The organism is Pyrococcus sp. ST04, from assembly GCF_000263735.1.
Lineage (GTDB): Archaea > Methanobacteriota_B > Thermococci > Thermococcales > Thermococcaceae > Pyrococcus.
Genome location: NC_017946.1, coordinates 1,473,239 through 1,528,462 on the forward strand (window position 1 = coordinate 1,473,239; position 55,224 = coordinate 1,528,462).

Genomic DNA, 55,224 nt, shown 5'->3' on the forward strand with positions numbered 1-55,224 from the left:
ATAATTGCAGAGCAAGGAGGAGATCCAGACATAAAGCCTGAAGATATTCAAATCGGGGATAAAACTTACACAATATATGCTCAAGCGAGCGGATATGTAACGGGTATAGATAATAAAGCAATGACTGCCATAGCAAGGGAAGCCGGTGCTCCAGAAGACAAGGGGGCAGGAATAATGCTTCATGTTAAAGTGGGAGAAAAGGTCAAAGAAGGAGATCCGCTCTTCACAATACATGCGGAGAGCGAGGGTAAGCTAGACAAGGCAATAGTGCTTGCAAGAAGGCTAGAACCCATAAAAATTGAAGGAATGGTGCTACAAGTGATCGGGAACCTTTAATGTTTTCCGTGCTTTTCGTACCATCCCCATTCTTTTTTAGGCCCAAATGCCCTAACCCCTTTGTGAACTAATGTAACTCTCAACTGCTTTGCCATCTCCGGCGTGATTTCTCCCTGCTTTTCCATCCAGTTTATTATTTCCAAAGCCTCTTCGTCTGTTTCACATCTCCTAAGGAAATCTATTATTGTTGGGTTATATCCGGAGAAGTCTATTTTTTCTTCTTCCTCTTCTTCTAACACCTGATATTCATCAAGCCGTATTCCCGTTATTTCTATTCCTTCTTCTCCTTCTAGCTCCTTAGCTAACGCTGGAAACTTCTCCCTAAATTCTTCTATATCATATTCTTGCCAAGGTAACTCATCGATTGGCTTTTTCTTTCTCTCTGGCATCTTATTACTATGGGAGATTTAAAACAGTTAAATATTTTTCTCTTGAGCTTTTGGGAAGAGAGAAAGATATTTAACTTAAATGTACAAAAATCTGGTAAGATACTCCAATTCACTACTGGGGGGATTAACGTGGAAGGTCGCTCAATAGTCTTCGCCTCCGGAAAGGGTGGTACAGGTAAAACCACCACTGTTGCTAATATTGGAGTTGCATTAGCTCAATTCGGAAAAGAAGTAATACTTATTGATGCCGATATAACAATGGCAAACCTCAGCCTCATTCTTGGAATGGAAGATATCCCCGTGACACTTCACGATGTTTTAGCCGGAGAAGCCGACCTAAAGGACGCAATATACGAGGGACCAGCTGGTGTAAAAGTGATTCCGGGTGGATTAAGTTTAGAGAAAGTCAAAAAGGCCAGACCCGAAAGACTTAGGGAACTTATAAGAGAAATTGGCCAGATGGGAGATTTCATTCTAATAGACGCACCGGCAGGTCTTGAGTTAACTTCTGTAACGGCATTACTTATTGGAAAAGAGCTTATTATAGTCACAAATCCAGAAATTGCCGCCATAACGGATTCCCTAAAAACTAAACTTGTTGCTGAGAAACTTGGTACATTGCCCCTTGGAGCAATTCTAAACAGAGTCACAAGTGAGAAAACTGAGCTCAGTAAAGAGGAGATAGAAGCTCTGCTTGAAGTTCCTGTCATGGGCATTGTTCCGGAAGATCCAGAGGTAAAGAGAGCTTCTGCTTATGGAGTGCCCCTCGTAATTAAAAACCCGACTAGTCCAGCCGCAATAGCATATAAACAAATAGCCGCAAAACTTGCCGGAATTAAATGGAAACCTCCTGAGCCAGAGAGCCCCGTGAAAAGAATATTTAGGGCATTATTTGGGGGGAGGAGAAGATGAACTCGCTTCTAGTTGTTCTATTAATTTCAGTGCTCTTCAATATAATAATGCTCATGCTGTACTTCTCTGCCAAGAGAAATCCCTATTATGTAGTTTATGACGAAGAGACAAAGACCCAATTAAAGAGACGTGTGCTTCATTTAAAGGAGGATCTAGAATCAGAACTTGAAGAATTTGATGTCACTGAATGGGAGAAACAACTTGAGAAATCGTTGGAAGAAGAAATTAAAGAGCTTCAGTAAGCAAGAGCCCCAACTGCTCTCTCCTTTATTTCCCCGATTCTTCTAATACTTTCTACAGCTCTCAAAATGTCTAAGGCTATTTCTTTAAGTTCATCTGGAATTATACCACTCCCTGACTCGGCATATGACAGTACTTCCTCAAGAGATGCCTCAATGAGCTTGCCTTTGAACATCAACACGCTGTCATCACTAATAACAACTACAGCATCTGGATACGCAAGTCTTATCTTCATTTTAGTCACCTCCATTAACTATATAAAAATAAGAGGAGATATTTAAAGATTTGGATGATTATTGTTTCTTTTGTCTTCTTTTCTTTTTAATTTCCCGTAAATAGGGATAGCGCATGATATTTCCACATTCCAGGCATGTAACGACAACGTGAGGCATTCTTTTTGTCCTTAACCTAACCCTAGCATTAACTCCAGGAACTAAAAAAGCATGGCACTTTTTGCAGTATCTCCTCTTCCATTTTCTCGGAATTTTAACTTTAGCCTTTTTCTGCACTTCAAGGGCTAGTTCGACATATCTCCTAGCTAATTCAGGAGAATATGGGAAAACTCTTTCAGCAAGTGTGAATAGTGTGTCTATTCTTTCTTTAGCAACCCTTCTCTTCTCCCTTTTCTCCCAATCTCTTCTAACCAATTCTAAATCCCACCTAAAAATCAAAAAGGATTAATTAAGGGAGATCAACCCTTTGCTACTCCGATAGGCCTCATTCTTGCAACTAATTTTGCAATTCCTGCCTCACTAACGACTTTAACAACATTGTCGACATTCTTGTAAGCTCCTGGAGCCTCCTCAGCAACTACTCTCATGCTGGCAGCCCTTACATAGATTCCTCTCTGCAATAACTCATTCCTTATCCTGTCCCCTCTGTACTGTCTCGTTGCGGCTTTTCTACTGAGAACTCTTCCAGCTCCGTGGCAGGTGCTTCCAAAGGTCTCTTTCATAGCACCCTCGGTTCCAGCTAAAACGTAGCTTGCTGTACCCATTGAACCCGGTATCAAGACGGGCTGGCCAACATCCCTATATATCCTTGGAATTGCCTCATGTCCTGGAGGAAATGCCCTAGTTGCACCCTTCCTGTGAACTATTACAGTGACCTTCTTCCCATCTACTTCATGCTCTTCGACTTTACCAATGTTGTGAGCAACATCGTAAACTATGTCCATTCCAAGGTCTCCCTCCGGATCTTGCCTGAATACCTCCTGGAAACTCTCCCTTACCCAGTGTGTTATCATCTGTCTATTTGCCCACGCAAAGTTTGCTGCGGCCTTCATTGCTGAGAAGTATCTCTGACCTTCTTCACTCTGGAATGGGACACTGACAAGTTCTCTGTCTGGCCAAGGAATCCTGTACTTCCTGATAGCTCTCTCCATGATTCTCAAGTAGTCACTTGCTACCTGGTGACCTAGACCTCTTGAACCAGTGTGAACCATTACAACAACTTGTCCCTCAAAAAGGCCATATGCCTTGGCAACTTCCTCGTCGTAAATCTTATCAACAACCTGAACTTCAAGGAAGTGGTTTCCAGAGCCCAGTGAACCTAGCTGGGGTGCTCCTCTCTGCTTGGCCCTCTGACTCACGGCATCTGGATCTGCACCTTCCATCCTTCCTCCTTCTTCTAACCTCTCCAAATCTCTCTCCCAACCATACCCATTGTCTACTGCCCACTTTGCCCCATCAACAAGAACATCGTCAATTTGCGTCCAGTGAAGCCTTATTCTACCCTGGCTACCAACGCCAGAGGGAACGTTTTTGAAGAGGGTATCGACAAGTTGCTTTATCTTTGGTCTGACCTCTTTCTCAGTTAGATTTGTTCTGATTAAACGCACACCACAGTTGATGTCGTAACCAATACCCCCTGGGCTTATGACTCCTTCTTTAACATCGAAGGCTGCAACACCACCAATTGGAAATCCATATCCTTGGTGACCATCTGGCATTACAATTGAATACTTGTATATCCCTGGCAACATTGCAACGTTGGCGGCCTGTTCAAGAGTTCTATCACTTCTCATTTTTTCTATCAAGACTTCATCAGCATAAACTCTCCCTGGAACTCGCATCCTTTTATCAAACTTTGGGATTTCCCATCTTATCCTGTCAATTCTTTTTAGTGGTACGGTCATTGCCCACTCACCGGAATAGAAGTCAGACTTTGATCTTTTAAATTAACCGATCAAAAAATACACAATATTGTGCAATATTTCCAAAACCAAAAAATAAAAACGAAGTTACTTTTTAAGTTGACAATAACAAATCAGTTAAAATCCTCAGAGACTAAATTCTGGTAATATATCTGTCAAATTCTCTCGCGAAAAGTTTATAAGCCGTAATTTCTTATAAATACCTGACTTTCTAATTTTAGAGTTTTCAATATGCCAGAATTTTTCTAAAAACTTGAGGAGGTGACGAAAAATGGTTAGGGTTGCTATTATAGGCCAGGGATACGTTGCAAGCATTTTTGCAGTAGGATTAGAAAGGATAAAGAGAGGAGACCTTGGATATTATGGGATACCACTTGCAAACGAACTTCCAATTAAAGTTGAGGACATTCAAATAGTGGGTTCATATGACGTTGACAAGACTAAGATTGGTCTCCCACTCTATGAGGTCGTCCAGAGGTACTGGAGAGGAGACGTCCCAGAGAGCCTTAAAGAGGTCTTTATAAGAAAAGGCATACACCTAAGGAGCTTAAGAAACTTACCAATAGAAGCAACAGGTCTCGAAGATGAAATGTCACTTAAGGAAGCAATTGATCACCTCGTCAACGAGTGGAAAGAACTTAAGGTTGATGTCATTCTCAATGTTCCCACAACGGAAGCTTTTGTTCCTTTTGGCAAATTAGAAGACCTTGAAAAGGCAATTAAAGAAGAACAAAAGGACAGGCTAACAGCGACCCAAGTTTACGCTTATGCAGCAGCCCAGTATGCCAAGGAAGTTGGGGGAGCGGCATTTGTGAATGCAATACCAACCCTAATAGCGAATGACCCTGCCTATGTAGAACTAGCAAAGGATAGTAACCTGGTCATATTCGGTGACGACGGGGCAACCGGAGCGACACCACTCACCGCAGATGTTTTGGCACATCTGGCCCAGAGAAACAGACACGTACTCGACATAGCCCAGTTCAACATCGGAGGAAACACTGACTTCCTTGCATTAACGGACAAAGAGAGGAACAAGAGCAAGGAGTACACCAAGTCAAGTGTTGTTGAGGACATCCTAGGATATGACGCCCCACACTTCATAAAGCCAACTGGATACCTTGAGCCTCTCGGAGATAAGAAGTTTATAGCAATGCATATAGAATACATAAGCTTCAATGGAGCCAGGGATGAACTAGTTATAACTGGAAGAATCAATGACAGCCCAGCACTAGCAGGACTCCTTGTAGACCTTGCAAGGTTAGGAAAAATGGCAGTCGACAGGAAGGCATATGGAACTGTTTACGAGGTCAATGCATTCTACATGAAGAACCCAGGACCAAAGGAGGCCAAGAACATACCAAGGATAATAGCCTATGAGAAGCTTAGGCAATGGGCAGGATTACCACCAAGGTACCTCTGAAACTCCTTCCCAAAAGGTAGCAATTTTTAAATCCTTTATTTTCTAATTTTAAACCATGCCCAAACATTTTAAAAAAGGCGTTAAGAGAGAGCACCATTTCCTCAAAGGACTTGAGAAACCGCTTGAAGAAATAGCAAAAATTCCTGGTGTTAAAAAGGTGATTCCTGGAAGGATATATTCCTCCGATTCTAGGGGATTTGATATAAAGGTCTCGAGAGAGACCTATTCTGGATTAAAAATCGTTGCAAAAAGCGATGGGAGCGTTCAGGATGTTTTCCTCGTTGTTGACAAAAAAGACAGGGAAAGAGTAAAATTAGAAATAGAAAGACTTGCAAAAAAGTGGAGGAAGACTTAAAAATCCATTACGGATTTTAAAATCCATGATAGTTTATTTCATCGGAACTGGGGGAAGCGAAGGGATCCCAGTTCACTTATGTAATTGCTCCACATGCAATGAAGCAAGAAAATTTGGATTTTCTCAAAGAAAACCTTCAACCCTAGCAGTAATTGGGGAAAATGGAGAAGTAATTTTGTTTGATGTCGGAACGGATATAAGAGAATTCTTAAACACTCCCTTGAACGCAATATTCCTTACCCATTGGCATCATGACCATATATACGGCTTGTACAAGCTCAGGTGGACTGCCATGGAAACTACGCTTTACGCTCCAGAAGGACATGCTGACGCCCTCATACTTAATGATCCAAAAAACCTGAAGCCAGTAATAATTAAAGCCGGAGAGAAAGTCAAAATTGGAAGAATAACCGTAACAGCGATAAAGCTTAACCATCAAATAGAAACATTAGGGTATTACACAGAGGAAGACGGAAAGGGAATTGCCCTTCTATATGATACAAAAGGACTTCCAGAAAAGACATGGGAATTCTTTGAGGATAAAACTCCCATTAGACTGGCAATAGTAGATTCCACGTATCCACCAGGCTTCGAAGATCCCTATCACAACAACGTTGATGAAGCGGCAAGGATAGGAATAAAACTAGCAGAAAGAACGATACTGAGTCATATTTCCCACAAAAATCTCCCATTCCTTCAGCTAGTGAGGTATGTCAGGGGAAGGTGGGGGGATAAAGTTCTTGTGGCCTATGATGGAATGGTCTTCTATGTGTAGCGAAAAGGAAATAAGGGTTTAAGGAAAAAATATATCGCCCGACGAGTACTAAGGGTTGCGATGACGTCGGGACCCCCAGGGGGCCGACACTACGAAAATGGCCCCCAAACTTTTTAACCCCGCCGGCGGTTCTTTTTTCATGCTTGAAAAAGCTATTAAGGAAGCAAAAGAGTTTGGAGAGAAAACTGGAATCATAAATGAGAGAATTCTCGTATTATTCTCTGGGGGAAAAGACTCAAGTTTAACACTCTACCTGCTGAAAAAGGCAGGATATGATGTTTCTGCCCTAACGTTCTTCCATAAATGGAGCTGGCCGGAAGTTGTTAGATGGGGAATGAAGTTTACAAAATCTCTTGGTGTTGAGCATTATCTAATCAATATAACAGATGCCCTTCTTCAAAAAGCTACCGGAAAAAAAGGTCCAATATGCATACACTGCAAAAAGATCATGTTGTGGAATGCAAAATGGTTTGCATTGAACAATGACTTTGGTTTAATAGCCAAAGGGGATAACGCAAATGATAAGATAATTGGAACTCTACTTGACCAATGCCCTGGGGACATAAGACTTTGTGAGATACCAAAAATTGGAATACCAATTTTTAGACCCCTTATTAGATACAAAGCAGTGGACATTGAAAGAATGGCGGATGAAGCCCATATCAAGCCCTATAGAATGTACGAACACGGTAGAAGAAGACAGTGGAGAGAGGGGTGTCCTCTTCAGTATATCGACGAGGAAGAGAAGATAACGAAAGAGCTTATGGATCTTGCGTTTAAGATTAACTACGAAGTCAGCAAGATTGCCAGAAGAGAAAGAATTAGGGTAAGTGTCAGAGTTCCAAGCTTTGAAATTATGTGCTGGAACTGCAATAGTAGGGTTCTTGAGGAAGTCAAAAGGATAATAGGGAAGTATCAGTAGGGGAACATTATAACAGCAGCGACGGCTGCAGCGGGTTTATCCTTCACGGTTATCTCAGCCGAAACAACCTTAAACTCCTTAAGCTTCCAGCCTCTCACTCTGAACCCTTCCTCAACCATTTTCTTTACCATCTCCTCGGCTTCTTCCTTGGTACAATAACCCGCATATTCATATATCAATCCTCCCTCATTACCCTCGCTTATTCCAACCCCAAGAGCAGCACTTATTGTTGATCCCGGTTCATCGCTTTCTATGTGAGCATATACAGTTGGGAGAAGCATCCCTATTGGAATGTTCTTTGGGAGTTCGTCAAGCCACTCTATATGGGCGGGAATCACACTACTCAATTTTACGAGGTTAACATTTCCAATCCCCATCTTAAGAAGTGCATTGTCAAAGGCATTGAGTTTTGTCCCGCCCTCCGCCGTTGCAGATAGCATTATAGCCTTTTTTGGAGTTGTCCAGCTCATTTCCTCACACCCCCTTAGAACTCTCGCCAAACGGGTAAGTTGCTGGTTATCTTTTAAATGTTTCGCAAATTTAAGCTGTCCTAATTAAAAACAGAACCTTTTTACTGGAGCTTCTCTAGACCATAGAGTTTTAAACATGCCCTATTTAATCCAAAGTGGGGATATTAATGCTAAACACGATAGTTTTGATAAGAACCGACAACTTTGAAAAAGCAATGACAGCCTTGGCAGATTTGGTGAGATATGGCGGGATGAAAATCAGAGGGAAACCAAGGATAATCCCTCCAGCACTGTCAGACTGGGCGTTCGAACAGATAGTTGGGGAAAAGCCTAGAAAGAAAGTTAAAGCCCATGTAGTTGCCCAAATAGATTTACCGGCCTCAAAGGCAATTGGCAGAATAAGAGAGATACATCCCCCTGCACACATTATTGTAATACCCGTTGGAACACACGTGCATAGAGAATTATTAAGGCTGTGGGGGACATTTAAGGAGCTTAAGGGGTTTCACCCACCTAAAGAAGTCAAAAGGCCAGAGAACATTGAAATTGAATTCGAGGAGAACAGTGATGAAGAGATTTAAAAAACAAAAAGGAGTCATCCTCCAAATATAAGCTCTCTAAGCTTCTTTGGAACTTCCTCAATTTTCACCCTTATCTGTTCTCTCGTATCTCTATCCCTTATCGTTACCATGCCATCCTCGGGAGTTTGATTATCAACTGTAACGCAATATGGCGTTCCTATTTCATCGTACCTCATGTACCTTTTTCCAATGCTGTCTTTCTCATCGTAAACAACTATAAACCCCTCTTTCTGGAGGGTTCTGTAGAGGTCATAAGCTATACTGGTCAAAGGCTCTTTTGCAACTAGAGGAAGAACCGCAACCTCTATTGGAGCCATGTCCTTCTTTATCTTTAGATAGATCCTCCCATCCTCGTCCACAGTGAGGGAATTTTCGAGAAGCAGATAGAAAGGTCTGTCTATTCCAAAACTCGGCTCCAGTACATGTGGAACTATCTTTTCACCCGTTACCTTTTCCTCAACTTCCTTAATAATGAAGTCATCTTTATCAAGCTCATAACCCTCGATAACTATTTTACCCTTCTCCTCAAGCTCCTTAACGATATTTCTAAGCTCTTCTTGGCTCATCGACCTCAATTTTTCATTTATCTTCTTTGCATCAGCTTTGAGCTTTGGACCAACCTTCTTCATGTTTAGAGAAACTTGAAGCTTTTTGATTATCTTGGGCTTATCATAGTGAATCATTACAGTCAAATCCGCCCCGCTCATTCTCATATGCCTGCTTAAGTCATAGTTGGTTCTATAGGCCAATCCCACACATTCTACCCATCCAAATCTCTCACTATAAACTTCGGCATCCCACGTATCAGCAGAGTAGTGTGCCCTTTCCTCAGGTAGCTGTTGCCTAAACCTTATTTTGTCCTCAGGAATGCCTATATCCAGGAGAATCCTTTTTATCATGACCATGTAATATGCAAAGAATGTATTCATAACATAGCCTTTCTTAACCGCCTCCTCCGCTGTAACCTCTATCATTCCAAGATCCTTGAGTTGGTTTTCTATTGGATATAGCCTTAACACCTCATCCTTCACTTCGTCGAAGTGAGGATGTTCAGTTTCTTCGGGGTTAAAGAATATTTCTACCTCTGCTTGCGTAAATTCCCTAAGCCTTATCATCCCCTGTCTTGGGGAGATCTCATTCCTATATGCCTTTCCTATCTGGAACACTCCAAAAGGAAGCTTATTCCTCGCAAAAGCGTTAAGTCTCTTGAAGTTCACAAATATACCCTGGGCAGTTTCTGGTCTTAAATAGGCCTTCTTATCCTTATAGGGGCCAATGTATGTTTCAAACATTAAATTGAAATACCATACATCGCTTAGCTCTCCTCCACATTCTGGGCATCTCAAGTTGTGCTCCCTTATTATTTTGGTCATTTCTTCCGCGCTCTTGCCCTCTACGTCAATTCCCAATGCTTCCTCAATTAAATGATCTGCCCTAAACCTAGCTCCACATTTTTTACATTCAACTAGAGGATCAACGAACTTCTCAACGTGGCCACTAGCTATAAAAACCTGTTCGGGAGTTATATCGGGGGTTTCTATCTCAAAGAATCCCTCTCTAATAAACGCTTCCCTAATTTTCTTTTCTATTTTCCTCTTAATAGTGGCCCCCAGTGGGCCGTAATCGTAAAACCCTCTTGCTCCTCCATAAATCTCAAAACTTCCCCATGCAAAGCCTCTCCTTCTCATCAAGTCTTGAAGATACTCATACTTATCGAACCTCTCACCCATAGCCAAACCCCTTACTGAAGAAGGCTAAGGTCTAAAAAGCTTTGTCTATATGTGTTGGCGATATGATAAAGTTGAAACTTCCACATTCCCACTTTGAAGACGTTGGAGATAAGATTAGATTAGTCTGGAGAAGGACTCTAATAGCTGACTATGAGAAAAAAGAAATAGAAAGAGCAATAAAAAGGAAATTCAGAGCTAACGTAGAAGTTAAAGCCGAAGAAGGTTATTTAGTACTCAACACTGACAATGAGGAAATAGAAAAGTTTGTAGCATTTTTCATTCAAAACTACCTGGGAAGTAGGCTGAAAAATAGGTATACAAGAAGGAGAATACTGTACATACATGAAGGTCTGGATATTCCACTTCTCGGATATAATGCTTTCGGCCTGATAGACAGAGGAACAAACCTAATTCAAGTTAGGGGATCAACAGGATGTAACTTGAGCTGTATCTTCTGCTCAGTTGACGAGGGGCCATACTCAAGGACTAGGAAGCTGGATTTTGTGGTTGACATAGACTACCTCATGAAATGGTTTGACTGGGTCGCACAGCAGAAGGGAAAAGGCCTTGAAGCGCATTTAGATGCCCAGGGAGAACCTCTAATATATCCTTTCATAGTTGAGCTAGTTCAAGCCCTAAGAGATCATCCAAATGTTTCCGTCATCTCAATGCAAAGTAATGGAGTACTCCTTGATGACAAGTTAATTGAGGAACTGGCCGAAGCTGGACTTGATAGGATCAACCTCTCTATTCACTCCTTAGATCCTGAGAAAGCGAAGATGCTTATGGGAATGAAGAACTATGATCTTAACCATGTCCTTGAGATGGCAGAAGCGTTGGTAAATGCAGGGATAGATGTTCTAATAGCTCCCGTCATTATATTTGGAATTAATGACAATGAAGCGGAAGCATTCATAGAGTTCGCAAGAAAAATAGGTGCAGGGAAGAGATGGCCAGCATTAGGGTTCCAAAATTACATACCCTATAAATTTGGAAGAAATCCAACAATAGCAAAACCAATACCTTTCAAAGAATTCTATGAATGGCTTAGAAGGCTAGAAGAAAAAACCGGCATGAAGCCTCTAGTTTTAAAGCCCCACCATTTTGGCATGCACCCAAGGCCCTTTATACCATTAGCATTTAAAAGAGGAGAAGTCGTTAAAGCGGAAGTCGTTCTCCCTGGAAGGATTGAGGGCGAAATGATTGCCAAGGCAAGAAATAGGCTCATTCAAGTTATAAATACAGATGCTAAGGTTGGTGACAAAATAAGAGTAAGGATAGTTAGAACTAGGCATGGGATTTACGTTGGAACGAAAGTTTAGAAAAGTTATTATAGAAAAATCATGAGCAGTCATAAAGGTGTTCATAAATGATGGGTCATGGAATCGGAACATTTCTGGCACTAGGTTTTGGAGCGTTGGTAGTGGCGTTCATAGTGTACCTTGTCATAGAAGCCGTTTTCCTATATTTAGGAGCAAAGCTTGCTGGTATAGAAAAGGCCACATTCGGAAGGTCATTTTTAGCTGCACTACTCCTCGTAATTCTAATGCCAATATTTGGGCTAATATTCGGCCTGATATTTTCCTTCATCCCAATAATAGGGCACCTAATTGCCCTTATCCTCTTATTCATCGTTGGTTTATGGATAGTAAAAACAGTCTTCGATACTGGATGGATCAAAGCATTTATAGCCCTCTTGCTAGCATTTGTGATAGCCATAATAGCGGGAATAATCTTAGGAGCACTACTGGGCTTTTCACTACTCGCGTTTCTCTGAAAATTTTTAAATTTCCCTCTCTTATATTTTAATGGCGGGCTTATGATGAACTTTCCCTACGGCCTGAGCCATATGGCGATGAGGAATACAGCCAGGGCTGATTTTGGTGAGCACAAATGGTCGTGGCAATAATCTCAGACATTCACTCAAACTATGAAGCCCTAAAGGCGGTATGGAGAGAAGTGAAGGATGCAGAATTTATTGTCTGCCTTGGTGACTTGGTAGGGTACGGAGCCAGCCCAAATGAAGTAGTTGAGTTTATGAGAGAGTATATTGAGAAGGGTAAGGTTCTATGTATTAGGGGAAACCACGATAATGCAATAGCATTTGGTGCAGACTGGCACTTTAATCCTTATGCGAGGCAGGCCGTCAGATGGCATCAGAAGGTAATGACACTAGAAAACCTTGAGTTTCTAAGATCACTTCCAGTACGGCTTTTCTTCAAATATGGAGAAAGAAGCTATCATATGGTTCACGGTTCTCCAAGGGCTCCCCTAGATGAATACCTGTTTCCGTGGCTCCCGGATTCTGAGTTTGCCGACTGCCTTAGGTATATAAGGGAGGACGACCTATTGGTTGGACACACCCATGTCCCAATGCTGAGGGATATAAGGGGAAGGAGAGTTATTAACCCTGGAGCAGTAGGCCAACCCAGGGATGGGGACTGGAGGGCAAGCTATGCACTCCTATATGAAGATGGTAAGGTAGAGTTCTTTAGAGTCGAATACGATGTCGAAACTGCAGCCAGCAAAATAATAGACGCTGGATTGCCAGCTTTCCTTGCAAAAAGATTATTCGAGGGGTATTAACTTTGACCTCTCCTTACTAACTTCAACGAGATACTTCTTACCCCTATATTTCAGTTTCAACTTTATTTTCCTAATTTTCCCTGGAAGTACTGGATTTTCAATTTTAATTGAATTGTCATCTATTTTAACTCCACAGAGCCCCCAGAATATTACCTGCCAGACTCCACCAGCAGTTGCAATGTGAAGGCCCTCTGATGTATTTTTATAGATATTTTCTAGATCAACATTTGCACATTTTAAAAGATACTGATACGCTATATCCTCTCTTCCTATCCATGAAGCTACTATAGCATAGGGAGGCATTGAAAGAGAGGAGGCGTGAGTCGTTCTCTTTATGTAATAATCAAAGTTTGATTCCATTTCCTCCCTTGTGAATTCATCTCTCAGAAGAAACATTGCAGCAATTACATCGGCTTGTTTTACTAGCTTTGTTTTTTGAAGATTCTCCCTTATTCTCAAAGGAAGCCTCCCTTCACCCACTTCAAATATATCCTCCAAAATGTAATCTTCTAGTTCAAAGTATCCATCAAATTCCTCATATACGTTTCCAACTTTCTTTGGGATTTTTATCCTCCTTGCAATTTCTTCCCATTGCCAGATTTCCTCATCAGAAACACCAAGTTCTCTGACCTTCTCCCTGAACTTTTCATCCCTACAGTACTTAACAGCCAACAATAAGTTACGGCGAGCCATTAGATTCGTAAAGAAATTGTTATTCACATGTTCATGATACTCATCTGCACCTATTACCCTATTTATTACATATGTATCCCCCTCTTTCTCTACTCTACTGGCCCAGAATCTGGCTGTTTCTACTATTATTTCAAGTCCATAGTTTTTCATAAAATCGTCATCTGATGTGAACTTATAATACAAGTCTACAGAATATGCTATGTCAGCAGTTATGTGATGCTCCTCTTCCCCAGTGTATATCCTAATTTTTCTCTCACCAATCATGTCAAGCGGAATCTCTCCAGGTGTTGCCTCTTTTCCATCATCCGCAGACTCCCAGGGGTATTGGGCTCCCTTAAAACCATTTTTCATCGCATTTAACCTAGCTTCGGGGAGAAGATTGTACCTATATAGAAGAGCTCTTTTTGCAATTTCAGGAAAAGTTGCGATGAAAAATGGCAAGACATATATTTCCGTATCCCAAAAAACGTGGCCCCTATATCCAAAACCGTGTAAACCTCTTGCCGGGATTGAAACCTTTGAAGAGTATGGAGCAACTTGAAGGAGATGGAATATATTAAAGTTTATTGCCAACTCAAGATCTTCATCACCCTCGATTTCAACCCTTGCGGTATCCCATAAGTTCTTCCAATATTTCCTATGACTATCCACTAACTTGTCAATACTTTCTCCTCTATATTTCTCCATTAACCTTTCAGCATTTCCATCTGAGACAATGATGTACTTTATAAATTCGTATTTGTAACCCTTCTCAACTCTAATCCTACTGATTTCACTTATGTTGTCCTTTCCACGAACTACTTCTCTTTCAACGTTGTCATAGGGGGAATAAAGACCCGTCCCAAACTCTAACCTATACTTGCCATCCAAAGTCTGAACCTCAGAATAAATTCCAAGATCGTTTTCCCATACTTTAATTGTTTGATAATGCTTCACCCGGATGTATTCTGTATAAGAGGGATTCGTTGTGTTAGTTTCTATAGGGTTCACTAGGATTATCTCCCCAGAAAACTTAGGAATAAATTCAAATTTTATTAAACCGAGATTCTTTTCCTTTCCATGAACTATCACGGTGCTCTTATATTCTAAAAGGTCATGTAGAACCATGTTTCTAAGTTCGGCATTAATTAGGTCTAATGTCCTCTTTACTTTGCAGTTTCTAGCCGAAGGATAAAAGGGTATCCCATCTAAGTGTATGTACAATCCAGAAACCCTTGGAGCATTTATTATTTCTCGATAGAAGTACGGTGTGTAATCATAGACTCCTGCAACAATTGTCCCAAACTCTGATTGCTCAAGTTCCAAATCTCCCTTAATGCTAAAATACCCATTAGATAATGTGAAGATTGTGGAATGTTCTTTCTCCTTTGGATTTTTTCCAATATATTCAACGGTGATCTCCATCCCCACCACCTCCAATAAGGGAGAGAAGAGTATCTACTGACAGCTCTCCAAAACTTGAAAATCTAAAATCCGCCTCCTCCAGAGATGATTCTCTCTCATACCCTAATGTTATCGCTCCAATAGCTTTTCCAGCCCTTATTCCAGAGGGAGCATCTTCAACAACAAAGAAATATTTAATTTCTGGAAAATTTAGTTTCAATTCTTCCTTAGCTAGTTTAAACACATCTTCTTTTGTTTCTGCTCTTCCACTAACATTTAGGTCAAATATTTCAAGAAGAGATTTATTATTAACCTTTATCTTCCGAGCAAGCTTTTCTGCATTTTTAGATGCTGAAGCAAGAGCATTCTTAATTCCTTTCTCTTTTGTTTCGAGTAGGAATTTAATTGCTTCCCAGTTTACCTCATATTCCCCCCTTTCGAACATTTCGTTAACAATTCTATTTTTTAATTCAGCGAACTCCAGTAGAAGCTTTAGCTTCTCTTCTTCAGTTTTGACGCCTAGTTTTTGATATATCCCAAGACGAGAAAGTATATTTGCAGCCCCCTCATATCTAGGTCTACCCGACACATACTTAACAAAAAAGTCATGGGTTAAAGTGGCCCCATACATTTCAGTGGCTATTTTCCATGCCTTCTCATGAGGCGTGAAAACTAAAACCCCATCAAAATCCCAAATAATTCCAATCATCCCTCAACCCTCTCTATTGTGACTTTCTGAGCCTCTATATCTTCAACCTCTGCATCGAAACCGCCAACACTAAATACCCCCTCTTCTGTCTCCAGAACGAAGTTACTTATGATCTCTGATTTGTTAATCCCTCTAACTCTGCCAAAAAGCTTGATTGGAGTTCCTTCCCTTACATCCCTACCTTCCACCGTTACATATGGTGAGTAGCCCATTCTGAGAAGAGACTCTAGTTCATCTAGTACGAGAGAAAACTCCAAGAAATCCTTGGGATAAACATCAGTTCCTGGTTTCCATCCTATAACCTCCTTTGCCTTTCTCCATAATACATTGTGGATGTTTAAAAGACGTAGGAGGAGATCCTTTTCATGAATTTCATACCCATAGATTTCCGTTGAAGATGGAGGTAATTTTGTTGGACTGAAGAATCTTCTTTTAGAGTAGATGGCCTTTGATAAGTCACCTATGACTAGAAGGAAATTCCCCAACTCTGACACCCTTATTCTGACATTGGTTGAATGCTTCTTGAAATCATCATGGAACGCCACTTTCTCAGGATAAACGAGAACATATACATTTACTCCCCTTCTAACGGCATTTAGAATGTAATCCTCAACTTTTTTGAAGATTTGATAAGGTACTTCAAGCCTTAGTTCAATTTCACTAGAATTTATGACTTCTATTATGCCCGCAATAATGCCCTCAAGACTTCTTATTATAGAAATGTATGGTTCTTCGTTAGAACTTACCGTTTTCAAGTACTCAAGCTCTTTAACTAGGGAACTCTTTAACGAGTCTAGTTTCATTTTTTGAACATCTATTATGGCTCCAATATCAACCGCAGTATATACTCTCGGTCTTCCCGCTGAAGCCTTAATGAATCCTTTCCTTATGAGACTCTGAATTATATTATACAGTTGAGGCTGATGAACATCTAAGGTATCGAGCAGATCTTTGACGGTTGCTCCTCCTTTGCTCCATATTGTGACATATACCTCGGCTTCTCTCTTTGTTAACCCAAGTTCTTGAAGGGATTCAATAATCGTCGGGACTATTGACAACTTCTCACCCCCACCTTCATAATTATCAAGTTCTTACTATATAAGCATTATTGTAATTATTACAGAAAAGTTTATATAAAATCATTGTAGTATAAAATTTGAAGACCCCCTAGGGGTGATTATTCATGAAGAGAATTTCCACAATCTTGTTAGTCTCCATATTAGTCCTTGCAATTGTTGGATTAGGATGTATAGGAGGGACAACACAAACTCCTCAAACTCCCCAGACAGTAACAGTAACCCAAACCCAAGTCCAGACAAAAACTGAGACAAAAATTCAAAGTCAAGTCTTTATAAGATTCGCTGGCTGGAGTGCCGGAGAGACTGAGATGAAGAACTATGAGAAGATAATCAAAGAGTTCGAGAGAAAGTACCCCAACATAAAGGTCAAGTATGAGGTTATACCACAAATGTTCCACGAGAATATTCTTGCATCTTTCGGTGCTGGAGTTGCACCAGATGTGTTTTATGTAGACAGTTCTTGGGCTCCAATTTTCATAGACAAAAATGCCCTATACCCAGTCTCTGAACTTGCAAGCAAAGAGTTCGTTGATATGTTCTATCCATTCCTGCTAAAGCCTTTCGAAAAAGATGGAAAACTCTATGGCTTGCCAAAAGATTGGAGTATGTTAGCCTTGTTCTATAACAAGAAGATATTTGAAAAAGCAGGACTAACTAGACCCCCACAAACCTGGGACGAGCTCCTAGAATACGCAAAGATAATCACCGAAAAGACAGGGATTCCAGGCTTAGCAATATATGTTGGAGGATTCAATAGGTACGTACCAGTTGCAGTAAGCAACGGGGCTCCAAGACCTTGGTTCGAAAAGCCAGAAGATGCCTCCTGGTTTGACAATCCTATCGTAAGGGAGACCCTGAAATGGTATATCGATCTGTACAGGGTAGGGTATGTTGAGCAGACTAAAAACGGTAAGAAACCATATGTTGTGCAACCAAGCGACGTAGGAGCTGGATGGTTAGGGGATGCATTTGGGCAGCAAAAGGTTGCTATGGTAATAAGTGGAAATTGGATGATACCCTTCCTTGCAGATCAGTTCCCCAACTTCAAATATGGAGAAGACTGGGACATAGCCCCAGTTCCAGCTGGAAAGAAAGGAAGAGTCACAATGGCCTATACAGTCATTTTGGGGATAAATTCAAAGTCAAAACATGTAAAAGAAGCTTGGGAGTTCGTTAAATTTGTTGTAGGTCCAGAGGGACAAAAAGAGTTGGTAGTTAAGGCTGGTCATACATTACCTAGCATAAAAGGCTTCGAAAACGATCCAAATCTATGGCCTCAGCATAAGAAAACTCTCTCCTTCATACCCCAGTACAAGGAACTCATAGTTTTCATCTGGGGGCCAAAGTCAGGGACGTTAGAGAGCAAATTCAGCGACGCAATGGCTTCAGCGATGAGGGGAGAAATAAGTGTTGACGAGGCTATAGAAATTATGAAGCAGGTCGTACAAGAAGAACTCGGAGGATGAGTGTAGTATGAGGCTTTTTTCTTTTCAATCTTTTTACGAAAAGGCTAGAAATAAAGAAATAGTAGCTGGCCTATCTCTAATATCTGTGGCTGTAATCCTGAATATCATATTTGGGTATTTTGCGATGATATTTGCATTCTATCTCAGCTTTTTTAAGTGGGATTATATAGGGGAAATGAAATTTGTAGGCCTTCAGAACTATAGAATTGTACTAAATGACATTTTTAGAGGACTTAAGGGAGCACCTTATCTTCTCGCACCATTTTATACAGGTCTTAAGAACATTCTTATATATACTGCAATAGTTGTGCCAATCCAGACATTCCTTGCAATAGTTCTAGCTGCATTTGCAAATCAAAAAATTAGAGGTCAACAGTTCTTTAAGGTCTCATACTTCTTACCCGCAACTACATCTTCCGTAATAGTTGCTCTCATCTTCATATGGTTATTCATGAAGAATGGATTCATAAACTACGTATTAACCCACACAATTCCAGGTTTTCAACCAATTGACTGGCTTAATGACAGAAACTATCTTCTTCTCGCTATAGCGATGGTAGCAATATGGGGAACAAGTGGCCATTTTATGGTGTCGTTCTTGGCGGCAATGCAAGCTATACCTAAGGACATCTACGAAGCAGCAATGCTAGATGGAGCTGGGCCAATAAGAAGGTTCTTCTACATAACTTTACCTATGCTAAAACCAATGATAACATATGTAGTTGTCATGGGAACGATAGGAGCACTTCAAATGTTTGATTTGGCATGGGTAATGGCCGGAGCTAATGGTGGACCAGGTGGAGCTGGATATACAGTTGCCCTTGACATATATAATGAGGCATTCACAAGGATAAGACCAGGAGTTGCGGCTGCAAAAAGTTGGGTTCTCTTTGCGATAATATTCACAACAACCTATATTTTCCAGAAGAAGTATGGGAGGCAAGAGAGATGACGAAATTTAAGAAAAAAATTTGGATAACAATCACATATATTGTCCTAATAACGTTCGCCCTGGTATATCTCATGCCCTTTTTAAGATCGATAGTGGCATCATTCATGACATGGGAGCAGGCATCAAAATATCCCCCAGAATGGATACCAAATCCCTTCACACTTGAGAATTATCGCAAATTGTTTAGGCTAGAACTTTTCCCAAGATGGATACTTAACACCTCCATATATGCTGGAATAATAGTTGCAGGAAACGTAATCTTCTCTACAATGGCTGGGTACGCATTTGCAAGGCTGAAATTCCCAGGGAGAGATGCAATATTTTCTGCCTTGCTCTCATTACTCATGATTCCAATGTTTGTAACCCTTGTTCCAAACTACATTATAATATACAAGTTGGGATTAATAGACAACATCTTTGGCCTTTCACTACTTGGACTTACAAATGTCTCGAGTATATTTCTGATGAGACAATACTTCCTATCACTCTCAAATGAAATATTCGAAGCAGCAAGACTTGACGGATGCGGGCCTATTAAGGCGTTCTTCTATATTGCATTGCCATTATCAAAACCCGCACTAGGGGCTATTGCAGTATACCAGTTCTTAGGTTCCTGGAACGCGTTTATAGGACCTCTAATCTTCCTCAGAAGTCCTGAGAACTTTACATTACCAGTAGGTCTAACGTTTGCATTCCACAGATCAATGTGGACTGAATATACTCCAATCATCGCAGGTTCTTTAGTAGCTTCAGCCCCCACTATAATCCTGTTTATTGTATTAAACAAGTATCTGATTCGTGGAATAGTAATAACGGGAGGGAAGGGATAATGGCGAGGGTATATTTGGAAGGTGTTACAAAAGTCTTTGGAAATGTTGTTGCTGTCGATAATCTAACCCTTGAAGTTAAGGATGGCGAATTTATGGTTCTGCTAGGACCCTCTGGATGCGGAAAATCAACAACATTAAGGCTAATCGCTGGATTAGAAAAACCCACAAAAGGTAATATTTGGATCGGAGATAGGATAGTTAACGAGATTGATCCAACAAAGAGAAACGTTGCCATGGTCTTTCAGAGTTATGCTCTATATCCTCACATGACAGTTTTTGGAAACATAGAATTTCCACTAAAAATGAGCGGGGTACCAAAGAATGAGAGAATTAAGAAAGTCAAAGAAATTGCAGAATTCCTAGGGATTTCTGAGTTACTCAATAGAAAGCCACATGAACTAAGTGGAGGTCAACAGCAAAGGGTTGCACTTGCGAGAGCATTAGTAAGAGAACCAGAAGTTTTTCTCTTAGATGAACCACTTAGCAATTTAGACGCAAAGATAAGAACTCAAATGAGGTTTGAACTTAAGAAATTACTTAGCTATGATCTTGGAGTAACTACAATCTACGTCACACATGATCAAATAGAAGCAATGACAATGGCAGATAGAATTGCGGTTATGAATAAGGGAAAACTCCAGCAAGTAGGAACTCCAGAGGAGATATTCTACAAGCCAAAGAACACTTTCGTGGCAACATTTGTAGGTAGCCCTCCGATGAATTTAATTCCTGGAAGAGTTGTTGAAACAGAAGAAGGTGTCAAGTTTATTGCCGAGCATTTCGAACTTCTCCTAGATAAAGATATTATTGGGAAAAAAGTCTTGGAAACGATAAAAGAAAAAGACGTGTTACTCGGATTTAGACCACAGCATGTGGAGGTGTCAATTTCTGAGAAACCAGGATTTATAAAAGGGGAAATTTTAGGGGTTGAAAAGTTGGGAGTTGAAAGTTTTGCCCATCTGAACTACGGAAACTCAGAAATTGTTATTAGATTACCAGAAAACCTAACTCCGAAGAAATACATATACTGGAGACCAGAACTTAAAAGGATATACATTTTTGACTCAAAAACTAAGGAAGTCCTATTCTTCTGATCTTTAGTTATATTTGAAGGTTAATACTTGGAAAATTTTATTACCAAAGAAGCTAATTATATAATGGGGGGTGGATATGAAGAAAGTGATATTTATGCTGATTATGTTAATAATTGGAGCCATGTTCCTGGGTAACATTATGAACATAGTGCCCAAAACACTCCAGAACATTAACACGCTAAAGACAAGTGAAATCATTAAAAAATCCTCTTCAAACATGTTGAACTTAACTGCCTCGGAAAAGTTAGCAAACATAAGTATAGAGAACAAGATCGGAGGAATTCCTCTACAAAAAGGTGTATACAACGTGAGTCAAATAAACGAGGAGCTTAGAGAGAAGTTACTCAATCCAAGTGAATGGTACGTGACAAATACAAGCTTAAGCTACGAGTATGCTGAGAAATTGTACAACGAAACACTTAAGATTGTAGAGAATTCAACAGAACAGTCAAAATCAATACTTCAAAAATTCCTTGGAATATTTGGCAAAAACAAAAACGAAACCTCAAAACTCAAAGGAATTATCGAAGAAATAATAGAAAAGGCCGAGAACCTGACAAAGAAGATTAGGAAATAAAGTTTGATGACCTAACCTTTAGCATTCCCTCTTCCCATAGGGCAAGAAGTATATTTACAATTCTCTCTCCAGCCCGTCCATCCCCAAAGGGATTCCTTGCCGAAGCCATCCTTCTATAAAAGTTTTCATCATTGAGTAGCTTTTCCACATACATTAGAGCTAGGTCTTTTTCCACGCCAACTAAAACATTGCCCCCAGCCTTTATCGTTTCTGGCCTTTCCGTGTTATATCTCAGAGTAAGACAGGGGACTCCCAGGATTATTGCTTCCTCCTGAATTCCACCAGAGTCAGTCATGATTATCTTAGCATTCTTTTCTAGCTTAAGGAAATCCAAATACCCTAAAGGCTTCGTTAAGATAATGTTTTCATTTGACTCAAGCCTTTTCCAAAGACCGAACTCTTTTAGTCTCTTCTCTGCCCTAGGATGAACCGGGTAAACGACCGGGAGAGGCAAAGATGTGAGGATATCAACTAGTCTCTCCAACCTATCCCTATTGTCCACATTTTCCTTTCTATGAGCGGTTACGAGGATATATTCCTTAGGTTCTAAGCCAAGCTTCGACAGAATTTTACTTTTCCTATCTGCTATCTCGGAGTTTTGAAGAACAGCATCAACTATAGTGTTACCAACTACATAAACGCCTTCCCTTATTCCTTCCTTCTCAAGGTTATTTTTAGCCTCCAATGTAGGAGCAAAGAGAACCTCACTTGCATGGTCGGCGAGTATCCTGTTTATTTCCTCTGGCATTGTTCTGTCAAAGCTTCTTAACCCAGCTTCTACGTGAGCTACCGGAATCAACAATTTAACACTTGCCAACGCACCTGCTAAAACGGTGTTTGTGTCCCCCTGAACTATGCTAACGTCAGGCTTCTCTTCCATGAGAACTTTTTCTATTTTAATCATGGCGAAGCCCGTCTGCTCTGCCTGAGTTCCAGAGCCAACTTCGAGGTGGTAATCTATTTCTGGCAACTCAAGCTCCTCTAAAAATACTTGGCTCATTTCATAATCATAGTGCTGGCCCGTGTGAATTATCAAGGGGTGTACATCTTTCTTCAAGAATGCTCTGATAACAGGGGATAATTTAATAATTTCAGGTCTTGTTCCAAATATTATGGCAGGCCTCAAACGTCCCCCCTCCCAACTCCTCTAAAGGTAAAGCCCTTTGGAGGTGTTTCTATTATCCCTCTCCCATCAACAAGAACTCTAGTTCTCATCTTACTACCTAAATAATCCCAATCAAGCCCCTTAAACTCTAGATGGTCAGTAGCTATAACTAAAGCATCTGCTCCAGTCACAGCTTCTTCTACTGAGGGGTGAGTTCCACCGACATAGGGATCGTACGTTCTTACCTCTCGTACAATATCTTTTATTATCTCAACAAACTTCAAGGCTGGGGAATTTCTTGTATCATCTGTGCCTCCTTTATACGATAATCCTAAGACAGCAACTACCGAATCTTCAATCTTAACTCCCGCTTCTTCAAGGGCTTCAAAAAGTAGTTCAGCTACAAATTTCGGCATGCCTTCATTTATTTTTCTAGCTCGTCTAATCAGCCCAAAATCCCTTTCAGCTGAAGATAGAAGCAGATATGGATCTTTAGGAAGGCAGTGTCCCCCAACACCAATACCAGGCAAGTGAATCCTAACCCTCGGGTGAGTGTTTGCTAGTTTTATAGCTTCGAACACGTTGACTCCATATTGCATTGCCAACAATGCAAACTCATTGGCAAGGGCTATATTAACATCCCTAAACGTATTCTCCATAAGTTTAACCATTTCAGCAGTCGTTGCATCAGTAATGAATATTTCTCCCCTGACAAAGGATCTGTAAAGGTTTTCAGCTAATTTCCCTGCTTTTTTGCTTACCCCACCTATTATTCTCGAGTTGTACACTAGCTCTTTGAATATTCTCCCTGGCATAACTCTTTCTGGAGCATGTGCAACATAGAAGTCTATTCCCTCTCTCATTCCAGTTAAATCCTCGAGAAGCTTTGCCATCCTAACAGTTGTTCCTGGGGGTACTGTACTTTCGATGATGACAAGAGCACCCCTATCAATTATCTCTGCAACAGTTCTAATGGCATTTTCAACGTAGCTTAAATCGGGCTTATTTCCGAGTAAGGGGGTTTGAACACAAATTATATAAGCATCAAGACCTCGCAACTCTTCTGGTCTAGTTGTAGCCTTAAGCCTTTCCTCCTTGATTACCTTTCTAAGTCTCTCATTAATTTCAGGTTCAATTATGTGGGAATTTCCAGAGTTGATGCTTTCTACAACATCCTTCCTTATATCAAGGCCAATAACATCGTGACCCGAGGAAGCAAACATTATAGCAGTTGGAAGACCAATATATCCAAGCCCTATTACTCCAATTCTCATTTTTCATCCCTAGCCCGATATCTCGGGAGTGAATTTTAAGGATTTCCTATAGTGTATAGAATGGCCAAAATACTAGCTAAATTTTCAAAATAAAAGGGAATTAGAAGTTAGAACAACTAATTCGGGTATAGTAATCCAAAATAACGCTTTCGAAAGCATGAGAAAGGATTGTAAATTCAAAAGGAAATCAAACTACTGAAAAACCCTTATAATGGCCACTTTCACGTATATAGAATAGGTGCAGGACATGAAAATCTGGATCGATATAATGAATTCACCTCATGCTCATTTCTTCAAGGGAGTAATAAGAGAGCTCGAAAAAAGAGGGTTTGAAGTTCTTGTAACGACGAGAGAGTTTGACGGCCTAACTGATATCTTAGATATGTTGGGCATAGAGTACATCGCCATAGGAAAGCATGGAGGCTCAACGCTAGAAGGGAAGTTACTTGCAAGCACCGAGAGAGTCTACAAGCTCTCAAAGCTGATAATTGAGGAAAAACCAGACATTGCAGTATATAAAAACAACCCAGAAGCGCCGAGAATAGCGTTTGGTCTTGGTATACCCTCAGTAGGTTTCGTAGATAATGAAACGGCAGTTCCCCAGAACAAATTGATGTTCCCCTTCACAACTAGACTGATATATCCAAAGCCAATAGATGCCTATGACCTCCTAAAATGTGGTGCGGATCCAAATTCCTTGAGAAGCATAGAAGGCATAGCAGAAATAGCGAATGTATATGGATTCGTTCCAAAAGAGGAAACATTGAAGGAGTTGGGTCTGAGGAAGTATTCATACATAGTTATGAGGCCAGAACCAATAAAGGCCAACTACTTTAATGGGGACAGAGATAGGAGTATTCTAGAAGATATAATTCCCCTTCTCCCAGACCTACCCATAATCCTCTTCCCGAGAACAGAAGAGCAAAAGAAAGCATTTGAAAGATTTGAAAACGTTATAATCCCAGAGAAAGTAGTTGACACACTAACATTACTCTTCTATGCAAAACTAATGATAGGTGCTGGAGGCACTATGAACAGAGAAGCCCTAGCCCTCGGAACTCCAGCAATCTCCACTTACCCAGGGAAACTGTTAGCCGTCACGAAATGGCTCATAGAACTTGGTGTGAAGTTTCACTCTACCAACCCAATAGAAGTCGCAACTAAAGCATGGGAGATAATAAGGAAGAACAGCATGTACAGAAAGCACATTAGGATGATTATGAGTTCAATGGAAAACCCAGTAGACATAATAGTTGAAGAAATAGAAAAACTAGCTTATTCCGGCGATCTTAGGAGTTATGAAAGCCTCTATAAGAGCGGCTATGAAGAGCAAAAATATGGACACAGCCAAAAGCTTTAACGCTTCCTTTAATCCCCTCTTAAATCTGTCCTGAATTTCCCCCTCTCCATGAACTATCTCTAGGAACCAAGAAACCCCTCCAACACCAGCTATTAGCAAAGCAGGAATCTCCACTATACCATGAGGAACCAAGGAAAGTATTATCGTGGAAAGGGATTTCCCAGTATGAGCAACATATGAGGCAACAACCCCAACAACATACCCATTGAATAACATTATAAGAAAAGGCACAACTCCAAATATCAATCCTCCAAAGGTCATTATCACGGCAACCCTCGTATTGTTAAGGAATATCATTAGGAACAGCCTAAATCCTTGAGGAAGCTCCCCACCCCCAAGGAGCTTTTTTATGAACTTAAAGAACTCCTGAGCTATTAGTGGATTTGATCTGGCGACTCCTGTTCCAAGTAGTACTCCCATAAAAAATGTTAGCAATAGTGCTAAGAATATCTTCACTTTTCTTCCCATTTGTAAGCCTCCAATGCCTTTCTTATTGCTATCTTAAAGTCCTCAATGTTTAAGTATGGCATTTCAATGTCATGCCTTACTGAAAAGAAAGATTCAACGACATTCTCAAGCTCGCTAAGATTTCTTCCTTCTAGGGAATTCTCAAGCTCTTGGACTATATCTTCGGGATATATGAAAAAATCGCCTGTTATTATAACTTTTTTAGCAATTCCCCCTTCTTCATCAATTTCAACCCTTATTAGCCCCTTTCTTGCCTTGTGCTCTCCAATTAGCTTCATGAAGCCCCCATATTGAATTATAACGAGTTTAGTTAAAAAGCATTTTGATAAGACTAACTTCTTCCTTCCTACCCTAAAGGATGAGAGTTTCTCTTGAGAAAAATATAGGAGCGTCCCAAATGATCACATGGATACAAATACTACAGTAAAGAACGAAAGGTTAAGGAACGACTTTTAAGTACATAAGAGGAGTAAAGAGTCGAGGGATACAAAATGGCAAAATACAAAGATTTAGAGATTAAGGTAGTAGGAAAAGCAATCTCTCCAACAAAGACACTTATTAAAGCGGGAGAATATGAGATAACAATGGATAAATTAGGAGGAGAGGCACCTTCACCAATAGAATACGTTCTAGCGGCCCTCGTAGGATGTATAAACATAGTGGGCCATATGGTTGCTAAGGATATGGGGTTTGAAATAAGAAACCTAGAAGTTGAAGTCGTTGGAATATTTAACCCCGCCAAGTTTATGGGTCAGAATGGAGACAGAGCTGGATTCAAATCTATAAAAGCTATAGTTAAAGTAGATGCCGATGTTGATGAAGAAACTCTGAAGAAGTGGCTAGAGAAAGTTGAAGAAAGATGTCCAGTCAGTGATAACTTAGTCAACCCAACGCCAACCGAAGTTATAGTCAAGAAAGCTTAGAGTTTTTATATCTCCTCTTCTTTTTACATATTTGGGGAGCAAATATGAGGTACCTCGAGCTTGCCCAGTTGTATCAGAAGCTAGAGAAAACAACTATGAAACTTATCAAAACCAGGCTAGTTGCAGATTTTCTCAAAAAAGTTCCCGATGACCATTTAGAGTTTATTCCCTACCTGATCCTTGGAGACGTGTTCCCAGAGTGGGACGAAAGAGAACTCGGAGTTGGAGAAAAGCTGTTAATTAAAGCCGTAGCAATGGCCACTGGAATAGACGCAAACGAAATAGAAAACTCCGTAAAAGATACTGGGGACTTAGGAGAAAGCATTGCCTTAGCTGTAAAGAAGAGAAAGCAAAAGAGCTTCTTCTCACAGCCATTAACAATCAAGAGAGTCTATCAAACATTAGTTAAGGTTGCAGAGACCACGGGGGAGGGGAGTCAAGAGAAAAAGATGAAATATCTAGCAAACCTGTTTATGGATGCTGAACCCATAGAGGCAAAATACATAGCAAGAACTGTTCTTGGAACAATGAGAACTGGAGTAGCAGAAGGATTGCTCAGAGATGCAATAGCTTTAGCATTTCACGTCAAAGTTGAACTCGTAGAGAGAGCATACATGCTGACAAGTGATTTCGGATTCGTGGCAAAAGTTGCAAAGTTGGAAGGAAACGAAGGGCTGGCTAAAGTTCAAGTTCAGATAGGGAAACCAATAAAACCTATGCTCGCACAGCAGGCTGCAAACATCAAGGAAGCTCTCCTTGAAATGGGAGGAGAAGCGGAGTTTGAAATAAAATATGACGGGGCAAGAGTTCAAGTTCACAAGGACGGAGACAAAATAATAGTTTACTCAAGAAGGCTAGAAAACGTAACTAGGGCGATTCCAGAAATAGTTGAAGCACTAAAGCAAAGTGTTAAGCCAAACAAGGCGATAGTTGAGGGAGAATTAGTAGCAATAGGAGAGGACGGAAGACCACTCCCGTTTCAATATGTACTAAGGAGGTTTAGAAGGAAACACAACATCCAAGAAATGATGAAGAAAATACCCCTGGAACTTAATCTATTTGATGTTCTCTATGTTGATGGAGAGAGTATGATCGACGTTAAATTCATAGACAGAAGGAAAAAGCTCGAGGAAATAATAGAACCAAATGGAAAAATAAAGGTTGCAGAGAACCTTATAACTAAGAAAGTGGAAGAAGCTGAAGCCTTCTACAAGAAGGCCCTAGAAATGGGCCATGAAGGATTGATGGCCAAAAGATTAGACGCAACATACGAACCAGGAAACAGAGGAAAGAAATGGCTTAAGATAAAGCCAACGATGGAGAATCTTGACCTCGTAATAATAGGGGCAGAATGGGGAGAAGGAAGAAGGGCACACCTCCTGGGGTCTTTCATTCTTGGTGCATATGACCCAGAGACCGGAGAGTTCCTTGAAGTTGGAAAGGTTGGAAGCGGGTTCACGGACGAAGACTTAGTAGAGTTCACCAAAATGCTGAAACCTCTCATAATTAAGGAAGAAGGAAAAAGAGTGTGGATCGAGCCAAAGATCGTCATAGAGGTAACTTATCAGGAAATCCAAAAGAGTCCGAAATACAAGAGCGGCTTCGCACTCAGATTCCCAAGGTACGTTGCATTAAGAGACGACAAAGGACCAGAAGATGCAGATACAATTGAAAGAATAGCCCAATTATACGAGCTTCAGGAAAGAATGAAAGGAAAAGTCTAAGGAAGAACTACAGTTCCGATACCATTCCCAACTATCGCCATACTAAGCCTATCTTTCACCAGCCCATTTACAAACCATACTTCCTCAACGTGTTTGACTAGTTCCATTGCCACTTCAAGTTTTTTCTTTATTCCTCCAGTTACATCCACACCAGCCGAACCTTCTACTGCCAACGTTCTAATATCATTCCCCTTAATCTCCCTAATTAGCTCTCCACCCGGAAATTTGTCGTAAATTCCATCGACATCCATCAGGAATATAACCTTCTCGGGTTTAAATTCTTTAGAGAGGTAAAGGATTATCTCGTCCCCCGATACTATCTCTATGCCTTTCTTTTTGTCGAATGACACATCTCCAAAGAGCAATGGTATGAATTCCTTTTCTAAGGCATCTTCAACTGTCCCCAAATATCCTTCAATAATTCGACCTTCTTCAGTTACGAATATAGAAGAGCTTGAAATTGGAAATGCCGGAAGGCTATTTTCAAGAAAGCATTTAGAGACCCTAGAAGCCAAGTCAAGCATGGCTAAGTGGGTAACAACGAAGCCATGTCTGCTAGAGTAGTCCCTGAGCCCCTCTCTGATTCCAAACTTTTTTGCTAGGGGATGACCAAAGCTCCCTCCTCCATGAACGACAATAAACCTTTCCTCTGGGAAGAATCTGGATATCTCGAAGGCTATTCTTTTTACAACATCCCCACGAAAGTGGAACTTTTTCTTCTTGTCGCTTAGAACGCTTCCCCCAATTTTTACGATGATCATTCTATAACCTCCTCAATTCTAAGTCCTTCCCTGCTTATCTCGGTAATCATTGGAGTTCCACCGGCTATCGTTATTGCCGTTGCAACCTCCCTCTGTCTCTCCGGAGCTAGTGCATACATGCACCCCCCTCCACCGGCACCAGTTATTTTGGCACCCAGGGCCCCAGCAGTCCTTGCGGCATAAACTAGTTCGCTAAGCTTCTTTGTCGAAACTCCAAGGGCATCCAATAGTCCGTGATTTATATTCATCAAAACCCCTAGCCTCTCAAACTTTTCCCTGTGGTCAATCTCCGACACTATAATTTCCCTTGCCTTCTCAACGAGCTTTCCCATTGATTCGAGAATTGGAATTATTAGCTCGGGCATCTCCTCATACCTCTTTCTAACCATCGCTACAAGTTCTTTAGTGGATCCAGAAGAGCCAGTGTATCCAACAACTATAGGAAGCTCCATAAATGGCAGGTGCTCAAACTTCCCCTTTTCATAATAGAGAAAACCCCCAATTGCAGATACCGTTGGATCTATACCACTCGACGCCCCCTGAACAAGAAGCTCAGTTTTATGGCCCAATTTTGCTATTTCCTCTTTTGTAAGCTCTAACCCCAAAAGCCTAGAAACAGCTCCAATTGTTGCAACTGCAACTGCAGCCGATGACCCAAGGCCAGCGCCAACAGGAATTTGAGAGGTAATACTAACTTGAACCCCCGTATTTTTATCTGCCTCTTCCAAAACAAGATTTATGGCTTCTCTAACGTAACTCAAGACTTCAGCAGCTTTTCCATAATCGGTCTCAAAATATATTTCATTTTCAGAGAAGGAAACAGTTAATCCCGGAACCTTAATATCATGAGCCTCTATTCTAATTTTACCATCGTTTCTTGGCTCAGCCTCCACATATGTTCTCAGGTTTATTGCAGCAGCTATTGCCGGCTTCCCATAGACTACACTGTGTTCTCCAAATAGTATTATCTTGGCGGGAGCCGATGCAATAACCTTCATTTTTAAGCCCCTCCAAAATTCGAAATCCTATCACTCTAACTATGAAAGTTGTTAGGGAATAATTAAAGTTAACTTAGCTCAAGGTTATTACTTCTTCATAACTATACTCGCATAGCCAACGATTGCATCGGTACTTTTGCTAACCTCATAGCTCGTTGTGTAGTGCAAGAGCTCTGCCTCAACAGCTCCCGAAAGCTTTGAATATACTATTCCAACACCAACTCCTCCGGGCCCACACATTGTGTGATTCATCTCCCTGATCTCGTCAAACATCCCTTCCACGTCAAAGTCAAGTATTCTTCTTATCACTCTCATGTCCCACTCTCTAACCATGTTTGGTATGTCCTCTGCTCTCCCGGTGAAAGGAACATAGCCATAGAAGTATCCATAGTGCATGAAGTCAGTGGATGCTATAACAACAACATCCCTGCCAAGGGACTGAGCTGCCTCATAGACGGCTCTACCTAAGGTGTTAGCTACGTCTTCGTCCTGGATTCCCAAAGTTATTGGAACTATCATAAAATCTTTTCCAGCTAACTCCGCAAGATACTGAATGAATGGCAATTGAACCTCTATTGAGTGCTCATACTTATGAGCCAGATCATCTAAGTCAGCAATTCCAGAAAGCTCAACAATAGTCCTTGCCATTTGAGAATCAACCTTAACGCTTCCTAAGGGCGTTTCCCACTCTCCCTCTGGATAGACTGCTATTGGAGAGCCCATCCCTGTGTGGTTTGGCCCGAATATGACGAATACCTCTGGAAAGCCGTCTTCATAGATGGCCTTATATGTTCTCGAGGCAGTATAACCAGAGAATACGTAACCTGCATGCGGTGCCACACCTGCTGTAATTCTTCTTCTGTCCCCCTCTTCACCGAGGTCACTAAAGAAATTCTCAAGCATCTCAATTAACTCATCACCTTCAGGATAAAACTGCCCTGCAACTGCCGGATACCTCCTCATCTCTCCCCACCTCCTGAATTAACTATCCAGTGAAATTTAAATACCTTCGGTTAGTTTAAGACCACTACCAGTTAGGGGAATCAAGACCCTTGCTCCCTTCTCAATTAAGTCATCCTCCATAAGTTTCCATAACCCTGCAAGTGCAGTTGCCGACGTTGGCTCAACGATAAATCCATTCCTCTTGAGCCAACTTAAAGCAGCCAGGGTTTCTCCCTCAGTAATGCTAACACAAGTTCCATTAGTCTCTCGAAGTATTTTAACCATCTCGTCCTTTCTGGGAGGCTCTGGAATTGCTATTCCATCGGCAAGAAAGTTCTTTATGGGAGATCTTTCACACAGGCTTTCGTATCCGGAAGATTGGACTGCCACCATCTTTGGCATTATATTTGTTTCTCCCATCTCGACTAATTCCCTGAACCCTTTCCATATGCCAATGAATAAAGTCCCACTCCCAACCGGAACAATCACGTATTCTGGAACTCCAATTTGCTCATACACTTCATATGCAACTGTTTTTGTGCCTTCCAAGAAGTATGGGTTGAGCCAATGAGAAACATAAGTTACTCCTTCCCTTTCAGAAAACTCTACGGCTCTTTTGTGAACCTCCATTCTATCCCCTTCAACAAAGTGAACCCTCGCATTTAACCTCATCAAAAGCGAAACTTTCTCTGGCTTTGTATTGTAGGAGAGAAATATATGAACTTTAATTCCAGAAAAAAGAGCATATAAAGCCATGCTTAATCCAGCATTTCCCGAACTATCGAGAACTACTTCATGTATTCCCTCTTCTTTTAGTTTGGCTATTGTTACATAGGTTCCTCTATCTTTAAATGAACCACTTGGATGGAGGTATTCAAGCTTGAATACAGCATCGACACTTCCAATATTAACTTCAGAAATAGGCGTTATTCCTGGATGAAGGTGGGGAAGAAATTCCTCTTCAACAGGAATATACTCCAAGTACCTTCTCATATCAAAGTACCTAAAATCTGGTGAGAAAGAGTTGTACTCCCTCTTTACAAGCAGTGTTCCACCACACTCGCATTTCATGATAAAACTCTCGGGGTGAACTTTACCACATCTCGTACATACCAGCAAGAGTTTCACCAAAAATGTTCAAGGAAAAAGAGTGTAAAAAGGTTACCTCCTAACGATTTTCATCTCGAAGTCTTCAACGGGTATCTTGAAGTCTTCTCTGCTCTGTATTTCTCCTCTATTGTAGAGTATCTCCCTTGCCAGTATCCAGTATATTAATGCCAGTGCTTTCCTACCTTTGTTGTTTGTTGGTATTGCAAGATCAACGTAACTCAGAAGGTTTTCGGTATCAACGAGGGCTACTATAGGTATTCCGATTTCAACAGCTTCCTTCATTGCCTGGTGATCTGCTCTTGGGTCCGTAATTATTATCACATCAGGCTCGAAGAAGTTCTTCACGGCTGGGTTGGTCATTGTTCCTGGAAGGAATCTCCCTGGAATAGCCTTTGCTCCTGTAACTTCGCCAAATTTCTTTACGGGTTTCTGACCGTAAAGCCTAACACTCACTGCAAGGATACTCTGAGGCTCGAACTTAGCGAGGAATTTTCCAGCAACTTTTAGCCTTTCATCGGTCTTCCTAACGTCTAGGACGTAGAGCCCATCCTGTCTGACTCTGTAGATGAACTTCTTCATGTCTTTGGTCTTTTGCTGTGTCCCTATGTGGACTCCAGCAGCCAGATACTGATCGAGTGGAACCAGATACTCATCAGCCATCTTAACCACCTCCTTCACTCCTCAAACGTTATAATCCTACCCCTTTCTCCTAATTCTTCGGCGATTCTATTCAACTCGTTTATCTTCTCAACAGAGTTCCAATCAATAATCATTGCCGGGCATCTGAGGCCCAGCGCGAGATGCGGAAGGGTTTCATCAGCGGGCTCATACTTAGCCTCGGATAAAATTGGGGTTATTTTTTCAGCCTTCACATCATTCACAAAGTTGTACAAGTCGGTGAGCGTGCCAAGGTTTATAGGTTTTACCGATAGTGCGTTATAGTATTTTCTGTCTAAGATATTGTTCCTTCTAAAGAGGTACTCGCCATCAATAAAGATGCCATGAGTTCCAGCTATGAGTTCTAAAAATAGCTCCGGTCCCCCAACTGGTTTTATATATGCTATGTTGTTATCTTCAACAAGGCTTAATACTTTCTCTATTTCCATTTCCTTTTTCATAGTTATCCCGAGGGCAACCTCAAGGCCTAGCTCCATTCCTACTTCTTCAGAAACTTTGGAGAGTTCCTCGAGTTCTATCTTTGTAACGTTTTCTTTAATCCTGGATATTGCATCAATTATGTCCGTTACCTCAAGTAGATCCCTCACTATTATGTGGTATTCAAAGGAATCATCCCTGGCAAATGTCAGTATTGGAACTGGAAGCTCTGTTGTGAATGTTCCACCGATGTATGAATAAAGGGATAAGTCCCTAGAGCTCGCAGCGGCTTTTGCAATTGCAACTGAAACAGCGAGTGCCGTATTTGCACCTATGTGGCTGAGGTCATCAGTACCATCTATTTCCCAAAGGTAGCTGTCGATTAGTTCTTGCTCAACAGCGTCAAATCCTATCAGCTCTGGGCCAATTATCTCATCAACTTCACTTACAGCCCTTCTAGCCTCTGCAATGTGAAGAAGAGGATGTTCTTCAATTGGGGAGGCGAACCTACCAAACCCATCATCGGTCACAACATCAACTTCAACAGAGTATTTTCCTCCCCTCAACACAACAACTCTACCAATAACATTTTGTATTACGCTCATCCCTCATCAGCTCGGCCTTATTACTGTTATTGGTATTATACCCTTTTCAAATTCCAAGATTGCTGCTTCAAGTGGGGTAGTTCCTTCTGGAACGTCAATGAGGACAGGAGCTCCCATCGCTATCTGGAGGGCTCTCGCACCTATAATCCTAGCTTTTTCGAATCTCGTGTACTTGAACACGAGGCACCACCTTCAAGTGTTTTGGTGGGGCCGCCGGGATTTGAACCCGGGTCACCGGCGCCCCAGGCCGGGAGGATAGCCAAGCTACCCCACGGCCCCGCCTAAACAAAGAAAGGATGGTTGTTTTCAATAAACCCTATAGTGCATTATCTCATCAATGAGTTCTACATGACTAAGGAGCATCCTTCTGCAACAGTATCTCTCAAGTCCAAGGTCGTCAAGCACTTTTTCTGGATCTTCACCGGCCTCAACCCTTCTCTTGAACTCGTAATATTTATCACCAATTACCTTTCCACATGTAAAGCATCTCACGGGGATTATCAAGGGTTAACACCCCACCGATAGTCGGTAATAAAGAGTTTTTAAAATTAACGGAAGAAAATCAACGATAACTCTTCTGCCTTTTCGCTCTTGGACCCTTCGTTGACCTGTTTGGCTTGTGGGGCTCTGTTCTTCTGGGATCTCCAACCAACATTGTTCTATCGTATTTCATGAACTTTTCCTTAAGGTTCATGTCTCCTGTCCACTCTACAAGGGCTCTTGCTATTGCAATTCTTGCCGCTTCTGCCTGACCCATGAACCCTCCACCCTGAACCTTAACGTCAATGTCAACACTGTTCCATACCTCTTCTCCTGCGAGTATTAGGGGTTCTAAGATAGTGAACCTGGCAATTTCAGGCTCAATGATTTCTACAGGCTTTCCATTTATCCTGACTCTTCCTTTACCCTCTCTAATAACTGCCCTCGCAATTGCAGTCTTCCTCTTTCCGGTAGTCTGGATGATCCTCATTCACACCACCTCAGAATTTTCCTCCCAAAAACTTTGCAACCTCACCAACTGTCACATACTTTGGTCTTGAAAGCCTTGAAATGTGGGCCTCCATAATAGTTTCGAGTTGCTTATCCTGGAACTCCTTTGGAATGCCAACGTAAACTTTGAGCCTCTTAAATGCTTTTCTTCCTCTATCGGTCTTCCAAGGAAGCATTCCTCTGATGGTTCTTCTGACTATTTCATCACTTCTTTTTGGATAGAAGGGACCTCTTCTTGGATTTGTTAAGGTTCTTAATTCTGTTCTTTGCTTGTACTTCTTGAATATGACATCTCTATTACCAGTGATTACAGCCTTCTCAGCATTAACTATGACAACTTCCTCTCCCTCTAAGAGCATCTTTGCAACCTTTGAAGCAAGTCTTCCGAGTATTAATCCATCAGCGTTAATAATCCTCATGGCTCATCACTCCATAATCCTTACTCCACTTCCTTTGGGGTTTCTCTCAACTAATTCTTCGATTGTTATTGCCTCACCACCGGCCTCAATTATTTTCTTTCTCGCTGCTTCACTGAACTTCCATGCAGCAACTATTACCTTCTTCTCTAGTCTTCCTGCCCCAAGAACACTTCCAGGAACTACTATCATTTCTCCGTCCTTTGCATATCTGTTTATTTTACTAACGTTGACCTCTGCCCTTTGTCTTCTAGGTCTTTCTAACCTCCAAGCTATGTCCTTCCATATTTTCACTCCTTGTTCGTTGGATTTCTTTCTAAGGAAGCGAATGAGCCTTCTAAGGTTTGGATCAGTTGGACCAGTCCTCTTCATAAAGCCATCCTCCTTTTAATTATCTCGCCGCAGGGAAACCGACAAGGGGCGGGGTGAGCGTAAATATATGGTGCGGGGGCGGGGATTTGAACCCCGGAACCCCTACGGGACGGGACCCTAAATCCCGCGCCTTTGGCCAGGCTCGGCAACCCCCGCGCAGGTCAAGAGGTCAATCCTTGAAGTTCACTTATAAACCTATCGGCCTTCCTCATTAATATCTTGAGTGCTATGCTCACTATCTCCTCAACGGGGAGTTCTCCGTTAGTTTCAACAGTAAATACATATGTGTCAGGCACTATTTCCTCCCATATCTCCTTACCCTCATACTCTTCAAATTCCTTTGGTATGTAGAAGGGCTTTATTGTTGTGACGATAACCTCTTTTTCATTTTCCTCTACTGGAAGACCCCTCTTCTTTGCAAGCTTTTTGAGCTTTTCCCAACCCTCAATCTCCTTGCTTATGTGTATCTTCGTATAATACTTATAATAAACGAATCCAGGTTGCCACTTTGCATGATCCTTACCTCTTCCAAGCTTGGCATATGCATTAAAAACAAGTCTTTGCCCTTTTGCCAACTTAACTATGGGAATATCAGGGGTCACCGGTCTCACGTCTGGATCGTCACTTTTTAGATCACCAGAATAAACTATCCCTGGACCTTCCGCCTCTAGGGATAGGGTTACCGTGTAATCATCAAGCTCTAGTGCATCAAGTTCAAATCTGTCAACTGGGGTTGTTAAAGGAATCATGGCAAGCCTGTGAGCAATTATCTCATCAAAGAGTGCAGAATCATTTTCATAAAATTCAACCTCATCAACAGCAAACGTTGGAACCTCAGCTAGAATTGTTCTCCTTAAAGCATTTGCAAAAGCTACGTGAACCCCCTTAAGGATGAATTTAATTGAATCATCCCTTTTCTCAAGAATCTCAATCTCAACCATTTCCACTCCTCCAGTAAAATAAAATATTAAGAAGTTCAGACACGTCTTCCTCTCCTACCGCCCTTAGGTCTTGTTCCATCATGTGGGATTGGAGTTACATCTTCAACCCTACCTATTTTAAGCCCGGCTCTTGCCAATGCTCTAATAGCTGCTTGAGCTCCTGGACCAGGAGTTTTGCTCTTACTTCCTCCAGGGGCTCTGATTCTTATGTGAACTCCAATAATTCCCTTTTCTAGAGCCTCTTCTGCTGCCCTTTTTGCTGCTATCATTGCAGCATAGGGAGAAGGCTCATCCCTGTCAGCCTTCACAACCATACCACCGCTCCATCTGCTTATTGTCTCAGCTCCAGTTATGTCAGTTATGTGGATTATCGTGTTGTTATAGCTTGAATAAATGTGAGCAATTCCCCACTTCTCCTTCTTCTTTATGTTAACTTGTTCCTCGCTCATGCTTCACCACCCTGTTTCGCCTTCTCAATCATCATCCTCTCTGGATGTTGTGGATTTGCAAATGGTGAAGTTCTTGCATATGTTATAGTATCCTCCTCTTCCTTAAGGACGAGGTAACTTGGTGACCTTATTATCTGACCGTTAACCTCGATATGACCGTGAACTATTAATTGTCTCGCCTGTCTCATAGTCCTGGCTAGTCCCTTCTTGTACACTATTGTCTGTAGCCTCCTCTCAAGGATGTCCTCGATTGTTAGTGACAGCACATCATCAAGAACTGCATCCTCAGGAAGTAGACCGAGTCTCTTAAGCCTAGCCAAAAGCTGTTGTCTCTCAACTTCTGCCTGCTTACCTCTTGCTGCTAACAATCTTCTAGCTCTTCTTCTGAAGTTCTTAAGTTGTGTCTCATGCTTCCAAAGCTCTTTCTTGTTCTTAAGCTCGTACTTGTCCATTAAAACTCTCTCTCTGTCGAGCCTCTCCTTAATCCATGGGTGCGGTGGAGTTTCATACTTCTTCCTCTGCCTCTTAGGATCTCCCATCCTTCACCACCCCACAACTTCACTTCTTCTTCCTGCTAACACCAACAGTCTGACCTCTTCTGAAGTTAGACCTGGTTCTCTGACCCCTAACTGGAAGGCCAAGCTCATGTCTTATACCTCTGTAAGCCCTTATCCTCCTGAGCCTCATGATGTCTTCTCTTATGGCCATGTCAAGCTTTGCCGTAATGAGGTGCAGATCCTTACCTGTCTCATAGTCCTTAGGCCTGTTAACAGCCCATCTGGGTATTCCATGAGCAACTGGATCGCTAAGTATCTCCTCAATCTTCTTCACTTGTTCATCCGTGAGGTATCCTGCCTTCATGAAGGGATCAAGCCCAGCAACCCTGCACACCATTGTAGCGAAGTTTATGCCAACTCCCTTGATAGCGGTGAGCGCCCATCTTAACTGCTTGTGCCCATCCAAATCAACTCCCGCAACACGAACTATGTGCCTGAAATCAGCCATTTTATCACCCCTTAAATTATAAGGATGTTCTGGCGCCGGGACGGGGATTTGAACCCCGGCGGGCAACGCCCACGGGCTCTCAAGGCCCGCGCCCTACCAGGCTGGGCTATCCCGGCATCCCACCATTCGGTGAGGTGTCCTACATTAGGGCTTTAATAAACTTTACCCTTAACATCCAAACAATCTCCAATTATAGGGGCATTTGAAGAGGAGCGATTCCTCCTTAATTTCAGCTCTAGAGGCATTGTTGGGCTTTAATTTTATAAACCTTTCTCTATAGCCGCCCGGCATATACTCTGTATCCGCTCCCTTTAGCCAATTCTACAACTTCACTAAAAACTTCCTCCATAATCTCCCTTATGCTCTTTGCTCCCTGCTTGGTTTTTATTACTAATTGCAAAGTGCCCCCATTGGTTAGGTAATTTGGAGCCTCTCTAATTATCCTCTCAAGCACTTCCTTCCCAGCATGAACCGGAGGATTTGTTATTATTGAGTCAAACTTCTCCCCTCTCACTGGTTCATAAAGATTTCCAAGCCTAACTTCGGCATTTTTTACATGATTGAGCTTCAAATTTTTCCTCGCTATTGAAACAGCTCTCCTATTCACATCTGTCATGACTACCCACTTCACAAACCTCGAAGCAACGATACCTATCGGACCATACCCACAACCCAAATCAAGGATTTTCCAGTCAGGATTTAGAAGCATATTCTTTATTAGCAACTCGGTACCTCTATCGAGCTTTCCAAAAGAGAACACGCCACTTGCCGTTATAAATTTAAAACAATAACCCCTAATGCAAACTTCAATAGTTTTTGTCTTAAGAGGTCCCCCAGGCTCCCGTGAGTAGTAATGGGTCATGTGTAAAAAATGCAAAATCCGTTTTATAAGCATGAAGGTTCTCAATCCAAAAACTTTCCCATGATGATAGTTTTCCCGATGCTCTTCCCATATTCTCCAGCAATTTCCTTCCTCAAAGCCGTTACTACTTTTTTTAAATATCTGCCAGCAACTCTAATGGCCTCGGGAAGATCCTTTTCTGTTTCCCACAGATAAAGCCCTCCACTCCCCCTCGGAATCGTCCCACGAAAATGTAGACTGCTTTACATCATGATTTTGAAAACTCTGAAAGTTCTATTTCCACAATTTCACTTTCTACCAACTTCTCATAGCCTAGTCTTTTATAGAAACTGATGGCTCTCTTCAAGTATTGTAATTACTAATTCGCAACCTTTCTCGTAGGCAATATGTTCAACTCTCTCAAACTCATACTCTCAACAACATTAACATTCTTCTTCGTTAAGAAGCGTATTCCCTTAAAATCCTGATCTTTGCACCTGAAAGTCCAAAAATAGAAAAGGAGTTTACTCTACCTTTTTGCGAATATTTTAAGTACTCTCCTTCCAGTAAATAACAGGACAAGTGCCATTTCATTCTGAAGAAGAAGTCCCTTATTGTTATGGGACATAAAAACTCCAAATATCGTTCCAAAAATTGCCCCTACAATCCATAAATATATGAGAAATCTACCAGATTCTAATCCGAAGAGAATTTTTACCCCTGCGGTTATGATTCTATAAGAGAGTGCCAAGGCGAATAGGAACAGAATTTCAAGTAGTATAGTAAACCCCACTGCTTTGCTTACTAGGCTTAGGGCTTTTCCTTTTTCTGTTTTCTTGAGTAAATTAAAATCATGTATTCCATAAATTAGTTTCTTGAAGATTACCGCACCATTCCTAAATGTTAGAAAAATAAAAAGCTTTGAAAACAAGTTTATGTTTTTGAAACTTTTTAGGGCATATATTCCAACTAATACCCATATAGCTGTAAACAGAATTTCATACCTCTTCTTTTCATTTTTTGGAGGTTGTATTCTAAAAATCGTAGTTATTAGCTTGCTTATTGATGAAGAAAACAAGCTCACAACTAAAATCGCCAAATTCAATAGAATGAAAGGTACAACAAGGATATATGCAAAGATATAAGCGAATAAATCAAGAAGGTCCAGGATAATCACCAAGTTCACTATTTATGCAAGATATTTTATTAGATTTTTGGGTTTGAAGTTAAGTGCTACTAAGTCAAGACAAATACCTGACTAAAAATATAAAAGGAGTACAAAAGGAAGAGTATAGAGGTGACATTAGGTGGACATCCGTCGATTCTTTCGCTATAATCTTGATCCTCCTAACTCTAACCATGGGATGTATAACAAAATCCAAAGAAGAAACTGTTACCTCCAAATCTAATGAATTGGAGCTTATTGTATCTTCTCCAAAAACCATTAGCTCCCTCTCTTTTGTTATCACTATAGCCCTAAGAAACGTTGGAAGGGAGAGTATTACGGTCGCAAGGCCAATATACTACGTGACGGTTAGATTTGAATTGTATGGAGAGAATGGGAAGTTAAAATTCCACGGCCCTATTCCGACGTATCTCCCACTAAGTAAGGAGTACGTAGTCGTGTTGGAACCCAAAAAAGAGATTACATGGAGCACAAGGGTTTCCCTCTGCTGGTGGAGTGTAAACAGAACCATTGAGAAAGGACACTATAAGCTTGTAGTTTTATATGACACAAGGAAGGTTCCAGGAGATGTTAATTTCTGGAGAGGAGAATTGAGAGGGGAGCTCAATATAACGGTTGAAAAAACAATTAAATGTCAGTGGTGAAGCTTGAATTTAAAGATCTTGAGATATTCATGTTCCCTTATGAGCTCTTTGAGGAGGTCTTCAAGCCGCCAAGTTAAGGTAGTGGGAGAGGTTGTAGCAAATATAACGTCCTTAAATTTTGATTTGACTATCCTTATTATCTTCTCTATATCATCCTTTGATCCTCCATGGATTATTACGAATTTTCTGAGATGCCAGTTACATCGTCCTTCAAGTTTCTCCTGGGAAATTATTGAGGCCAGTACCCAATCTCTGCAGTACTCAGGGATACAAATTACTTCCCCTATCTTTCTTTTTAGTTCTTCAACTTCTTCCTTATTAAAGCCTATCACGTAAACCTTCATCCCTCACCACATCTTTGGGTACCAATCTCTAGGCATGAACACCTTCTCTACATCTACTGCTATTCCCTTGCTTTTTTGAAGCATTTCTTGGCTTGTCATTATTGCCTTTCCTAAGGCCACTAACTCATCTTTGAGAGTCATTATAGCAACTAAATCTCCTCTCTTTATACCCGCATGGAGTTTTACTATTCCTGGAACTGCCAAATCTGCTCCATGTGTCACAGCGGCAACGGCAGAGTCTTTTATCCAAACCTTTGGGAGATGTTCAACTGCTTTTTCCATTGGCTGTATGGCTTTTCTAAAGTACTCCTCTATCCCATCTTCCTTCCAAAAGTGATAGTAGTCTACCAGATCATGGAGTGTTACGAGGGTTTCATCTTCCTTAAACGGCCCGCTTCTAGTTCTCCTTAATTCAGCCATATGAGCTCCAACTCCCAATGCAAGGCCTATGTGATGGATGAGAGACCTGATGTAGGTTCCAGCTTCAACGCCAACCCTGAAGAGTACATCTCTACCCTCAATTTCTAGAATTTCTATATAGTAAACTTTTCTCGTTCTAAGTCTCCTCTTAACTGCACTCCTCAGGGGAGGTCTTTGAATTATCTCTCCCTCGAACTCCTTCATAACCTGGACTATCTTATCCTCTGGGACATCCCCATGAAGGTGCATTAAGGCAACATACTCCTTTCCAGCGGGAAGAAGGGCCTGAACTACACGGGTAGCTTTCTCAAGGGCAACCGGCAAAACGCCACTAACCTTTGGATCTAGTGTCCCACCGTGTCCTGCTTTCTCCAGGTTAAAGAGCTTCTTTATCCATGCAACAACTTCATGACTAGTTGGTCCTGGAGGCTTGTCCAAATTTATAACTCCAAACTGTATGTGCAATTCAATTGGCCTTTTGTCAGGTGGAAAACCCCATTTGGGATTGGTTTCAGCTTTTTCATCCTTTATAAGAACTTCCCTCTTGATATCAGCTGGAAGGATTCTTCTAACTTCATCTCTCGCCATGAGCATCACCCACTAAAAATTTCTTGCGAGTTCAATTTATAAGGAGATTGAAAAAATTTTTTAAATGATTGCATGATTGTCTTGTGGTTAAATAACACTGAGGGTGATATATTATGCTTGATGAAGTCAGAAAACTTAGCGCTTATACAGCCTACAATGCAAACGTTGATGCAATTGTAAACCTGAACACTGAAATAGTCCAAAAGCTTATTGAGGAGTTTGGCGAGGATGAAATAAAAGAGAGAATTGAAGAATATCCTAGGGAGATAAAAGAGCCCCTTGATTTCATTGCGAGGCTAATTCATGCATTGAAAACCGGAAAACCAATGGCCGTCCCACTAGTGAATGAAAATATGCACCGCTGGTTTGATGACACATTTAAGTATGACATGGAAAGGATAGGAGGCCAAGCGGGAATAATAGCAAATCTGCTTGCAGGGCTAAAGGTAAACAAGGTAATAGCATATACCCCCTTCCTACCCAAAAGGCTTGCAGAACTTTTCAAGCCCGGAGTGCTGTATCCAGTCGTTGAGGGTGGAAAGCTAAAGCTAAAGCCCATTCAAGAGGCATACAGGGAAGGAGACCCCCTGAAAGTCAACAGGATATTTGAATTCAGGAAGGGAATGAAGTTTAAACTTGGGAATGAGATTATTACAGTACCCCACTCTGGCAGGTTCATAGTCTCTTCGAGGTTTGAAAGCATAAGCAGAATAGAAACTAGAGACGAACTAAGACCTTTCCTTCCAGAAATAGGAAAGCTTGTTGATGGTGCAATTCTCTCAGGATACCAGGGATTGAGATTGCAGTACTCTGATGGAAAGGATGCCAACTATTACTTAAGAAAAGCCAAGGAAGATATAAGGCTACTAAAAGAGGCAGGAATAAAGATACATGTCGAGTTTGCCTCCATTCAAGACAGAAAACTCAGGAAGAAAGTCGTGAACAATATCTTCCCAATGGTAGATAGCGTTGGAATGGACGAAGCTGAAATTGCATATATTCTAAGCGTTTTAGGATACAGAGATCTCGCAGACAGGATATTTCTATACAACCGGATAGAAGATGCTATCCTTGGAGGAATGATAATCCTAGATGAACTAAACTTTGAGATACTCCAAGTTCACACGATCTACTACCTCATGTACATAACCCATAGGGATAATCCACTTAGTGAGGAGGAGTTAGCAAAGAGCCTTGAATTTGGAACAACACTGGCAGCGGCAAGAGCATCCCTCGGAGATATTAGTAAACCTGAGGACTATAGAGTCGGAGAGGAAGTTCCATTTAATGAAAGAAGTGATTATGTTAGGTTAAGGTTTGAAGAGGCAAAGCAGAAATTAAGAATGAGGGAGTATAAGGTTGTGATTGTTCCCACAAAACTCGTCCCGAATCCAGTATCAACAGTTGGACTTGGAGATACAATTTCAACTGGAACATTCCTAAGTTACATTGCGTTATTAAAGAAACATTCAAAATCCTTAACCTTTTAATCTTCTTTTTGACTTTTTAGGGATTAGGTGGGGAGGGTGGAATTCAAAAGGCTTACCCCCTATAAGGATGCCCTCTCGATGGTAATTAACGATATTCAAGAGGTCGGAGAGGAGAAAATAAAGTTAGAAGACGCTGCTGGAAGGGTATTGGCCGAGGATATAGTTGCAAGTTTTGATTTACCCCCATTTGACAGATCTGCAGTTGACGGATATGCCATTAGAGCTGAAGATACGTTCCAAGCAAGAGAATACAGCCCAATAGAATTAGAGGTAATTGAAGAAGTACCAGCAGGAGCTTCTCCCTCAATGGAGATCACTCCAGGGAAAGCTATAAAAGTTCTAACAGGGGCAAAAATTCCAAAGGGGGCAAATGCAGTTATAATGCAAGAAATGGTAAAAAGAGAAAATAACAAGATCTATGTTTTAAGACCAGTAGCGCCAGGACAGAATATTGCATTTGCTGGGGAAGATGTCAAGAAAGGGGAAATTGTTCTCAAAAAAGGATCAATTTTAAGAGCCCAAGATCTTGCCATGTTAAAAGCTCTCGGCATAAGAAAAGTGAGTGTCAAAAAAAGGCCTAGGGTTGGAATAATAATCACGGGAAGTGAGCTTGTTGATGAACCAGATGAAGAAGCTTTTAGATCAGGAAAGATCGTTGAAACAAACTCAATAATGCTCATAAATCTTGTAGAGAGATATTTTGGAGAACCCATCTTCTACGGTGTCACCCCCGATGAAGAGGAAGAGATTAGAGAAAAAATTGAAAGGGCTAAAGAAGAGTGCGATCTAGTTCTAGTAACAGGCGGTTCAGCATTTGGGGACAAGGACTATGCCCACAAATTCGTAAATCTACTCTTTCACGGAACAACAATCAAGCCAGGAAGACCAATTGGATATGGTGAGAGAGTTTTTATTATGAGTGGCTATCCAGTTGCTGTCTTTGTGCAATTCCATCTCTTTGTAAAACACGCCCTAGCAAAAATGGTAGGGGCCAAGAACTATGAGATAAAGGTGAAAGCGATTATTGAAGAGGATGTCCCAAGTCAGCTTGGACGGTATGAATTCATAAAGGTTTACTACGAGGAGGGTAGAGCAAAGGTTGTCAAAAAGAAGGGTAGCGGGATAATAAGTTCTTTAGTTAGGAGCAATGGATATTTAACAATTCCAGAAGACAGTGAAGGTCATAGGAGAGGTGAGGAAGTTTGGATTACTCTATACTGAAAAAAAGATGGAAAAGTATATTGTTTTTTTCTTACCTTCTTCTGTTAATAGCTGGTTCAACGTACTTCATGATTGAACAAGCTAAACTCAACGATTACATGGGAGACGAAGTCTGGTATGTTTCTGCAACAAGAAATATGCTTCATTTACTTGGCTTTAACCTTAAGTATATGGAAAATGACACCGTTGGGGTTAATGTATTCTTGAAGGAGCCCCTGTATTCCGGAAGGGTTATAGTATATTTTCATGGCCTTAGGGTCGAAGGATTTTATAGAGATTATCCAACTCTTCCAGAATTTGCAAGAAAGCTTGGAGTCAGGATGGAAGTTATACCATTCAATTATACAAGGAACGAAACTAAATGGGAGAACATTAAACTCAAAGTTTGGGAAGTTGCATATAGGAATAAATTCGTAAATTATGAGACGTACACAAACTCTCCTGGAGTTTATTATGAGATACCAAAAGAGTATTTTAGGAATTTCACTAGAGACCTAAAGGAGATAAAGGAGATAGTAGTGATCCCAGGATATAGATATCCCGACGAAGATAACATTCATAAGTATCTTAACACGGAACATCCATTTTTGGGAAAGGACTTAATTGCCCTAGCAATGTTAGTTCAGGATAAGCCGTTTTATTGGAGGATTCCCGGGATTATAGAACATGTACTTATTGTTCTGATCGTGGTATTCGTTACATACAAAATAACTAAGAGTTATTTAGCTTCAGCAATAGCCGCAACGTTCTCTGCATTGGACCCACTTTTATTTGCTACGGGAATTGTGGCAATGCTCGATATACATGTAGCGTTCTTTGTTGCACTTTTTATGCTCACAATAGCCTTAAACAGAATTAGACTTTCTGGGATTACACTTGGTCTTGCAGCCGCAACAAAACTTAGTGGAGCATTCGTCTTTCCGATCCTTTGGATCAAAATCATAAGAGAAAGAGGATTTAAAGAACTTATAGTTTCAGGAATTATTCTCCCGATTATAGCTTTTTTAATACCAGAATTCCCAATAATAAAAGCTCTTGGTTTTTTACCATGGTTTGAAGAATTTTTAGCAAGCTTCGCTTGGCACTTAAGCTTTAAAGGTGAACATCCAGCAGAAGCACCCTTCTGGACATGGTTCATTTCACTAAAACCTTTCCCCTTCCACTACAATCCAGATGTCTACGCCGTTACAGACCCTATCCTAATGCTGGCTATGATAGTCTTTATATTCGCAGTCCCTTATGTTGCTGTAAAAAGAAAAGGATTACACGAAATATTCTGGATGTTCTGGTCAATAATTGGGTTCTTTGCTCTCCAATATCTCCTCGGAGGAAAAACTCAATTCATCTTCTATGCAACACCCCTTGTCCCACCAGCAGCGGTAGCACTCGGGGTAATTGGATACGATATTATAAAGTGGGAGTACTTTGAGAGATCCCTTAAGATGTATTGGGAGTGGATAAAGGAATACTTTAAAGCGTGGATAGATCTGCTAAGATTTCTTAAAGAAGCTATCAAGCGTTAATTGTTGAGCTTTATACTTTTCTTCAATTTTCTTTACAGTCTCCCAGCTTCTCCTAACTATTGGGGGAAAACTTTTGTGTTTTTTAAACCATTCTTCAAGCCATTTTTTCGTTCTTGGGTCACTTGGGTATCCAGAGCCAAAATCACCATATTCTTCTTTTAATTTCTCTATTTCCTCGTCCCTAATGACTTTGGCAAGGATGGAGGCTGCAGAAACAACTTCATATTTTGCGTCTGCCTTGTGTTCAGCTATAATGCTCGCATTATAAGACAGTCTAGCCCCTATCTCTCTTGCAAACCTCTCAGCTTTAACATCCGCGGCATCGGCATAAATTACTTCAGGCTTAACCTTTAAAGAGTTCAAAGCCTCGGCAAATTTTTCAACTTCAAGTTCATTCATTGTCCCAGATCTATTATCTATTTCACTAGGAGGAACCTTAATGACCACGTAGTCCTCCAATAGGGAAACAATTTCCGAGAACATTCTTCTCCTCTGCTCAGGCGTCAGCTGCTTGGAGTCCTTAACCCCAATATTTTTCAAACTAGACAACTTAGATTCATCAACGACGACAGCAACAATAACCAAAGGTCCAATAGCGGGCCCTCTCCCAGCTTCATCAATGCCTCCAACCTTCATAGTAGTTTCCTCCTTAAAGCCAATGCTCCATAAGCCGTTCCTAGAAATATCGTAGCAAGCCCGCTAGGAGGCACGCCCAAGCCATACCCCAGAATAACTGAAATTATCTGAGTTGATAACGTTATCGCAAGGCTCCATGCTATTAATTCTCTCACATTTTTGGAGAGAGTCAAAGCTATTGCTCCCGGGAGAACAGCGAGAACTTGCAATGTTATCAGCCCAACTGTCTTAACGATCAATCCACCAATTGCTCCTACTAGGAAGTACAGAATCATAAGGTATAACCTCACATTTCCACCGTGGCTTTCAAGACCTTCAGGATCGAAGCTCAGGTATATGAAATCTCTGTAGAATAGTAGCATTAGTGCAAATGCAAGAACTCCACCTATAACGAGAGTCCAGAGATCCTTAATCGTTATTAGGAATATCTCACCAGTCAGATACGTTACTATGCTCTCTGAGAGCCCAAAGTAAGGCCTGGATGCCATAACCTTGTACAGTATTCCAAATCCCAAAACAGTCAATCCAGCCACTATGCCAGCAATAGTTCCAACCGCAGTATCCGATGAATATCCTCTAAGTTCAAGTTCAGCAATTATAATCGTTATTAAAATTGCTACAAGGAGTGAAATCCAGAAGATTAGAGAGAGATCCCCAAGAACTAACCCAATTATCATCCCAAGAACGGCACCAAATAAGAGCGCGTGAAACGTTGCATGGGTCAAGAATGCTATCCCTTTAACGTTTATTAATGGGCTCAGTAAGCCTAATAGGGTTCCAACCATTAGACTAGCAAGTATCGCCCTAAAAAGGTACTCCTCGATCATTTCACCTCACCCTCAAGTGAACGTCTCCTATTATACAGTACAACCTCTCACCGACTTTCACGGTTCTTGAAGCGGGACCGTAGACACTACCAATTATCTCATCCCTTAACACTTCCTCAGGAGTTCCAAAAGCGACTAGCCTCTTATCTATGAGCATAACCTTGTCCCCTATTTCTATTAAAGGATTAACGTCATGAGTCGTGATTACCATTGTTATTCCCATTTCCTCCTTTATCTTTGAGAGAGCAGAGGTAGCATCTATTCTCGCTTTTGGATCTAGGGCTGAGAGGGGTTCATCAAGTAGGAGAAGTTCTGGGTTTGACATTAAGGCTCTTGCAATGATAACCCTCTGCTTTTGTCCACCACTTAGCTCTCTAAACGGTTTATTTGCTAGATTTTTTAATCCTAAGAAGTCTAATATCTCGAGGGCCCTCTCTATTACCTCCCTAGGAATATTGAAGTGAAGAAGCCCACTTTTGTAGATTCCACCCATTGAAACTACGTCAAGAACAGTCAGCGGGACCCTTGAATTTAAGCTAAAGGTTTGAGGGACATACGCCACTCTATCCCTAACCTCAACAGGGGGCTTTCCAAAGACAAGTATTTTCCCTCTGTATTCAGTGTGAAAACCTGCTAAGACTTTAAGCAGAGTAGTCTTACCCGCGCCATTAGGACCAAGCAAAAGAAGAGTTTCTCCTCTATTTAATCTAAACGTTAGGTCTTTAACTGCCTCATACCCATCGTACATAATCGTAAGACTCTCTGCAACTATTACCTCTTCTCCGCTCATGGTACCCGCCAAAATTTGGTTAGCCTAACCAAGCTTAAAAATATTCCCAATTACACACAACTGTCCAAATTTTTTCTCCCCTTATTTTAAACTTAGGGCTAAGACAAAGCTAGTTATAAAAAGAACAGCCTTATTTCAATAATGAGGATTTGACAAATTTTCGGATGAGCAATTCAACACTCCCAGTACTCGGATTTTATCAAGTTACTAATTTTTATGGGCAAGGTTTAAATTATATATTCGTGAAATATTAGGCGAGGTGATTCTGATGAGCTACAGAGAGTACAGGGATAAGGTTCTCAACTTTATTGAGGAACATGAAAAATGGAGGAGCCACACAATAAACCTCATTGCGAGTGAAAACATAACCTCCCCAAGTGTTAATAGGGCTGTTGCCTCTGGATTTATGCACAAGTATGCAGAAGGGTGGCCAAGGCAGAGGTACTATCAGGGATGTAAGTATGTTGATGAGGTTGAGCTAATAGGTGTTGAATTATTTACAAAGCTCTTTAAGAGTGATTTTGCCGACCTTAGGCCAATTTCTGGAACCAACGCTAACCAAGCAGTGTTCTTTGGTTTAGGTAACCCCGGAGACAAGGTTATAGTCCTACATACCAGCCATGGAGGTCATATCAGCCATATGCCTTTTGGAGCCGCTGGAATGAGAGGACTTGAAGTTCATACATGGCCATTTGACAATGAAGCATTCAACATAGACGTAGACAAGGCTGAGAAGATGATAAGAGAGCTAGAGCCAAAGATAGTCATGTTTGGAGGATCACTCTTCCCATTCCCCCACCCAGTAAAAGAGCTTGCCCCCGTAGCTAAGGAAGTTGGAGCATTTGTTGTCTATGATGCCGCTCACGTCCTAGGTTTAATAGCCGGAGGAGAGTTCCAGGATCCACTCAGAGAAGGAGCCGACATAATGACTGCATCAACTCACAAGACGTTCCCAGGTCCCCAAGGAGGAGTCATCCTCTACAATAGGTTTGCAGACAATGATACAATAGCTAAGCTTCAGTGGGCCATCTTCCCAGGAGTCCTGAGCAACCACCACCTCCACCACATGGCTGGAAAAGTGATAACGGCTGCAGAAATGCTCGAATATGGAGAAGCATACGCAAAGCAGATAGTTAAGAATGCGAAAGCACTAGCTGAAGCCTTAGCGGAAGAAGGATTCAAGGTAATCGGAGAGGATCAAGGATATACAAAGAGCCACCAAGTCATAGTTGACGTAAGTGACCTCCACCCAGCTGGAGGAGGATGGGCAGCACCACTGCTAGAAGAAGCAGGGATAATCCTCAACAAGAACCTCCTCCCATGGGATCCACTTGAGAAAGTCAATGAGCCCAGTGGACTTAGGATTGGAGTTCAAGAAATGACCAGAGTAGGAATGATGGAGGACGAGATGAAAGAAATCGCACACTTCATGAAGAGAGTCCTTCTTGACAAAGAGGATCCAAAGAAAGTCAGGAAAGACGTTTACTACTTCAGGCTTGAATACCAGAAAGTTTACTACTCATTTGACTATGGCCTGCCAATGAAGGAGTGAATCCAAATCTTTATCTTTTCTTGTTTCTATTCTCTTTGGGATGAATCATGATTAAGGTCATATTCTTTGACCTTGACGATACGCTCGCCGATACTAGTAGATTGGCAGAGATGGCAAGAAGGAATGCAATCGAGAATATGATTAGGCATGGAATGCCCGTTGACTTTGATACTGCATACAAAGAGCTTTTAGAGCTCATAAAAGAGTATGGGAGTAATTTCCCCCATCACTTTGACTACCTTCTAAGAAGATTAGATCTTCCCTATAATCCTAAATGGGTAGCTGCTGGAGTAATAGCCTATCACAATACAAAATTCGCATACCTAAGAGAGGTTCCAGGAGTAAAAAGAACCTTAATAAAGCTTAGAGAGCTTGGATACCGGCTTGGAATAATTACAGACGGAAATCCAATAAAGCAGTGGGAGAAAATACTACGCCTAGAGATAGACGACTTCTTTGAGCACGTCATAATATCGGACTTTGAGGGAGTTAAGAAGCCTCACCCAAAAATATTCAGAAAAGCCCTAAAAGCATTCAACATTAGGGCTGATGAGGCCCTAATGGTCGGAGACAGGCTTTATTCAGACATATACGGAGCAAAACAGGTAGGAATGAAAACAGTCTGGTTTAGATATGGGAAAAGAGCTGAAGCTGAATTAGAATACAAGGAGTATGCAGACTATACAATTGATAAATTCCCAGACCTTCTGGAGGTGCTAAAAAGTGAAAACGGTTCAGATAAGGAAGTTCATGCTCGTTGATAATAAGTACAAGAAGAAAATAATGAGCGGGAAAAAAGTGACAACGATAAGATATGGAAGTTATGAAGCAAAGCCAGGAAGTGAGGTTTACCTAGTAATAACACCAAGCGACACGGCCATAGCAAAGGTTAGGATAACTAAGATTGAAAAAAAGAAAGTCAGAGAACTAACTAATGAAGATGCAAAGCTTGACGGTTTTTCTGATGTTAGAGAACTCATGAGAGAGCTGAACAAAATATATGGCGAGCTCTATGGAGATGATGAGGTGACAATAATAGGATTTGAAGTCGTGAAAACTTTTGAATCAGGGATACCACTAAAGTGGCTTAAAGGCCTAAACTATAAGGAACCAGAGGAAATAGTCGAATTATTCTTTAAAAACAAAGAAAAGCTTAACATTGCAAAAGATACTGAATTCATTCTCCAAAGGGTTAGAGAAGAAGGGCTAGGAAAAGCCGTCAGGACATTTGGTCCAAAGAAAGTTCAGCAAGCTCTTCTCAAGGTATACCATGCTTTATATGACGCTGGATTAATTTGAGGTGGTGTTTAGTGAGAAAAAGACTAGTTATACTAACGCTCATTCTCATTATAATCGGCACTCTCGAATGGATAGGTGCTTTTAAGGAAGTAAATATTAAAATAAACAATCTCATACCAAAGGGAGGGACAATAGCACTCCTAATAACCACTTTAGGAGACTTTATAGTTGTATTTTTGATGATTACAGCTGCAATTGCAGTCCAGCTGAAGAAGGAGAAGTTACCCTTGGAAGAAATTATAAGACCATACCTTTCATTAATACTTACAACCCTGAGCGTCGGCGTGCTTAAGATAATATTCGGAGTACCAAGACCTGGGGTTACAGAGATAAGTGACAGGATAAAAGATGTAAAGTTACTAGCATTTCCTTCTGGCCATACAGCTAGAACTTCTGGATTTGCAAGGTATCTAATGGAGAGATTTCCAAAATATAAAATAATTTGGGTGCTTCTACCCCTCTCAGTAGGAATCAGTAGGCTACTACTCCATGTTCACTGGTTTAGTGATGTCCTCTTTGGATTTTTCTATGGACCCTGGATAGCTGAAGTCGTAAAGACAACTCAAGATATATGGGCACGACCAATAAGGAGGCTTGAAAAATGGGGCTTGAAGAAGTACTAATACTCTCCCTTATCCCAACATTCGAGGGTAGATACGCAGTAATTTATGGGCTCGGTAGAGGATATCCGGTATTAGAGACAATAACTGCATCTATACTTGGCGTTTTAATACTCGCATTAACTTTGCCACCAGTATTGCCTTTTATAGATAAGATAATGCTCAAACTAGAAAAGGCAACATTGTTTAAGAGATTAGCCGAGACTTACTTAAGGTATGTTGAGAGAGTAAGGGCAAAAGCAAAACCATACGTTGAAAAATGGGGATTCTTGGGCCTAATAATATTCGTTGCGATACCGCTTCCAGGAACTGGCGTGTGGACAGGAGCTCTAGCTGCATATATACTTGGAATTGAAAAGAGGGTCACAATCCCAGCACTAATAATTGGAGGGATCATAAGTATTATAATAACGGCCCTTCCAACGCTGGGAATTTTAAAAATTTAAAGAGTTCAGGAAGAAGAAACAGAACAAGCCTTTGGCTGGTAAGCGTAGTTAAACGCCTCTGGATGGATGAAATACGCTATCTCCTCGAGACCTAGAACTATCCTTGGGCCGGGTCTAGAAATCAGATTATCATCACTAACCACGTACACCCTACCATTCTTGAATGCATTTGTCTTTGCGAGCGGGGTATTGCAGAGATCCCCAGGCTTGACCCCTGCATGGTAGGAGATTATTATAACGTCAGGATTCCTCGCAACTATTTCCTCCGCACTCACAGCCTTCCATCCCTCGACATCGTGGAATATATTTTCCCCACCAGCCAGGCTTATTAAGCTATCGATGAAAGTTCCTTTTCCGCCCGTCCAGTAACCATTCCAATAACTGAGAAGGAAGAACACCTTTGGTCTGGTAGAGTTTCCAACTCTAGCTTCAACACTGGAGACAATGGCTTTCATGTAATTAACAACGCCCTCAGCTTCTTCTTCTCTATTGACGACTTTGCCAAGCTTTATTATCCATTCATAGATCTCGTCAATATTCTTGGGATCAACTATTATAACAGGAGCAATTTCCTGGAGTTTGTCTAGGTATTTAATGTGCATGCTTGTTCCGATAATGAGGTCAGGCTTGAGAGATGCTATGACTTCAATGTTTGGGCCTGAAAATTCTCCAATAATTGTCCTCCCTTTTTGAACTCCTGGAGGAAAGTCATCGAACTTCGTTACGCCTATAACCTTATCAAGAGCTCCTATAAAATAGAGGGTCTCAGTAATGGAAGGGGCCAACGAAACTATTCTTCTAGGCTCCTTTTCAATTGTAACTTTCCTCCCCATAGAGTCGATTATTGTAAGAGGATAGTGAGTCGGCGCCATGGTTTTCGTTACGGTCTCTGTAATTGTTTTAGTCATTGTTTGAGCCTCTGAAGAACCTATTTCTGTAGTTTTTGTTACAGTGACTGTTTTTGGCGGAAGCGTCGTTGTGACTGTCTTTGTTGTAGTTCCCAAACAACCACTAATAAACACGATCAGGGCAACGAAGAACACTATAATTGAGACCTTTTTCATATAATCCCCTCCGCTGGATTATTCATCCAAATCTTAATGAGACAATTTAAAAGGTTTTGGATAAAAATGCCAAAAAGAAAAGGATCACTTTTCAGCTAGTTCGAATCCTTTGTGAAGGGCCTTAAGATTTATTTGCTCTGTTCCCTTTGGAACGGCATCAAGAACTGCCTTTTCAAGGCTTTCTTTTTTAACTATACCACTAAGGCCAACAAAAAGACCTAAAGTTAGGATATTCATCGTCAAACTTAAGCCTGTAGTCTCTTCAGCTATCCTAGTTAGAGGATACGCATAGACTTCTCTGCTCTTCTCAAGCTCATACTTCCTATGAGGTACTAAGTCGCTCTCTATTAATACCAATCCTCCCTCTTTAACTAATGGCAGGTATTTGTCATAAGCTTGCTGGCTTAGAAGTATTGCATAGTCGGGATTTATCGCCTTTGGATAATCTATTGGTTCGTCACTGATAACAACCTCTGCCCTACTTGCTCCTCCCCTCGATTCAGGCCCATAAACTTGAGTTTGAACCGCATATAATCCCTCATATACTGCGGCTGCTCTCCCAAGGATTACGCTCGCTAAGATAACTCCCTGTCCACCAAAGCCGCCAATCAAAACCTCTTTCCTCATTCTTCCCACCCCATCATTTTCTTTGCTCTCTTTATGTACTCCATGTACTCCCTTACCAGACCTGGTCTGTCTCTATCAACGAATTCCCCTATAACGATCTTTCCTTCAAGCTCTTCAGGCTTCATCTTTTTGGCTTTCGCTAGAGGCACGGTTATCTGTTGGTACCATCTTATGAGTTCTGGAGCAGTCTTCATTCTGTTCCTTCTTCCAAAGCTTATAGGACAAGGTGACAAGAACTCAACTAGCGTAAAGCCCTCCTTGCTTAAAGCTTTCTTTATGCTGTTTATTCCTTGAATGTAGTTAAATACTGTCCACCGGGCAACATAGTTAGCACCGGCCGCAACGGCTAGTTGTGCTATATCAAAGGGATTCTCAAACTGACCATAAGGAGCCGTTGTCCCCCTAAGCCCCTTTGGAGTTGTAGGGGCAACTTGGCCACCTGTCATTCCGTAGGTGAAGTTATTGATTAGAATGACTGTAACATCAAGATTCCTTCTAATTGCGTGAATGAAATGATTGCCTCCAATTGCTGCAGCATCTCCATCTCCCATGAAGGCTATAATTTTTAACTCGGGATTCGCGAGCTTTATTCCAGTAGCAAACGCTAATGCTCTACCGTGGGTTGTGTGGAGGCCATCAAAATTAACGAATCCAGGAACTCTCGAAGAACAACCAATCCCACTTACCCACACAATCTTATCAGGATCTAGTCCAAGCTCATCTATCGCCCTCAGCGTGAACTGTAGAACGCTACCAATTCCACATCCAGGGCAGAATATTGTAGGGAGCATGTCCTTTCTGAGATATTTATCCCTTATTTCATATGCAGAGACGAGTCTCACTTCAGATCCCTCCTCACAAAGTCAATTATTTCCATTGGAGTGTGAACCTCTCCTCCAATTTTACTTATC

General features: G+C 41.2%; 67 protein-coding genes and 3 tRNA genes (2 of these 70 only partly in view). 28 read left to right on the forward strand and 42 right to left on the reverse strand.

Features of this window, described 5'->3' with window-relative positions:
• Positions 1-336, forward strand: the end of a protein-coding gene (locus PY04_RS07780) for an AMP phosphorylase (RefSeq protein ID WP_014734579.1). Its footprint begins 1,176 nt before the window's first position; only the last 336 of its 1,512 coding nucleotides appear in the window; the start codon falls outside the window, past its left edge; it ends in the stop codon at positions 334-336.
• On the opposite strand, the gene PY04_RS07785 is transcribed toward PY04_RS07780, so the two are convergent.
• Entirely contained in the window at positions 333-725 is a 393-nt protein-coding gene (locus tag PY04_RS07785; RefSeq protein ID WP_014734580.1) for a DUF2095 family protein, read from the reverse strand. The genes PY04_RS07780 and PY04_RS07785 overlap by 4 nt on opposite strands.
• Before the next feature lie 129 nt (positions 726-854).
• Between PY04_RS07785 and minD the strand changes: the two genes are divergently transcribed.
• Complete coding sequence (gene minD, locus PY04_RS07790) at positions 855-1,637, forward strand: cell division ATPase MinD (protein ID WP_014734581.1); 783 nt, start codon at positions 855-857, stop codon at positions 1,635-1,637.
• Entirely contained in the window at positions 1,634-1,879 is a 246-nt protein-coding gene (locus PY04_RS07795) for a hypothetical protein (protein ID WP_014734582.1), read from the forward strand. The genes minD and PY04_RS07795 overlap by 4 nt, the downstream gene beginning before the upstream one ends.
• Here the strand turns inward: PY04_RS07795 and PY04_RS07800 are convergent.
• From PY04_RS07800 to PY04_RS07810, 3 genes are read right to left on the reverse strand one after another with little or no spacing between them, the layout of a single operon-like run.
• Entirely contained in the window at positions 1,873-2,127 is a 255-nt protein-coding gene (locus PY04_RS07800) for a hypothetical protein (RefSeq protein WP_237710118.1), read from the reverse strand. The genes PY04_RS07795 and PY04_RS07800 overlap by 7 nt on opposite strands.
• A 43-nt stretch (positions 2,128-2,170) precedes the next feature.
• The gene (locus tag PY04_RS07805; protein WP_014734584.1) at positions 2,171-2,524 is read right to left on the reverse strand and encodes a ribonuclease P protein component 4; all 354 of its coding nucleotides are present in this window, start codon (positions 2,522-2,524) and stop codon (positions 2,171-2,173) included.
• Positions 2,525-2,568: 44 nt separating this feature from the next.
• Entirely contained in the window at positions 2,569-4,014 is a 1,446-nt protein-coding gene (locus PY04_RS07810; protein WP_048056108.1) for an RtcB family protein, read from the reverse strand.
• 289 nt (positions 4,015-4,303) lie between these two features.
• Between PY04_RS07810 and PY04_RS07815 the strand changes: the two genes are divergently transcribed.
• The 4 genes from PY04_RS07815 (at position 4,304) to PY04_RS07830 (ending at position 7,507) form a co-directional block, all read left to right on the forward strand.
• Entirely contained in the window at positions 4,304-5,455 is a 1,152-nt protein-coding gene (locus PY04_RS07815; protein WP_014734586.1) for an inositol-3-phosphate synthase, read from the forward strand.
• Positions 5,456-5,510: 55 nt separating this feature from the next.
• Positions 5,511-5,810: a DUF2103 domain-containing protein gene (locus PY04_RS07820; protein WP_014734587.1), complete on the forward strand. Its 300-nt coding sequence runs from the start codon at positions 5,511-5,513 to the stop codon at positions 5,808-5,810.
• 25 nt (positions 5,811-5,835) lie between these two features.
• Positions 5,836-6,585, forward strand: a complete 750-nt coding sequence (locus PY04_RS07825) for an MBL fold metallo-hydrolase (protein ID WP_014734588.1) — start codon at positions 5,836-5,838, stop codon at positions 6,583-6,585.
• A gap of 139 nt (positions 6,586-6,724) precedes the next feature.
• Positions 6,725-7,507: a 7-cyano-7-deazaguanine synthase gene (locus PY04_RS07830; RefSeq protein ID WP_048056109.1), complete on the forward strand. Its 783-nt coding sequence runs from the start codon at positions 6,725-6,727 to the stop codon at positions 7,505-7,507.
• Here the strand turns inward: PY04_RS07830 and PY04_RS07835 are convergent.
• Complete coding sequence (locus PY04_RS07835) at positions 7,501-7,977, reverse strand: pyruvoyl-dependent arginine decarboxylase (RefSeq protein WP_014734590.1); 477 nt, start codon at positions 7,975-7,977, stop codon at positions 7,501-7,503. The genes PY04_RS07830 and PY04_RS07835 overlap by 7 nt on opposite strands.
• 167 nt (positions 7,978-8,144) lie before the next feature.
• On the opposite strand from PY04_RS07835, the gene PY04_RS07840 reads away from it, so the two are divergent.
• The gene (locus tag PY04_RS07840; protein ID WP_014734591.1) at positions 8,145-8,558 is read left to right on the forward strand and encodes a DUF356 domain-containing protein; all 414 of its coding nucleotides are present in this window, start codon (positions 8,145-8,147) and stop codon (positions 8,556-8,558) included.
• Between the two features lie 14 nt (positions 8,559-8,572).
• Here PY04_RS07840 and glyS read toward each other — a convergent pair whose 3' ends face one another.
• Complete coding sequence (glyS, locus tag PY04_RS07845) at positions 8,573-10,288, reverse strand: glycine--tRNA ligase (protein WP_014734592.1); 1,716 nt, start codon at positions 10,286-10,288, stop codon at positions 8,573-8,575.
• A gap of 62 nt (positions 10,289-10,350) precedes the next feature.
• On the opposite strand from glyS, the gene PY04_RS07850 reads away from it, so the two are divergent.
• The 3 genes from PY04_RS07850 (at position 10,351) to PY04_RS07860 (ending at position 12,874) form a co-directional block, all read left to right on the forward strand.
• Positions 10,351-11,610, forward strand: a complete 1,260-nt coding sequence (locus PY04_RS07850) for a radical SAM protein (RefSeq protein WP_014734593.1) — start codon at positions 10,351-10,353, stop codon at positions 11,608-11,610.
• A gap of 47 nt (positions 11,611-11,657) precedes the next feature.
• Positions 11,658-12,065, forward strand: coding sequence for a hypothetical protein (locus tag PY04_RS07855; protein ID WP_014734594.1), 408 nt, complete (start codon positions 11,658-11,660; stop codon positions 12,063-12,065).
• 116 nt (positions 12,066-12,181) lie between these two features.
• Entirely contained in the window at positions 12,182-12,874 is a 693-nt protein-coding gene (locus PY04_RS07860) for a metallophosphoesterase (RefSeq protein WP_014734595.1), read from the forward strand.
• On the opposite strand, the gene PY04_RS07865 is transcribed toward PY04_RS07860, so the two are convergent.
• The 3 genes from PY04_RS07865 to PY04_RS07875 are packed head-to-tail and all read right to left on the reverse strand — an operon-like array spanning position 12,857 to position 16,717.
• Positions 12,857-14,971, reverse strand: a complete 2,115-nt coding sequence (locus PY04_RS07865) for a glycoside hydrolase family 65 protein (protein ID WP_014734596.1) — start codon at positions 14,969-14,971, stop codon at positions 12,857-12,859. The two genes, PY04_RS07860 and PY04_RS07865, sit on opposite strands and share 18 nt — an antisense overlap.
• Positions 14,955-15,659, reverse strand: coding sequence for a beta-phosphoglucomutase (locus PY04_RS07870; protein ID WP_014734597.1), 705 nt, complete (start codon positions 15,657-15,659; stop codon positions 14,955-14,957). The genes PY04_RS07865 and PY04_RS07870 overlap by 17 nt, the downstream gene beginning before the upstream one ends.
• A complete protein-coding gene (locus tag PY04_RS07875) occupies positions 15,656-16,717 on the reverse strand; it encodes a TrmB family transcriptional regulator (protein WP_014734598.1) in 1,062 nt (353 codons plus the stop codon). Before PY04_RS07875 ends, PY04_RS07870 begins: the two co-directional genes overlap by 4 nt.
• Before the next feature lie 125 nt (positions 16,718-16,842).
• Here PY04_RS07875 and PY04_RS07880 point away from each other — a divergent pair, with 125 nt between their 5' ends.
• The 5 genes from PY04_RS07880 (at position 16,843) to PY04_RS07900 (ending at position 21,657) form a co-directional block, all read left to right on the forward strand.
• On the forward strand, positions 16,843-18,204 hold the full coding sequence (locus PY04_RS07880) for an ABC transporter substrate-binding protein (RefSeq protein ID WP_014734599.1): 1,362 nt from the start codon (positions 16,843-16,845) through the stop codon (positions 18,202-18,204).
• Positions 18,205-18,211: 7 nt separating this feature from the next.
• Complete coding sequence (locus PY04_RS07885) at positions 18,212-19,156, forward strand: carbohydrate ABC transporter permease (RefSeq protein WP_014734600.1); 945 nt, start codon at positions 18,212-18,214, stop codon at positions 19,154-19,156.
• A complete protein-coding gene (locus tag PY04_RS07890) occupies positions 19,153-19,986 on the forward strand; it encodes a carbohydrate ABC transporter permease (protein ID WP_014734601.1) in 834 nt (277 codons plus the stop codon). Before PY04_RS07885 ends, PY04_RS07890 begins: the two co-directional genes overlap by 4 nt.
• Positions 19,986-21,080, forward strand: coding sequence for an ABC transporter ATP-binding protein (locus PY04_RS07895; protein WP_014734602.1), 1,095 nt, complete (start codon positions 19,986-19,988; stop codon positions 21,078-21,080). Before PY04_RS07890 ends, PY04_RS07895 begins: the two co-directional genes overlap by 1 nt.
• A 76-nt stretch (positions 21,081-21,156) precedes the next feature.
• Positions 21,157-21,657, forward strand: coding sequence for a hypothetical protein (locus PY04_RS07900; protein ID WP_014734603.1), 501 nt, complete (start codon positions 21,157-21,159; stop codon positions 21,655-21,657).
• On the opposite strand, the gene wecB is transcribed toward PY04_RS07900, so the two are convergent.
• Together wecB and PY04_RS07910 are read right to left on the reverse strand one after the other, a co-directional pair.
• A complete protein-coding gene (gene wecB, locus PY04_RS07905) occupies positions 21,647-22,783 on the reverse strand; it encodes a non-hydrolyzing UDP-N-acetylglucosamine 2-epimerase (protein ID WP_048056110.1) in 1,137 nt (378 codons plus the stop codon). The genes PY04_RS07900 and wecB overlap by 11 nt on opposite strands.
• Positions 22,780-24,036 (reverse strand): UDP-N-acetyl-D-mannosamine dehydrogenase, encoded by a 1,257-nt coding sequence (locus PY04_RS07910; RefSeq protein ID WP_048056111.1) that lies wholly within the window; start codon positions 24,034-24,036, stop codon positions 22,780-22,782. Before PY04_RS07910 ends, wecB begins: the two co-directional genes overlap by 4 nt.
• 247 nt (positions 24,037-24,283) lie before the next feature.
• Here PY04_RS07910 and PY04_RS07915 point away from each other — a divergent pair, with 247 nt between their 5' ends.
• The gene (locus PY04_RS07915; RefSeq protein ID WP_014734606.1) at positions 24,284-25,396 is read left to right on the forward strand and encodes a DUF354 domain-containing protein; all 1,113 of its coding nucleotides are present in this window, start codon (positions 24,284-24,286) and stop codon (positions 25,394-25,396) included.
• Here PY04_RS07915 and PY04_RS09535 read toward each other — a convergent pair.
• Entirely contained in the window at positions 25,307-25,864 is a 558-nt protein-coding gene (locus tag PY04_RS09535; RefSeq protein WP_014734607.1) for a stage II sporulation protein M, read from the reverse strand. The genes PY04_RS07915 and PY04_RS09535 overlap by 90 nt on opposite strands.
• Positions 25,849-26,142 (reverse strand): lipoate protein ligase C-terminal domain-containing protein, encoded by a 294-nt coding sequence (locus PY04_RS07920; RefSeq protein WP_048056112.1) that lies wholly within the window; start codon positions 26,140-26,142, stop codon positions 25,849-25,851. The genes PY04_RS09535 and PY04_RS07920 overlap by 16 nt, the downstream gene beginning before the upstream one ends.
• A gap of 213 nt (positions 26,143-26,355) precedes the next feature.
• Between PY04_RS07920 and PY04_RS07925 the strand changes: the two genes are divergently transcribed.
• Both PY04_RS07925 and PY04_RS07930 read left to right on the forward strand, forming a co-directional pair.
• Positions 26,356-26,787, forward strand: a complete 432-nt coding sequence (locus PY04_RS07925; RefSeq protein WP_014734608.1) for an OsmC family protein — start codon at positions 26,356-26,358, stop codon at positions 26,785-26,787.
• A 44-nt stretch (positions 26,788-26,831) separates the two neighbouring features.
• A complete protein-coding gene (locus PY04_RS07930; protein ID WP_014734609.1) occupies positions 26,832-28,511 on the forward strand; it encodes an ATP-dependent DNA ligase in 1,680 nt (559 codons plus the stop codon).
• On the opposite strand, the gene PY04_RS07935 is transcribed toward PY04_RS07930, so the two are convergent.
• The 20 genes from PY04_RS07935 to PY04_RS08030 form a co-directional block, all read right to left on the reverse strand.
• Positions 28,508-29,272, reverse strand: a complete 765-nt coding sequence (locus PY04_RS07935; protein ID WP_014734610.1) for an isopentenyl phosphate kinase — start codon at positions 29,270-29,272, stop codon at positions 28,508-28,510. The two genes, PY04_RS07930 and PY04_RS07935, sit on opposite strands and share 4 nt — an antisense overlap.
• Positions 29,269-30,270 carry a mevalonate kinase gene (locus tag PY04_RS07940; protein ID WP_014734611.1) on the reverse strand — a complete coding sequence of 334 codons (1,002 nt, stop codon included), beginning with the start codon at positions 30,268-30,270 and terminating at the stop codon, positions 29,269-29,271. Before PY04_RS07940 ends, PY04_RS07935 begins: the two co-directional genes overlap by 4 nt.
• An 87-nt stretch (positions 30,271-30,357) precedes the next feature.
• Positions 30,358-31,233 carry an MEMO1 family protein gene (locus tag PY04_RS07945; protein ID WP_014734612.1) on the reverse strand — a complete coding sequence of 292 codons (876 nt, stop codon included), beginning with the start codon at positions 31,231-31,233 and terminating at the stop codon, positions 30,358-30,360.
• Between the two features lie 36 nt (positions 31,234-31,269).
• A complete protein-coding gene (locus PY04_RS07950; protein WP_048056113.1) occupies positions 31,270-32,331 on the reverse strand; it encodes a pyridoxal-phosphate dependent enzyme in 1,062 nt (353 codons plus the stop codon).
• A gap of 42 nt (positions 32,332-32,373) precedes the next feature.
• Positions 32,374-32,982 (reverse strand): 30S ribosomal protein S2, encoded by a 609-nt coding sequence (gene rpsB / locus PY04_RS07955; protein ID WP_014734614.1) that lies wholly within the window; start codon positions 32,980-32,982, stop codon positions 32,374-32,376.
• Positions 32,983-32,996: 14 nt separating this feature from the next.
• Positions 32,997-34,022 carry a hypothetical protein gene (locus PY04_RS07960; RefSeq protein ID WP_014734615.1) on the reverse strand — a complete coding sequence of 342 codons (1,026 nt, stop codon included), beginning with the start codon at positions 34,020-34,022 and terminating at the stop codon, positions 32,997-32,999.
• Positions 34,023-34,028: 6 nt separating this feature from the next.
• A complete protein-coding gene (locus PY04_RS07965; RefSeq protein ID WP_014734616.1) occupies positions 34,029-34,202 on the reverse strand; it encodes a DNA-directed RNA polymerase subunit K in 174 nt (57 codons plus the stop codon).
• A 22-nt stretch (positions 34,203-34,224) separates the two neighbouring features.
• A tRNA-Pro gene (locus PY04_RS07970) sits at positions 34,225-34,301 on the reverse strand.
• A gap of 27 nt (positions 34,302-34,328) precedes the next feature.
• On the reverse strand, positions 34,329-34,526 hold the full coding sequence (locus PY04_RS07975) for a DNA-directed RNA polymerase subunit N (RefSeq protein WP_013747693.1): 198 nt from the start codon (positions 34,524-34,526) through the stop codon (positions 34,329-34,331).
• Between the two features lie 58 nt (positions 34,527-34,584).
• Complete coding sequence (locus PY04_RS07980) at positions 34,585-34,992, reverse strand: 30S ribosomal protein S9 (RefSeq protein ID WP_014734617.1); 408 nt, start codon at positions 34,990-34,992, stop codon at positions 34,585-34,587.
• 10 nt (positions 34,993-35,002) lie between these two features.
• Positions 35,003-35,431: a 50S ribosomal protein L13 gene (gene rplM / locus PY04_RS07985; protein ID WP_014734618.1), complete on the reverse strand. Its 429-nt coding sequence runs from the start codon at positions 35,429-35,431 to the stop codon at positions 35,003-35,005.
• 6 nt (positions 35,432-35,437) lie between these two features.
• Entirely contained in the window at positions 35,438-35,800 is a 363-nt protein-coding gene (locus PY04_RS07990) for a 50S ribosomal protein L18e (protein ID WP_014734619.1), read from the reverse strand.
• 68 nt (positions 35,801-35,868) lie between these two features.
• Positions 35,869-35,956: transfer RNA gene (locus PY04_RS07995), tRNA-Leu, on the reverse strand.
• Between the two features lie 5 nt (positions 35,957-35,961).
• On the reverse strand, positions 35,962-36,741 hold the full coding sequence (locus PY04_RS08000) for a DNA-directed RNA polymerase subunit D (protein ID WP_014734620.1): 780 nt from the start codon (positions 36,739-36,741) through the stop codon (positions 35,962-35,964).
• A gap of 35 nt (positions 36,742-36,776) precedes the next feature.
• Entirely contained in the window at positions 36,777-37,190 is a 414-nt protein-coding gene (locus PY04_RS08005; protein ID WP_014734621.1) for a 30S ribosomal protein S11, read from the reverse strand.
• Positions 37,187-37,729 (reverse strand): 30S ribosomal protein S4, encoded by a 543-nt coding sequence (locus tag PY04_RS08010; RefSeq protein WP_014734622.1) that lies wholly within the window; start codon positions 37,727-37,729, stop codon positions 37,187-37,189. Before PY04_RS08010 ends, PY04_RS08005 begins: the two co-directional genes overlap by 4 nt.
• Positions 37,730-37,748: 19 nt before the next feature.
• A complete protein-coding gene (locus tag PY04_RS08015) occupies positions 37,749-38,195 on the reverse strand; it encodes a 30S ribosomal protein S13 (protein ID WP_014734623.1) in 447 nt (148 codons plus the stop codon).
• A 30-nt stretch (positions 38,196-38,225) separates the two neighbouring features.
• Positions 38,226-38,311, reverse strand: a tRNA-Ser gene (locus PY04_RS08020).
• Positions 38,312-38,469: 158 nt separating this feature from the next.
• On the reverse strand, positions 38,470-39,057 hold the full coding sequence (locus PY04_RS08025) for a class I SAM-dependent methyltransferase (RefSeq protein ID WP_048056236.1): 588 nt from the start codon (positions 39,055-39,057) through the stop codon (positions 38,470-38,472).
• A gap of 508 nt (positions 39,058-39,565) precedes the next feature.
• Positions 39,566-40,213: a hypothetical protein gene (locus PY04_RS08030; RefSeq protein ID WP_237710152.1), complete on the reverse strand. Its 648-nt coding sequence runs from the start codon at positions 40,211-40,213 to the stop codon at positions 39,566-39,568.
• Between the two features lie 53 nt (positions 40,214-40,266).
• On the opposite strand from PY04_RS08030, the gene PY04_RS08035 reads away from it, so the two are divergent.
• Positions 40,267-40,866 carry a hypothetical protein gene (locus tag PY04_RS08035; RefSeq protein WP_014734626.1) on the forward strand — a complete coding sequence of 200 codons (600 nt, stop codon included), beginning with the start codon at positions 40,267-40,269 and terminating at the stop codon, positions 40,864-40,866.
• Here the strand turns inward: PY04_RS08035 and PY04_RS08040 are convergent.
• Together PY04_RS08040 and PY04_RS08045 are read right to left on the reverse strand one after the other, a co-directional pair.
• Entirely contained in the window at positions 40,857-41,210 is a 354-nt protein-coding gene (locus tag PY04_RS08040) for a DUF3783 domain-containing protein (RefSeq protein ID WP_014734627.1), read from the reverse strand. The genes PY04_RS08035 and PY04_RS08040 overlap by 10 nt on opposite strands.
• Positions 41,211-41,213: 3 nt before the next feature.
• Complete coding sequence (locus PY04_RS08045) at positions 41,214-42,218, reverse strand: RNA-guided pseudouridylation complex pseudouridine synthase subunit Cbf5 (protein ID WP_014734628.1); 1,005 nt, start codon at positions 42,216-42,218, stop codon at positions 41,214-41,216.
• A gap of 113 nt (positions 42,219-42,331) precedes the next feature.
• Here PY04_RS08045 and pfkC point away from each other — a divergent pair, with 113 nt between their 5' ends.
• From pfkC to PY04_RS08060, 3 genes are read left to right on the forward strand one after another with little or no spacing between them, the layout of a single operon-like run.
• Complete coding sequence (pfkC, locus tag PY04_RS08050; RefSeq protein WP_014734629.1) at positions 42,332-43,708, forward strand: ADP-specific phosphofructokinase; 1,377 nt, start codon at positions 42,332-42,334, stop codon at positions 43,706-43,708.
• Between the two features lie 36 nt (positions 43,709-43,744).
• On the forward strand, positions 43,745-44,929 hold the full coding sequence (glp, locus tag PY04_RS08055) for a gephyrin-like molybdotransferase Glp (RefSeq protein WP_048056114.1): 1,185 nt from the start codon (positions 43,745-43,747) through the stop codon (positions 44,927-44,929).
• On the forward strand, positions 44,911-46,452 hold the full coding sequence (locus PY04_RS08060) for a hypothetical protein (RefSeq protein ID WP_014734631.1): 1,542 nt from the start codon (positions 44,911-44,913) through the stop codon (positions 46,450-46,452). The genes glp and PY04_RS08060 overlap by 19 nt, the downstream gene beginning before the upstream one ends.
• Here PY04_RS08060 and rnhB read toward each other — a convergent pair.
• The 3 genes from rnhB to PY04_RS08075 are packed head-to-tail and all read right to left on the reverse strand — an operon-like array spanning position 46,420 to position 48,705.
• Positions 46,420-47,088 (reverse strand): ribonuclease HII, encoded by a 669-nt coding sequence (rnhB, locus tag PY04_RS08065; protein WP_014734632.1) that lies wholly within the window; start codon positions 47,086-47,088, stop codon positions 46,420-46,422. The two genes, PY04_RS08060 and rnhB, sit on opposite strands and share 33 nt — an antisense overlap.
• On the reverse strand, positions 47,085-47,915 hold the full coding sequence (locus PY04_RS08070; protein ID WP_014734633.1) for a metal ABC transporter permease: 831 nt from the start codon (positions 47,913-47,915) through the stop codon (positions 47,085-47,087). Before PY04_RS08070 ends, rnhB begins: the two co-directional genes overlap by 4 nt.
• 1 nt (position 47,916) lies before the next feature.
• Entirely contained in the window at positions 47,917-48,705 is a 789-nt protein-coding gene (locus tag PY04_RS08075; RefSeq protein ID WP_048056115.1) for a metal ABC transporter ATP-binding protein, read from the reverse strand.
• Positions 48,706-48,973: 268 nt separating this feature from the next.
• On the opposite strand from PY04_RS08075, the gene glyA reads away from it, so the two are divergent.
• From glyA to PY04_RS08100, 5 genes are read left to right on the forward strand one after another with little or no spacing between them, the layout of a single operon-like run.
• Positions 48,974-50,257 carry a serine hydroxymethyltransferase gene (gene glyA, locus PY04_RS08080; protein ID WP_014734635.1) on the forward strand — a complete coding sequence of 428 codons (1,284 nt, stop codon included), beginning with the start codon at positions 48,974-48,976 and terminating at the stop codon, positions 50,255-50,257.
• A gap of 47 nt (positions 50,258-50,304) precedes the next feature.
• Positions 50,305-51,018, forward strand: a complete 714-nt coding sequence (locus tag PY04_RS08085; RefSeq protein WP_048056116.1) for a TIGR02253 family HAD-type hydrolase — start codon at positions 50,305-50,307, stop codon at positions 51,016-51,018.
• Positions 51,008-51,556, forward strand: a complete 549-nt coding sequence (locus PY04_RS08090) for an ASCH domain-containing protein (protein WP_014734637.1) — start codon at positions 51,008-51,010, stop codon at positions 51,554-51,556. The genes PY04_RS08085 and PY04_RS08090 overlap by 11 nt, the downstream gene beginning before the upstream one ends.
• Positions 51,557-51,567: 11 nt before the next feature.
• Complete coding sequence (locus PY04_RS08095) at positions 51,568-52,179, forward strand: phosphatase PAP2 family protein (protein ID WP_014734638.1); 612 nt, start codon at positions 51,568-51,570, stop codon at positions 52,177-52,179.
• A complete protein-coding gene (locus tag PY04_RS08100) occupies positions 52,158-52,622 on the forward strand; it encodes a COG2426 family protein (protein WP_014734639.1) in 465 nt (154 codons plus the stop codon). The genes PY04_RS08095 and PY04_RS08100 overlap by 22 nt, the downstream gene beginning before the upstream one ends.
• Before the next feature lie 5 nt (positions 52,623-52,627).
• Here the strand turns inward: PY04_RS08100 and PY04_RS08105 are convergent, their stop codons facing one another.
• The 4 genes from PY04_RS08105 to PY04_RS08120 form a co-directional block, all read right to left on the reverse strand.
• A complete protein-coding gene (locus PY04_RS08105; RefSeq protein ID WP_014734640.1) occupies positions 52,628-53,686 on the reverse strand; it encodes an ABC transporter substrate-binding protein in 1,059 nt (352 codons plus the stop codon).
• An 84-nt stretch (positions 53,687-53,770) separates the two neighbouring features.
• Positions 53,771-54,313 carry a 2-oxoacid:ferredoxin oxidoreductase subunit gamma gene (locus PY04_RS08110; RefSeq protein ID WP_014734641.1) on the reverse strand — a complete coding sequence of 181 codons (543 nt, stop codon included), beginning with the start codon at positions 54,311-54,313 and terminating at the stop codon, positions 53,771-53,773.
• Positions 54,310-55,155 (reverse strand): 2-oxoacid:ferredoxin oxidoreductase subunit beta, encoded by an 846-nt coding sequence (locus tag PY04_RS08115; protein WP_014734642.1) that lies wholly within the window; start codon positions 55,153-55,155, stop codon positions 54,310-54,312. The genes PY04_RS08110 and PY04_RS08115 overlap by 4 nt, the downstream gene beginning before the upstream one ends.
• A protein-coding gene (locus tag PY04_RS08120) for a 2-oxoacid:acceptor oxidoreductase subunit alpha (RefSeq protein WP_014734643.1) crosses the window boundary here: on the reverse strand, positions 55,152-55,224 show its 3' portion. The gene runs 1,085 nt beyond the window's last position; 73 of the gene's 1,158 nt are visible here — the last part of the coding sequence; its start codon lies off the right edge, out of view; its stop codon occupies positions 55,152-55,154. The genes PY04_RS08115 and PY04_RS08120 overlap by 4 nt, the downstream gene beginning before the upstream one ends.

Bases quoted from the DNA above. Each gene is read 5' to 3' on its own strand.
- pfkC (WP_014734629.1), top strand. From the start codon at position 42,332: ATGCTTGATGAAGTCAGAAAACTTAGCGCTTATACAGCCTACAATGCA.
- PY04_RS08075 (WP_048056115.1), bottom strand. From the start codon at position 48,705: ATGAGCGGAGAAGAGGTAATAGTTGCAGAGAGTCTTACGATTATGTAC.
- PY04_RS08045 (WP_014734628.1), bottom strand. From the start codon at position 42,218: ATGGCGAGAGATGAAGTTAGAAGAATCCTTCCAGCTGATATCAAGAGG.
- PY04_RS09535 (WP_014734607.1), bottom strand. From the start codon at position 25,864: ATGGGAAGAAAAGTGAAGATATTCTTAGCACTATTGCTAACATTTTTT.
- PY04_RS08110 (WP_014734641.1), bottom strand. From the start codon at position 54,313: ATGAGGAAAGAGGTTTTGATTGGCGGCTTTGGTGGACAGGGAGTTATC.
- PY04_RS07960 (WP_014734615.1), bottom strand. From the start codon at position 34,022: ATGAGCGTAATACAAAATGTTATTGGTAGAGTTGTTGTGTTGAGGGGA.
- glyS (WP_014734592.1), bottom strand. From the start codon at position 10,288: ATGGGTGAGAGGTTCGATAAGTATGAGTATCTTCAAGACTTGATGAGA.
- PY04_RS07920 (WP_048056112.1), bottom strand. From the start codon at position 26,142: ATGAAGCTAATTGGAGAGCACAAGGCAAGAAAGGGGCTAATAAGGGTT.
- PY04_RS07850 (WP_014734593.1), top strand. From the start codon at position 10,351: ATGATAAAGTTGAAACTTCCACATTCCCACTTTGAAGACGTTGGAGAT.
- PY04_RS07870 (WP_014734597.1), bottom strand. From the start codon at position 15,659: ATGATTGGAATTATTTGGGATTTTGATGGGGTTTTAGTTTTCACGCCT.
- glyA (WP_014734635.1), top strand. From the start codon at position 48,974: ATGAGCTACAGAGAGTACAGGGATAAGGTTCTCAACTTTATTGAGGAA.
- PY04_RS07900 (WP_014734603.1), top strand. From the start codon at position 21,157: ATGAAGAAAGTGATATTTATGCTGATTATGTTAATAATTGGAGCCATG.
- PY04_RS08100 (WP_014734639.1), top strand. From the start codon at position 52,158: ATGGGGCTTGAAGAAGTACTAATACTCTCCCTTATCCCAACATTCGAG.
- rnhB (WP_014734632.1), bottom strand. From the start codon at position 47,088: ATGAAGGTTGGAGGCATTGATGAAGCTGGGAGAGGGCCCGCTATTGGA.
- PY04_RS07835 (WP_014734590.1), bottom strand. From the start codon at position 7,977: ATGAGCTGGACAACTCCAAAAAAGGCTATAATGCTATCTGCAACGGCG.
- PY04_RS07925 (WP_014734608.1), top strand. From the start codon at position 26,356: ATGGCAAAATACAAAGATTTAGAGATTAAGGTAGTAGGAAAAGCAATC.
- PY04_RS07795 (WP_014734582.1), top strand. From the start codon at position 1,634: ATGAACTCGCTTCTAGTTGTTCTATTAATTTCAGTGCTCTTCAATATA.
- PY04_RS07885 (WP_014734600.1), top strand. From the start codon at position 18,212: ATGAGGCTTTTTTCTTTTCAATCTTTTTACGAAAAGGCTAGAAATAAA.
- PY04_RS07895 (WP_014734602.1), top strand. From the start codon at position 19,986: ATGGCGAGGGTATATTTGGAAGGTGTTACAAAAGTCTTTGGAAATGTT.
- PY04_RS07825 (WP_014734588.1), top strand. From the start codon at position 5,836: ATGATAGTTTATTTCATCGGAACTGGGGGAAGCGAAGGGATCCCAGTT.
- PY04_RS07990 (WP_014734619.1), bottom strand. From the start codon at position 35,800: ATGAAGAGGACTGGTCCAACTGATCCAAACCTTAGAAGGCTCATTCGC.
- PY04_RS07930 (WP_014734609.1), top strand. From the start codon at position 26,832: ATGAGGTACCTCGAGCTTGCCCAGTTGTATCAGAAGCTAGAGAAAACA.
- PY04_RS07820 (WP_014734587.1), top strand. From the start codon at position 5,511: ATGCCCAAACATTTTAAAAAAGGCGTTAAGAGAGAGCACCATTTCCTC.
- PY04_RS07800 (WP_237710118.1), bottom strand. From the start codon at position 2,127: ATGGAGGTGACTAAAATGAAGATAAGACTTGCGTATCCAGATGCTGTA.
- PY04_RS08010 (WP_014734622.1), bottom strand. From the start codon at position 37,729: ATGGGAGATCCTAAGAGGCAGAGGAAGAAGTATGAAACTCCACCGCAC.
- PY04_RS07940 (WP_014734611.1), bottom strand. From the start codon at position 30,270: ATGAAGGTTATTGCATCGGCTCCCGCCAAGATAATACTATTTGGAGAA.
- PY04_RS08025 (WP_048056236.1), bottom strand. From the start codon at position 39,057: ATGACCCATTACTACTCACGGGAGCCTGGGGGACCTCTTAAGACAAAA.
- PY04_RS07915 (WP_014734606.1), top strand. From the start codon at position 24,284: ATGAAAATCTGGATCGATATAATGAATTCACCTCATGCTCATTTCTTC.
- PY04_RS07865 (WP_014734596.1), bottom strand. From the start codon at position 14,971: ATGGAGATCACCGTTGAATATATTGGAAAAAATCCAAAGGAGAAAGAA.
- PY04_RS07860 (WP_014734595.1), top strand. From the start codon at position 12,182: ATGGTCGTGGCAATAATCTCAGACATTCACTCAAACTATGAAGCCCTA.
- rpsB (WP_014734614.1), bottom strand. From the start codon at position 32,982: ATGGCTGATGAGTATCTGGTTCCACTCGATCAGTATCTGGCTGCTGGA.
- PY04_RS07830 (WP_048056109.1), top strand. From the start codon at position 6,725: ATGCTTGAAAAAGCTATTAAGGAAGCAAAAGAGTTTGGAGAGAAAACT.
- PY04_RS07910 (WP_048056111.1), bottom strand. From the start codon at position 24,036: ATGAGAATTGGAGTAATAGGGCTTGGATATATTGGTCTTCCAACTGCT.
- PY04_RS08040 (WP_014734627.1), bottom strand. From the start codon at position 41,210: ATGAAGGTTTACGTGATAGGCTTTAATAAGGAAGAAGTTGAAGAACTA.
- PY04_RS07785 (WP_014734580.1), bottom strand. From the start codon at position 725: ATGCCAGAGAGAAAGAAAAAGCCAATCGATGAGTTACCTTGGCAAGAA.
- PY04_RS07855 (WP_014734594.1), top strand. From the start codon at position 11,658: ATGATGGGTCATGGAATCGGAACATTTCTGGCACTAGGTTTTGGAGCG.
- PY04_RS07880 (WP_014734599.1), top strand. From the start codon at position 16,843: ATGAAGAGAATTTCCACAATCTTGTTAGTCTCCATATTAGTCCTTGCA.
- PY04_RS08005 (WP_014734621.1), bottom strand. From the start codon at position 37,190: ATGAGCGAGGAACAAGTTAACATAAAGAAGAAGGAGAAGTGGGGAATT.
- PY04_RS08105 (WP_014734640.1), bottom strand. From the start codon at position 53,686: ATGAAAAAGGTCTCAATTATAGTGTTCTTCGTTGCCCTGATCGTGTTT.
- PY04_RS07810 (WP_048056108.1), bottom strand. From the start codon at position 4,014: ATGACCGTACCACTAAAAAGAATTGACAGGATAAGATGGGAAATCCCA.
- PY04_RS07935 (WP_014734610.1), bottom strand. From the start codon at position 29,272: ATGATCATCGTAAAAATTGGGGGAAGCGTTCTAAGCGACAAGAAGAAA.
- PY04_RS08085 (WP_048056116.1), top strand. From the start codon at position 50,305: ATGATTAAGGTCATATTCTTTGACCTTGACGATACGCTCGCCGATACT.
- PY04_RS07890 (WP_014734601.1), top strand. From the start codon at position 19,153: ATGACGAAATTTAAGAAAAAAATTTGGATAACAATCACATATATTGTC.
- PY04_RS07980 (WP_014734617.1), bottom strand. From the start codon at position 34,992: ATGAGGATCATCCAGACTACCGGAAAGAGGAAGACTGCAATTGCGAGG.
- rplM (WP_014734618.1), bottom strand. From the start codon at position 35,431: ATGAGGATTATTAACGCTGATGGATTAATACTCGGAAGACTTGCTTCA.
- PY04_RS07945 (WP_014734612.1), bottom strand. From the start codon at position 31,233: ATGAGGAGGTATCCGGCAGTTGCAGGGCAGTTTTATCCTGAAGGTGAT.
- PY04_RS08090 (WP_014734637.1), top strand. From the start codon at position 51,008: ATGCTCGTTGATAATAAGTACAAGAAGAAAATAATGAGCGGGAAAAAA.
- PY04_RS08070 (WP_014734633.1), bottom strand. From the start codon at position 47,915: ATGATCGAGGAGTACCTTTTTAGGGCGATACTTGCTAGTCTAATGGTT.
- PY04_RS07840 (WP_014734591.1), top strand. From the start codon at position 8,145: ATGCTAAACACGATAGTTTTGATAAGAACCGACAACTTTGAAAAAGCA.
- PY04_RS07815 (WP_014734586.1), top strand. From the start codon at position 4,304: ATGGTTAGGGTTGCTATTATAGGCCAGGGATACGTTGCAAGCATTTTT.
- PY04_RS08000 (WP_014734620.1), bottom strand. From the start codon at position 36,741: ATGGTTGAGATTGAGATTCTTGAGAAAAGGGATGATTCAATTAAATTC.
- PY04_RS08015 (WP_014734623.1), bottom strand. From the start codon at position 38,195: ATGGCTGATTTCAGGCACATAGTTCGTGTTGCGGGAGTTGATTTGGAT.